We start from the raw sequence: 43,100 nt of genomic DNA, 5'->3' as shown, positions 1-43,100 counted from the left end.
CGGCCTCGGGGTCGGTACCGGGACCAATGTTAAGCGCGCGGACCTTGGGCGCCAGCTTTTCGATCAGACGATCGGCGGTGGTGTCGCCGATCGGAACGGCTACCGAGATCGCCATGCAGCGCTCGCCGGCGGAGCCATAAGCCGCGCCCATGAGAGCGTCGACGGCCTGGTCCATGTCGGCGTCAGGCATCACGATCATGTGGTTCTTGGCGCCGCCCAGCGCCTGGCAGCGCTTGCCGTGGCTGGTCGCCGTCTCATAGATGTATCGCGCAATCGGCGTCGAGCCGACGAAGCTGACCGCCACGATATTGGGATCCGTTAGGATGGCATCCACCGCTTCCTTGTCGCCATGCACGACATTGAACACGCCGTCGGGCAGCCCGGCCTCCTTCAGCCACTGCGCAAGCACGAGCGAGGCCGAGGGATCGCGCTCCGACGGCTTGAGGATAAACGTATTGCCGCAGGCCAGCGCAACCGGGAACATCCACATCGGGACCATTGCCGGGAAATTGAATGGCGTGATGCCAGCGACCACCCCGAGCGGTTGACGCAGCGAGTGGCTGTCGACACGGGTCCCGACATTCTCGGTGATCTCTCCCTTGAGCAGTTGCGGCGCGCCGGTCGCGAACTCCACCACCTCCATGCCGCGTTGGATCTCGCCCTTCGCGTCCGAAAGCACCTTGCCGTGTTCGGCGGTGATCACTTGGGCAAGTTCATCGATTCGATCCTCCATGATCCGCAGGAAACGGTTGAGAATACGAGCACGGCGCAGTGGCGGTGTGTTCGCCCAGCCCGGGAAGGCCTTGCGGGCGGCTGCAGCGGCCGACCGCACGTCTTGCGTCGTGGCAAGTCCGAGCGTTGCCGATTGCTCGCCGGTCGCGGGATTGTAAACCGGCGCGGTGCGAGGGCCGCGGCTCGGCACCAGCTCGCCATTGATGAAGTTCAGAATAGTCACGGGCATTGGCTGCTCTCCCTAACATGATGCTTGATCGAGCCAGATATGCAGCGCATAAAAATGCGGTATCAACGGCCGAATTCGCGGCTCCGTTGTGCAGAAAGTGTAGTCAATGGATTGGGAGCGCGTTCGGATATTCCTAGAAGTGGCGCGTGCCGGCCAGATTCTGAAGGCCTCGAAAAGCCTACGGCTGAACCATGCAACGGTCGCCCGGCAACTGACCGCGCTGGAGAGTAGCTTGAATGCCAAACTGCTCGAACGACACACTACAGGCTGCACGCTGACGGCGGCGGGCGAGGCGCTCGTCGCGGCTGCCGAGCGCGCAGAGAGCGAATTCCTCAAAGTGGGATCGAGCATTGGAGGCGCGGCCGAGGCCCTCACCGGAACCGTGCGCGTAGGGGCACCGGACGGGCTTGGCAACTACTTCCTGGCCGATCGGCTGGGCTCGCTGGCCGCGAAGCACCCGGGCCTTGTCATTCAACTCGTGCCGCTTCCGCGCACATTCTCCCTGTCAAGGCGCGAGGCCGACGTTGCGATCACGCTGGACCGGCCCAAGCAGGGTAAGCTGATCCTGTCCAAACTCACCGACTATACGCTCAGTGTCTATGCTGCTGATGCTTATCTCGCGCGCGAGGGTCCCATCAGGACGCAGGCCGATCTTGCCGGCCGCCTGTTCGTCACCCAGGTCGAGGATTTCGTCTACAGCAGGGCATTGGACTATGCCTCAGTGCTCGGCCGGCTCATGTCGCGACGCTATGAATGCGGTAGCGTCGTTGCGCAGATGGAGGCCGTTCGTGGTGGACACGGCGTCGGAATCCTTCATGATTACGTGGCCCAGCGCTATCCCGAATTGCAGCGCCTGCTTCCCGACATTCGTTTCGTGCGGAATTACTGGTTGACGTCGCATCCCGATACGCACGAAACGCGGCGGGTTGCAGAAGTGCATCGCTTTATCGTGGCATCAGTCAAGGCGGCGAGGCCGTCTTTCGAGGCTGTATGAGCGCCACTGCCGGTTGCTCGGGCGGAGCTGTTTGGTTCGTTCCCGATCCGGCGCATTCCATGAACGCCCGCAGAGCGGAGGACACGAATGCGTCCTTGCGGTGAACGAAAACCGTGGTGGCCCTGCCGGTCCCGTTCGGCAGCGAATGCAGGTGGATCAAGCCCTGTCGTTCGGCAGAATCAGCGACGACGCGCGGCACCAATGACAGCCCGACCGAAGCCGCCACACAACCGATGATTCCGTCGAGCGTTCCCATTTCCATCCAGCGCAGGTCGACGAAACCACGATGCGCAAGATATTCGGACAGGCGCTGTCGATAGGAGCAACCGGCACGAAACACGATCACCTTCCGGCCGCTTCCCGAAGCCAGGAATTTGCCGAGGTGTTGGGGGGACGTCACCATCGGCGGCGTGATCAGCACCAGCTCCTCCTCCACGATCGGTGTGCAGGTCAGTTCACCGTGCGTGACCGGTGCAGAGACAAAAGCTCCGTCAAGCTTCCGAGACAATACGCAGTCGACCAGCGCTGCGGTCGGGCCTGTCTCGATCTGGACGTCAACATCGGGATAAGCGATGCCGTAATGGGTGAGCAACGGTGGTAGGCGCAACGCCGCCGTCGTCTCCATTGATCCAATGCGCAGCTCCCCGCCCGGCCACGCCTCGTCCTTCACTGCGCAATGCGCCTCGGCCAACAGATCGCTGATGCGCTTGGCGTAAGGAAGCAGCCTGTTGCCCATGGAGGTGAGCGTAACGCCTTTCTTGGACCGATCAAAAAGTCGGACACCGAGCTGGTTCTCCAGCGCTCGAATTCGCTGGGTCACGTTCGATTGCACAGTGTGGAGATTGTGGGCGGCGCGGCCGATTCCGCCGGCCGTGGCGACCGCGGAAAAGAAATTCAGATCCGTGCTGTCCATGTGGTCATCTCCCGGAATGATGACTCTGATCAATAATAATCACTTTTATGTTGTCAACAGCCAATCTAGCTTCCCAGCATCCGAGACGGGCATAAGCCTAGGAGAGGAAGAGACATGGCTATCAAGACGAGACTGACCGAATTTTTTGGGCTCGAGCACCCGATCGTGCTGGCGCCGATGGATCCGGCCTCCGGCGGCGAGCTGGCCTCCGCGGTTTCCGCGGCAGGTGCTCTCGGCCTTCTCGGCGGCGGCTATGCCAACCGCGCCTGGTTCGAAGAACAGTCCGCAAAGGTGAGCCGGCCGGACGTCGGCTGTGGATTCATCACCTGGGCGCTGGCGAACGATCCGGGTCTGCTCGATCTCGCTCTGGAGCGGCACAAGAAAGCGATCATGCTGTCGTTCTCGGATCCTGCGCCATATGCCCCGAAAGTGAAGCAGGCCGGCATCCCCCTGATCTGTCAGGCGCATACGCTCGAGCATGCCCAGCGGGCGATCGACGTCGGCGCGGACGTTATCATCGCACAGGGTACGGAGGCCGGCGGCCACGGACTCACGGCGCGCTCGACGATGCCGTTCGTTCCTGCAGTCGCCGATATGATCGCGCAACGAGCGCCGCGCGTTCTCCTTCTTGCCGCCGGAGGCATTGCTGACGGGCGCGGTCTCGCCGCCGCGCTAATGCTAGGTGCCGACGGTGCTTTGATCGGATCGCGGTTTTGGGCCACGCAAGAATCGGTCATTCATCGCAACGCCAAGGAAAAGGTGCTGGCAGCCACCGGCGATGAAACGATCCGGACACGTGTCTACGACGTTGTCCGCAAAAAGGCTTGGCCCTCGGAGTACACTGGACGCCTGATGAAGAACGGCTTCATCGAAAGGTGGCATGGCCGGGAAGACGAGCTGCGCACACTGCAAGAAGCCGAGCTGCAGCGCGTCGAGAAGGCGTGGGTCTCCGGCGACTACGATACGGCCAATGTCACGGTCGGAGAAGCAATCGGTCTCATCAAGGACATTCCAACCGCCGGTGAGCTGGTGAAGCGAATTTCGGCAGAAGCAAGCGCATGTCTTGCGCGCTATGCGCCGACCCGAAATTCTATCGCGGCCTAACGGGTCCGCAACTTTCTACATATTGCCGGGTGGAAACGGCGCGTGCGCTGCGGCGCACGCGCCCGGGAAAACACGTGCCCAACAAGGCCGATGGAGAGATATGATGAGCGAACCTAAAGCGGACGCCCCGAACCCGAGCATCTGGACGGTGGTGCTTGCCTCAAGTGCAGGCACGGTTATCGAATGGTATGACTTCTATCTCTATGGAAGCCTTGCCGTGTTCTTTTCGACCCTTTTCTACCCCGCCAATGATCCCACCGCCGCCGTCCTGATCAGTGTTGCGACCTTTGCGACCGGATTCGTCATCCGGCCGTTCGGTGCCATCCTGTTCGGCAGTCTTGGCGACCGATTGGGACGCAAGCACACGTTTCTGCTGACACTTATCTTAATGGGAATTTCAACCACCGCGGTCGGTCTTTTGCCGACATATGAAACTATCGGCTTTGCTGCACCTGTCGCGTTGGTCGTGCTTCGCTTGGTACAGGGCTTGGCCATCGGCGGCGAGTACGGTGGCGCTGCCATCTATGTGGCTGAGCATGCACCGGTAAACCGTCGAGGCTTCTTCACCAGTTTTATCCAGACCACAGCCACCTTGGGCTTCTTCGTTGCAATTCTGGTCGTGCTGGCGTGTCGGCTATCGCTCGGGGAGGAAGGTTTCCGTGCTTGGGGCTGGCGTATCCCGTTCTTGCTGTCTGCACTTCTCGTCGTGTTTTCGATCTATCTTCGTCTGAAGCTGAGCGAGTCGCCGGTTTTCGAGCAGATGCGCCAGGCCGGCAAGGTCTCGCGCGCGCCGGTTCGCGAAAGTTTCGGCACGAGACAAGGGTTGGGTTATGCACTCTATGCTCTCTTCGGCGCGACGGCGGGTCTGGGATGCGTGTGGTACACCGGGCAATTCTATGCGCTGTATTTCCTGCAGAGCGTTCTCAAGGTCGACTTCCTGACGGCGAATGTCTGCGTGGCCGTTGCTCTAGCCCTCGGCACGCCCCTGATCGTCGTGAGCGGGGCCCTGTCAGACCGCATCGGACGCCGCCCGCTGATTATCACCGGCCTGCTGCTCGCCGCCGCGCTCTACGTTCCCATCTACATGGGGATTGCAAGCGCCACGGCTGCGCACAATTACGTGGTCGTCACCGCGCTAATCCTGGCGCAACTCATCTTCGTAGCGCTGGTCTACGGGCCGAATGCCGCATTTCTCGTCGAGCTCTTTCCGGCGCGGCTGCGATATACTTCGCTGTCGCTTCCCTATCACATCGGCACCGGGATATTCGGCGGCTTCGTTCCGCTGATCAGCCTCTCGCTCGTCAGCTACACCGGCAACATCTACGCCGGCCTGATCTATCCCATCGCGATCGCACTGATGACCGCGGCGGTTAATGTCCTCTGCCTGCCTAAGACTGTCGCAGTCGACCTTTCCAGTGAATTCGGCAACACACCGGCAGCCAGCCGCCAGATCGCATGAGCCGCCAATTGCCATCAAGGTGTTCGTGCAAGACCCTTTGCACGAACACCCCGCGGGAATTTGCCGTGGCGATGGTATGATGGAGTAATTCGACGTCTGCGATGAGCCCCTGGCTGTCGTGATTGCGAAGACTACCTCCCTCGACTTGTCGCAGATGTCCTGCGACCCAGTCACCCCGTTGCCGATTGCAACGGGGTGTTTTTTTGCGTCCGCATCCGCCTCGTCGAAGGCAACCCGTTGCCCAAAGCAGCAGCAATCTGTCTCGATTGTAGGCGATCATCGCCGGTCCACCTGCTCGTGCTCCGTTGCGCACGCCCATTTGCGAAGATTCGCACTGTCTCGCTCGTGCGGGATGGATACAGTTTTTCCGAGCAGGGGAGGGCATTGCCAATGAAGCTGATAAACAAATTGTTGCTGCTGACATGCGGCGCGCTGGTCGCGGTGGCGACCGGAACAGTTCCGGTCTTGGCCAAGGAGACCGTAAAGCTTGCGTTTATTGGACCATTGTCGGGCGGGAATTCAGCTCCCGGTATCGGGGGCCGCAATTCCACGCAGTTGGCCGTGCAATTGAGAAACGCCGACCCATCGGCAAAGTACATTTTCGAGCTCGTCACCTTGGACGACGAATGCAAGCCGAATATCGGCATCCAGGTCGCAACCAAGGCCGCATCGGATCGTAGCATCATCGCCGGTGTGACCCACTATTGCTCTGCCGTAGGCATCGCGACGGTTGATACCTATGCCCGGTTCGGATTGCCGGTCGTGGTGTGGGGCGCCATCCTGCCCGAGATCACCTATGGCAACGACTACCACGAAATTCATCGCGTCAACGGGACGATGATCAATGAAGGCAAGCTCGCAGCGGAGTTCCTCACCAAGCAGGGTTTCCTGAAATACGTTGTCGTTCACGACACCACCGACTACGGCAAGGGACAGAACAAATATTTCAGCGAATATCTCAAATTGGCCGGCGGCGAGATCGTCGCGACTTTTCCGGTCAGCCCGGATCAGCAGGACTTCACGGCTGAGCTCACCAAGATCAAGGAGCTGAAGCCAGATCTGATCATGGTGGGCGGCCTGACGCCGCTCGGCGTCCGATTGCGGGCTCAAATGGATCGGGTCGGTGTCACCGCTCAGCTTGCGGGCGTCTCTGGCATCATGAACGCAGGCTTCCTGGAAGGCGCAGGTGCCGCGGCGGAAGGAACGATTTCCTTCCACAACGGTGCTCCCATCACCAAATATGAGCAGGGTCAAGCGTTTCTCGACGCATACGCCAAGGCGGGCTTTCGCGAAGACCCGGACGCCTATGGCCCCTTCGCCTACTCCGCCGCCACTCTGATCATGGATGCGATCGAGAAGGTTGGCCCCGACCGCGCCAAGGTCAAGGACCTGCTCAATACGACCAAGGCATACAAGTCGCTGGTCGGCGAGATCAATTTCGACGACCACAGGCAGAACATTCTGAGGGCCAACGTCTATGTCGCCCAGGATGGTAAATGGGTCTATTGGCCGGATAGCGAATATGCCGCCACCAAACGAAAACTCCGCCTCAATTGACCAGACGTCATGCGTCGCCCTAGCGTGCGGAGACATTGATGGACATCGGGATCGTAGCGCAGCAGCTGTTCAACGGCCTCATGCTGGGGGTGATCTACTCAATGATCGCCGTTGGATTTTCGCTGTTCTTTGGGGTGCTCGACGTCATCAAGTTCTCGCATGGTGACGTCGTGACGCTCGGAAGTTTTTCAGCCTTGGGAGCCGCCGGCGTTTCGGGAGCTCTCTTTGCGCTGCCCCCTGCGCTGGCGTTGCTCACCGGTTTGGCGGCTGCGGTCGGCGCCGGGGCGCTCGCGGGCATCGTGATCGGGAGGATTCTTGTGATCCCCTTGCGCGGCGCCCCCAGCATCAATGTGCTGCTCGCGACCTTAATGGCCGGCACCGTGCTACGCGAGGCCATCCGGCTTGGCGTGCCCAACGGCGGCAACCCGAAGCCGTTTCCGGCTCTGTTGCCGAGTGGCATGATCAATGCCGGTTCCTTCAGTGTGGGTATCGATAGTGTGATCATCGTATGTGCCGGACTGCTGCTGGTGGTGGGAACGCATCTGTTCGTGACCCGCACCCGGTTCGGGCTCTCGATCCGCGCCGTGGCCCAGGATGACGAGGTTGCACGCCTTGCAGGCATCGACCAGCAGCGCGTGGTGCTGGGGACCTTCGCATTGGGATCGGGGCTCGCCGCTTTTGCCGGCTGCATGCTCGGGCTGTATTACCGCGAGATCAGCTTCAACATGGGCGTTCTGCTCGGCATCATCGGATTCGCCTCGGCTGTGGTGGGCGGACTTGGAAGCCTGATCGGGCCGATCATCGGGGGATTTCTATTCGCCGGCGTGCAGACGCTGGTTGTGGTGGCGATGCCGATCTCGAGCGCTTATCGCGATGTGGTGGCCTTTGCCGTCATCATCATCCTGATTGCGTTGTTCCCGACAGGAATCATTGCAGAACAGCGCAGCGAACGGGTGTGACATGAGCAGCCTTTCAAGCCCGGCTCCCTCGCTCTCCGTCCCGGGGATTCGTCGTCATCCGCGCGCCCTCGTCGCAGCCGTGGTGGCGCTCCTGTTTTCCGGCGGCGGCGTGATGATGCACGCCGAATCCCAGCCCGTCGTTCTCGCCTTGCTCGCAGCCTTCGTTCTGGCGTTTGGAGTGTCGGATCGAACGCAGATCGGCCGGGAGATTGCCGCCACCTGCGGCGACTACCGAGGCGTTGCCAATGGCATGGCATTGCTGTGTGCGTTGATCCTGATTGTCCTGTTTCACGCCGATCACTACGCGCTTCTCATGTTGTCAACGGTAGCAATCTTCTCGACTGCCTGCATCGCTCTCAACTTGCAGCTCGCATTCGCCGGAATCGCCAACTTCGCAGGCGCGGCCTTCTTCGTCGTGGGATCATATACGGCCGCCCTAGTGACTGCATACACCACCGTTCCGCGGACATTTGCGCCGTTGATCGGCGCGATTGTGACGGGTGCAATGGGCCTCGTGCTGTTGCTGCCGGTGCTGCGAACGCGCGGGCACTATGCCGCGCTTGTGACGATCGCATTCGGCGTGCTGCTGCGGACCTGGCTCGAAGTCAACGACGTCCTCGGCGGGCCCCAGGGGCTGAAGATCGGAAGCTTCTCGATCATGGGGCTCGATTTCGCCCGGCTCAAACAGATTGGTCCATGGAGCGTGTCGTTCTATCTGCCCTATGCAACGCTCTCGGTCTGCATGTTCGGCCTCGTGTTCATCCTCGTCCGTCGTCTGGAAAACTCGTGGGTCGGCATCGCCCTGGACGTTGTCCGCAGCGATGAGACCGCCGCGGCGGTGTTCGGCCTGTCGATCCGGCTGTGGAAGGTCGTCGGCTTTGTCCTCGGCAACGCCATCATCGGCATGGCTGGAGCGCTCTACGGGATGATGAACGGGTTCGTGACACCCAACGGCGCGGGCCTCGGGGACTCCCTGCTGTTGCTCTCAATCGTGGTGCTGGGCGGAATCGGCAATTTGTGGGGCTCCGTCGTAGCCGCCCTGATCATCCTGGAAGTGCCGGAAAAACTGCAGTCGATCCAGGAATTCCGCCTGTTGCTGTTCGCCTTGCTCGTGCTCGTCATCTTGCTGTTCCGCCCGGGCGGCATCCTGCCACGTCCGGTGAGGGACCTGTCCCGCTTCATCGACGGAGCGCCAAAATGAGTAGCACTCTGCTGCATTGTGCCGGTCTCACCAAGACATTCGGCGGGCTGGTCGCGCTCGACCGTTTCGACGTCGAAATCGGCCGCGGCGAGACGATCGGGCTGGTCGGGCCCAACGGATCGGGGAAGACGACATTCTTCAACGTCATCACGGGACTTTACGACCCGAACGCGGGAACGATCCGGCTCGATGGCCGCGACCTCTTTGGCTGTGCGCCCCAGATGATCGGTCGTGCCGGTGTCGCGCGGACCTTTCAGCGATCGAGGCTGATGCTCGATCAGAGCGTGTTCGACAATATTGCGGTCGGAGCCCTCTGCCATTGCGATCTCGGTCTCCTTACAAATCTGTTTCGGCGCGCGCGGTGGGGCAGAGAGCTGCGGGAGACGGTCAATCGCGCACGGGAGATTGCGTCCCGCTTCAACGCCGCGATTGCCGACCGGCTGTTCCAGCCTGTGAACTCTTTCGCGATGATCGATCGTCGGCGGATCGAGATCTGCCGGGCGCTGATCGGCAGGCCGCGCCTGCTGTTGCTGGATGAGCCCTCCGCCGGTATGACCCCGGATGAGACGCGCGAACTCATGGACGATCTCCTCGCATTCAGGTCCGAGATGCCGGACCTCGCCGTGGTCCTGGTGGAGCACGAAATGGACGTTATCCGGCGTGTCTCCGATCGCTGCATCGTGCTCAATTTCGGCCGAAAAGTCTTCGAAGGCAGTTTTGACGGGTTGATAGCCGACCCCGAAGTGCAGGCAGCTTATCTCGGGATAGGGCAATGATCAGCGTGCGACGAATCGCGGCGCGGACGTTGTCGGCCAATGCGATCAACGCCGGCTACGATCGCGCTGACGTCCTGAAGAACGTGACCATCGAGGTCAGGCCCGGTACGGTAACGGCCATCCTGGGGGCCAACGGCGCCGGCAAAAGCACGTTGATCCGGGCCATCCTCGGGTTGACCCGGATCCGGAAAGGCGAGGTTCGCTTTGGGCACGTAGCGACTACAAACATGCCTACCCACAAGATCGCGGCCCTCGGGATCGCGACGGTCCCGGAAGGCAATCGCGTGATGCCGCGCATGAGCGTCCTTGATAACCTCAGGGTGGGCGGATTGATCATGCGTGACGACAGGCGCGTTGCGGCCCGGATGGACGAGATGTTCGAGGTGTTCCCGCGTCTGAAGGAGCGGCGAAGCCAGCTCGCGGGAACACTGTCCGGCGGTGAGCGGTCGATGCTCTCCATCGCGCGAGGGCTCATGGCCGATCCGGAACTCGTGATCTTCGACGAGCCCTCGCTCGGACTGTCGCCGTTATTTGTCTCGGAGGTTTTCGGAATAGTCCGACAACTGAAGACAGCCGGACTTTCGGTTCTGCTGATCGAGCAGAACGTGCGTCAAACGCTCGACGTGGCCGATTACGGCTACGTGCTGGCACAAGGACTCGTTGTCGCCAAAGGAAGCGCTGAACTCTTGAAAGAGAACTCCGAGCTTCACAAGGCATATTTTGGAATCCACTAGGGAACGGAGCTCGCTATGAATTTTCAGGTGTTGGAGCGGGTCAATCCGCTGCGTAAGCCGAAAGGTTTCGAGCCGGTGGTCCAGCGTTGGTCCGTCGGTTTCCCACGCAAATGCGACGCCTTGTGTGTTGCATTTCACGGCATCCAGGGACCGAACGCGGAAGCCGTCTACAAGTCCGGCTTCATACGGTGGATGTCCGAAGCCGTCAGCCTGCCGAACGGCCCGCACGTGCACGATCATGCGTGGTTCGTCGATCACAACGGCCTCTATACGCATGTGGTTGCGAGCTATTGGGTTGACCCGACCCGTCGTGATGATTGGCTCGAAGATAGTCGCGTGGCAAATTGGTGGAACGATTCGGCGAGGTGTTCGGAGGCAACGGGCTACTTCCGTGAGAGCTTGACCGTTCCGATCGAGCGCCTTGAGACGCTGTATTGGAACGATTATCCAGCCGGAATGAGTCGCTCTAACGAAGTAGCGCTCTATCCGACACCGTATTGCGGCTACTACGGCGCGATGCGCGACCGGATCCCACTCGCCGCGGTCGATCCCTTGCCGTCGGCGCTGCCTGAGCTCCCATCGGCGACGCCGCGCGAGACCAGGTCCAATCGGTGGCGGATCGCTACGCCCCGGAACCTCACCGTCATTCGATCGGCGGCCTTTTGGGGGCGCTGCGATGCCGACCAAACCGAAGATTACATGCGCGACCTGCGAGCTCCCCTCGAACGCGGAATGGACTTCTTGCGCGAAAGTCCTGAGGCAACGGGTTGCTGCTCGCTGCGGTTTCAGCAAACATGCGATGTCGGCGGGGCACCCGAGCTCGAGACTCATGCGCTCGGATATTTTCTCTCGCTCGGCCACATGGAGAACTGGGCTGAGCATCATCCGTCGCACGGGGCGATCTTCCGCGCCGCAATGGCCCGTTACCGCAAGTTCGGCGCGAAGAACCAGCTCAGAACCTGGCATGAAGTCTTCGTGCTGCCGGAGAACAACCAGCTTTTCGAGTATGTCAACTGCGCACCAGGCACGGGCCTATTGAACTACTTCGAAGGCGAGCGGCGGTCCTAGGCTGGACGGCTCGAGTTACGGCCAGGATTCGATCAGATCGAACAGGGCTGTCATCGCGCTCGATACATAGACATCCTTTCGCCAGACGAACACCGTCTCAACGGCCGTCCGGGAAGGCGGCAACGCATGCGCAGCGACCCTGCCGTCCCGGGCGGCAGCTGCAATGACACCTCTCGGCATCAAGGTGACACCAAGGCCGGCGGAGACGCAACTGATGATGGCGTCGAGAGAACCAAGCTCTTGCGGCTCGGACAGAGTGATCCCCATTTCCATCAGCATCGTCTCCAGACGGGTGCGATAAGAGCAGCCGGTCTGAAAGACGATCATCTTAAAGGGCCCGATGGCAGCCAGGTCCTTTGTCCGGACCGAAGGGGCCGTTACCAGCACCAGCTCCTCGTGGAAGAAAGGCCGTTGATGCAGGTCCGGGTGATCGACCGGGCCCGCGACAAACGCGCCGTCGAGACGATACTCGAGGACGTCATTCAACAAGCGTGTAGTGTTTCCGGTCGTGATCGTGAGCTGGACGTGGGGACAGGCGCTGGCAAACCTTGGCAGAAGCGGAGACAATCGCAACGCGGTGGTTGTCTCGAGGCTTCCGATCAGCAGAGTGCCCCTCGGCACACCATCATCCCGTGCCGCAGCTCGGGCATCCGCGGCAAGTTTTGAAAGCCTCGCGACATAGGGGAGGACCCTGTGGGCTGCCGGGGTTGGCGTTACGCCCCGTGCGTGACGCTCGAAGAGTGAAATGCCAAGCTTGCCCTCAAGCACTCGGATACGAGTTGTGACTTTGGATTGAGCAGTACACAGCTGCGTTGCCGCACGGCTGATACTTCCAAGACGCAGAACCGTCTCGAACACTTTGAGATCGGAGAGATCCATTCCAGTCCACTCTTGAAGCCAGCAGCAGCAACATTTTGAATGTCGTCACAATCATCCTAACGACCAATGTGGGCCGCGTGAAAGACGCATTGGGGAACGATGCGGCGCGCATCGTCATCTAGAGAAGAGATGACCGTCATCTCAACTGGTAATGGTTCGCCGCGAACCGGAGTCATCGCAACGAGGCTTGCATAAACTCGCATCCCTGCGCCCTTGTTCGACTGGCGCTGATATCAAGGTGGCCCTGTGGGCTAAAGGCAATTTTTATCAATGTGCGATAGATGAGGCGGAGTGATGGTCGGACTCAGCGTGTTGAGGATTTTTCATGCTTGCCAAGTTCAAGATTTCTTCCAGGCTGATGTTGATGGTGGTTCTCTCTGTTCTAGGTGTTGCATCCGTGGCCGGGGTCGGCTTGTCGGCCCTCAAGAGCAGCCTGCTCGAGGACCGAAAAGACAAGCTTCAGCAGCTCGTCCTCCTGGCGAAGCAGGTGCTTGAATTGGACTACCAGGGATCCCGAGCGGCAGGGCTCTCCGATGCGCGGGCCTTGGAACGGAGCAAGCAACTGCTTCAATCATTGCGTTTCGGCAAGGACGACTATTTCTATGCCCTCGACATGGATTCCGTACTGGTCGCGCATCCCAATCCCAAGTTTCAGAACAAGAGCATGAAGGACACCTCGGATGCCAACGGTGTCTTTTTCTCCCGGCTGCAAGTCGATCTTGTGAAGTCCGGCGGATCCGGCTTTGTCGCCTTTAGCTTTCCCCGTGCCGGCGTCGGCGACCCACTTCCCAAGATCGCCTATGTCGTGGGGTTCAAGCCCTATGACTGGGCAGTCGCGGGCGGCATCTATCTGGACGACGTAGACGCGATATTCATGGCAGAAGCAAAGCGCATTGGCCTTCTCATCCTTATAGCCCTTGCGCTTGTCGTGGCCACGTCAATTCTTCTCAGCCGCAGTATCACGCGGCCGATCGCCAGTCTCACGCGGGCGATGCGAAAGCTCGCCAGTGGCGATACAAGATCGGCGATTCCTGCGCTCTCGCGTGCGGATGAAGTGGGAGAGATGGCGACGACCGTCAAAGTGTTTCAGGACGCCATGATAGAGACCGCTCGCCTTCGCCAGGAACAGGACGAGATGAAATTGATGGCCGAGACGGAAAAACGGGGCCTCCTGGGCAAGCTGGCCGACGAGTTCGCACAAGGTGTAAGCACGTCACTCGATGCCCTCTCTCACTCGGCTTCCGCTATGAGGACGACGTCCCAAGGCATGTCGGAGACGGCGAGATCTGCCAGCCGCCAGTCCGGAGTGGTTGCGACTGCTGCAGAAGAGGCCAGCTCAAGCGTGCAGTCGGTCGCGTCGGCCACTGAGCAGCTCTCGGCCTCGATCGCCGAGATAGGCAATCAGGTGGCGCGTTCGACCAAGGTCGCCGGAGGCGCCGTTGAAGAGGCGCAACGGACTAATATCACAATTCAAGGTCTTGTAGCCGCGACATCAAAGATCGGAGACGTGGTTCAGTTAATAACTGCGATCGCAAGCCAGACGAACCTGCTGGCGCTAAATGCAACCATCGAGGCCGCCCGTGCCGGCGAGGCGGGAAGGGGGTTTGCCGTCGTGGCAAGCGAGGTGAAGTCGCTCGCAGGGCAGACCGCACGTGCAACGGAGGAGATCTCGACCCAAGTCAACGGCATGCAGGGCGCCATGAGCGAGGCTGTCCAAGCAATCGAGGGCGTGAGCGGCACGATATCCTCGATCAACGAGATCGCAATTGCGATTGCATCCGCCGTGGAGCAACAGGGTGTCGCGACGCGCGAAATCGCACGCAGCATCCAGAGGGTCGCGCAAGGCACCGAAGACGTAACGCGCAACATCGTCGGGGTGAGCGAGGCGTCTGCCCAAACCGGGGTGGCTGCGGCTGGTGTGCTTGCGGCTGCAGGTGGGCTGAACCACCAGTCCACTTTGCTGAAAGCGGATGTCGATCGCTTCCTGGCAAGTGTTCGGGCCGCGTGAGTTGGAGTGCTCCGTCGTCCATCTTAAAGGTAGATGACCGTCATCTTGAATGATGATGTCGATTTCGCCAGAGAAAACATACACCGAGTATTGCAGCTTTTTATTGCTCGGTCCACCTTGGTTGCCCGCCGCAGCTTTGTTAGTTGAGCCGGCAGTGAGGAGCATCGCCATGCCATTTTTACGGTTCGATTTGATCGAGGGACGAAGTGATGCGGAGATCCAACGGCTTTTGGATGTCACTCACGAAGTTCTGGTCGAAACGCTCCACGTGCCGCCCCGCGACCGCTATCAGGTGGTGCATCAGCACCCCAAGTCCAGCATCGTCGCGCTTGACACAGGTCTTGATATCAATCGGACCGATAAATTGGTCATGTTGCAGTTGACGAGCCGACCGCGCGACAAGGCGTCCAAATTGGAGTTTTATCGCGTCCTGGCCGAGAGGCTGTCGTCGTCCTGTGGAGTAGCGCCAACTGACCTCATGATAAGCTTCGTGATCAATGCGGACGAAGATTGGTCATTCGGCATGGGACGAGCCCAGTTCGTTACCGGCGAGTTACACTAGGCCTGGAGCAAGTTTCCCGCAGTGTTGATGCAGGGAACCGACCCTGCCCGCCCGCACCGAGCCGAGACGCCTGCCTCGCCCATGAACGGAAACGCGTTGTCCCGTTCGACTGACATAAGCGATTCGGGGCCGGAATTGCCGCTTGGCTGCGGGTTTCCTCCCCCAGAAGGCCAACAAGATTTCTCCTTGCTTTCCCAAACCCAGGTTGGCAAGCGTACAATTCCGCCGCTGAACACCTTCGCGAACTAGGTGCCGCTCTGGCGCAATTCGATTTTGCTCGGGTTCGCACCCCGCAGAAATGTCGGTCTCATTAGCGGTGCTGGAAGCAGCCAATTGCTGCATCGGGGCCATTATGCGCGACCTTGATGGTGCGTCCGCAGCTGGACCGATCATCGAGCTGTCGCGGGATCTGTCGCATTCTATTCAGGATGCACGCGACAGGTTCGCTTCAAGCGGACTTTAAATTCCATTACACGTCAAGAGCTGCTTACGAATGAACAGCAGCGGTGGACCAGTCAGGTCGGTGTCCCAGAAGCGCAGCGCAACCCAGGTGGCTGAGCCGACGGCATCTCCGGCGAAGTCGTCAGCATCCTGCCTCGATCAAGAAGGTCGTGAGCAACGTCGGCAACTATGTGACGTCGGCAGCCCGCGGCGATTGACGAGCAAAGCGCCGCGGCGAACGAGCTATCGACCAGCGCGCAGCGGCGTCGCTGCTGGGTTGGCGGAGCGCCCTATCTCAGCTCCCTATTGATCGCGCCGGTTTCGGGAGACATGCGAGCGCAGGCTTGGTCAGGAGGCACAATTGCTCAAGACGCTTGATCTCGCGCGCCGAAGTCGATCACGTTTCGAGTGCGCGCTTTGACAGTCACACCACAGAGGCACGCGAGGCCACTAAAGCTCATGCTGGCGATGCTCGGGCGGAGAGCGCTGCCCGCGCAACAAGGGTGCCCGGCAAGCCGCGGGGCTATGTCCCTTGCCGATCGGCCCGAGACTTCTTCTACCCTATCGAGGGACACGCGAGGATCCCCATCGCCAACACCGTGCGCGCGCCCCGAACGACGGTGCTCCAAGAGACATACCAGATTTGCAATCACTCGCCTCGGCGTGACTTTGGGATCGCGCTCCGAAACTGCGACAAGCAGGCTGCACGCGCACAAATCCTGCAAGCTCGAAGACAACAAGGCTGTCGTAGAAGAGTATGCCAGCGCGCGGTAGCAGATTGAAATACGCAACTATTGCGTTTGATGTCCCGTCGCTTGATTCTCTCGCGATTGAAGGCCGCCGGTGTCGGCCGTGGAGTTGTCGTGACAGCAGCTTTGGTCATCGCGCGAGTTGCACGCATTGTAAGGCTCACCAGCAGAGGTTCGGGCAGGTACAATACGCGATGTCCCCCGACCACCCGTCGCTCGATCGAATTCGTCAGAGGTCCAGCTGGCTCACGCTTGGGCGAGTGTTCGGGCTCTTTGAGCGCGCGAGTTGCTTCACCTGATCCGCTAATCTCGACCGGCGGCCTCGCCGCGTCCTCGGATGCCGCACGTTCTCTGCGCGGGAGCCCAAGCAGCAGCCAGATAGCGTAGCCGAGCCAACACACCCCTTGAACTGCGCATGCCATCCCGCGCCTGGAGAATTCATGTCTTCTGCAATCCGAACGCTTCATCTTGGGCTTAATCTTCACGGCGCAGGCGGACACGCCGCAGCATGGCGTTGGCCGAGCACCAATCCGAGCGCTTTCTTTGACATCGAGCATTATCTTCGGGCAGCAAAGGTGGCCGAGCGCGGCTTGCTCGACGCGGTGTTTCTTGCAGATACCCCGGCAATATCTTGGGATATTACCCGCCGACCGCCACTCAACGGGCTTGAACCTACGCTTGTTCTCACGGTAATCGCACGTGAGACGAAACACATCGGACTGATTGCAACCGCATCGACGACGTACAATGAGCCGTACAACCTGGCGCGTCGTTTCCAATCACTTGATGTCATTAGCGGCGGCCGCGTCGCCTGGAATGCAGTCACCACCTCCAGCCCCGCGACGGTCGGCAATTTCGGTGGGCGCGAGCTCGGTCGCGAGGAGCGCTACAAGCGCGCCGAAGACTTCGTCGAAACCGTCCGAGGGCTATGGCTGAGCTGGGGAGATGGAACAATCGTCGGGGATCAGACCTCTGGAATCTACGCCAATCCCCAGTTTCGACTGCTCGACCCCAACACCAATATCTTTAGCGTCCGCGGTCCGCTCACGCACCCCGGTTCGCCACAAGTGCACCCGATCATCGTTCAAGCGGGAGGCTCGGACGACGGATTGCGGCTCGCTGCGCGCAGCGCCGATCTGGTGTTCGCTGCTGCGGGCGACCTGGAGACAGCGCTGCGCGAGGCCGGACGCCTGCGTGCGCTGTCGCATCAACTCGGCCGGCGGACGGCGCCGATCATACTGCCGGGCCTGGTCACCTTCGTTGCCGGCACGGAAGAGGAGGCGTATCGCCGCAAGAGAGCGATCGACGAATTACTCGATCTGCCCGGCGCGCTTGCCGCTTTGGCGCGAGGCATCAATGTGGCGCCCGAAAAGCTCAGCCTTGACAAACCCATTCCGGAGGAACTGCTACCCGATCCGAATGATGTCCCATTTTCGGTCGGTCATCACCGCACCATCGAAAGCTTGGCACGCCAAGGCCGGACAGTTAGGGAGATCATAAGCAGCGTTCAGGGTTTCGGCCATCGCGTGATCGCGGGCGCACCGGAACAGATCGCCGATTCGATCGAGGCATGGTACCGCGCCGGCGCAGTTGATGGCTTCAACATCATCCCAGATGTGTTGGAGGATGGTGCGCCCGCCTTCATCGATCATGTCGTTCCAATACTGCAGCGCCGCGGACTGTTTCGCACCGAGTATCGGGAAGAAACCTTGCGTGACCGTTTCGGCCTTGCGCTCCCAGGGGGCGTTCCGTCGCAAGAGCGGGCGACGGCCTGATCGCCCGTCTGCCTCGCGGTTTCACTATCAATAGCTTGGAGTTCGATATGTCTCTGTCCGACACACAATCATCTGCGTTTCTCGCGGGCCAGCCACACGCTTACAGAAAGCAAAAGGCAGCAGCCATTGCAATCGCGCTCTCCACGCTGTCCCAGATCGCCTATGCGCCCAGCACTTTTGCTCAGGACGGTTCGAGCGATAGTACGAGGCGCGGTGGCATTATTCGATATGGCCACTTTCAGGAGCCGCCTTGCTTGTTCGGAGGATGGGTCCAGCAATGGTATCTACAGCGGCAATATAGCGACAATCTAGTCGCCCGGACCAAGGACGGGGAGATTGTGCCATGGCTGGCCACATCATGGACCATCTCCGACGACAAGAAAGTGTACACGTTTGAGATCAAGCCGAACGTGAAATTCACCGACGGGACACCGCTCGATGCACAGGCAGTTGCCGACAACATCAATGGCTGGCTCAGCACCAATCCGGACCTCCGCAATCCGACGGCCGCTCCTTACCTCAGCGACAACTTTGAATCGGCAGCGGCAATCGCGCCCGCGACACTTCGACTAACGCTAAAGGCGCCGTTCCAGCCGTTGCTCAATGTTCTGGCCCAGTCGTCCCAGGGCATTCTGTCGCCAACGGCGCTCAAGCGTGGACTTGCGGTGAACTGCGAGAACCCGGTCGGATCGGGTCCATTCATCGTCCAGAAGTGGAATCGGGGAAAAGAGGTTATATTCCGCCGCAATCCCGACTACAACTCCGCGCCGGCAACAGCCAAGCACCAGGGACCGGCTTACGTTGACGGGATCCAGTGGAAGTTCTTCCCCGATCAGACCGTTCGGTATGGCTCTCTGCTAACCGGGGAATCTGATGCAGCTTACGACGTTCCAGCCGTCGCTTGGAAAGATGCCAACTCGCGCTTCACTGTCTTGCGGCACATTACGGGTGGCACGCCCCTGCGCTTGGCGTTGTATACGGCTCGCTCGCCTTTTGACGATCTGCTCGTTCGCCAGGCGTTTGCCTATGCCGCCGACCGAAAAGCCGCGGTCGAGTCCTCGTTCCTGGGCTCCTTGCCGTTTGAAGGCAATGGCGCGCTAAGCCAAAGCTCGCCCGAATATATCAGCGAGCTTGCCCCGTCATACACGTATGACGTCGGCAGAGCCAATCAGCTCCTGGATCAGGCAGGTTGGACCGAGCGTGACAGCAGGGGCGTTCGCCTCAAGCATGGCAAGCCGCTCGTCGTACGCATCTCCTATTCGAGTTCGTTCTTGAAGCCCGACGGTGAGCAGGCCGTGCAGGTGATCCAACAGCAGGCAAAGGCTGCCGGCTTCGACGTGCGGCTTCAGCCAACGAACCAGGCCGATTTCTTCGCCGGGAAAAATCTCGGTCCGAACGATTACGAGGTCGTCCTTCTCTACTGGGTTGCTCCCGGCGCTGAAATCTTCCGCATCTCCTGGAAGCCTGACCTTAATGGTGAGCTCAATCGCTTCAATCCCTCACGCTACCAGGACCGGGCACTGTGGGACATTATTCAGAAGGCCGAAAAGCACTTCGACAATGCTGAGCGAAGCGCGCTCTATCAGGAAGCAGAGCGCAAGATCGTCGCTGACGCTCCTGTCGTGGGGTTCGCAGTCCTTGACGTCACTCTAGCTGTGCAAGCACATCTAAAGGACATTTGGCTCGACCGCGGCTCCGTCGGCGAGCCGGTCTTTTATGATAGCTATTTCGACAAGAAATCCGCCCCGTGAAAGTCGCAGCCCGCAGACAGGCCGTGTGGTTCGCACATCGCATCCTGTCCGCCGCAGCGACCGTATGGGCTGCGGCAACATTCACCTTCCTTGTCCAATGTCTGCTGCCAGGTGACCGCGCCCAGATCATCCTCAACGTCGTCAGCGGCAATGTAGGGGCGGCCCCTCGACAAGAGCTTGCGGCAATCAACGCAAAATATGGCTTCGACCAGCCGATTTTCTTGCAATACGCAAAATACATCTCCGGGATTTTGCAGGGGGACCTTGGCCAATCCTACCACCAGCATCGGCCAGTGGCAGCCATCATTGCCGAACAGATTGGGCCAACCGTCCTCCTTGCGGTCGCCGCGCTCGTAACCGCGTGGGTGATCACTATTCTGACCACAGTTTTTGCAGCCGGGAGAGATAATTTCTGGGCGAAGCTGCTGGGCGGGATGCAGGTTCTGTTGGCGACCGTGCCGCCTTACTGGCTAGCTACCATCCTGCTCGTCGTCTTTGCCGTACAGCTTCGCATCTTCCCTGTGGTGGGAGGCAATTCGGCGATCGGCCTCATTCTTCCAACCCTGGCGCTGGCGTTGGAACTGTCAGGGCTCTTCGGGCAAGTCGTTACGAGTGAGTTCACGCGTTTGCTCGAGTTGCCCTTTGTAACTTCGGCGCGAACGCGAGGCATGGGCGATCTCGGCGTGCGGTTTCGTCATGTCCTGCGCCATGCAGCTTTGCCAGCAATCACCTTGTCAGGCTGGGCGTTCGGTAAGCTTCTGTCCGGTGCCGTTTTAATTGAGGCCGTCTTTGCCCGACAGGGACTTGGCGGCGTCCTGGTCGCCGCTACATCCACGCGCGACGTTCCCGTCGTCTCCGGCGTCATTCTGGTCTCCGCTGGCCTGTTTGTCATTGTCAGCGTGACCGTCGATTTCGCCTACAGTATCGTTGACCCAAGGATCAAATTGGCATGACTTGCTCTGCCGCGCTACCAGACGTCCTCAAATCTCACTATTGGAAGGAAGCACTTTCAACGGCACAGGCAATTCCTTTGCGGGTTTGCTTGGCCATAACCATCGTTGCGTTCTTCTTAACAGCGGCGGCCGCGCCCTGGCTGCTACAGACCCATGATCCGCTGGCGATTGACCTGACGTCCTCACTACAGGCACCGTCGCCCAGCCACTGGCTGGGGACTGATCAGTCCGGTCGCGATTTATACTCCCGCATTGTTGAAGGGGCAGGGCAGTCCCTGACCATCGGTCTTGGCGCGACCGCGTTGAGCGTGTCAATTGCACTCGTTCTGGGGTTCGCCGCCGGTCTTTGCGGCGGAGTCATCGATCATGTTCTCAGCCGTTTGCTCGACGCACTTTTCGCGCTACCGGTGCTTTTCCTTGCGCTTCTGTTCGTGGCCGTTTTCGGCACGACTGTGCTGACGTTGGTCATCGCGGTCGGGATCGGAACGGCCCCGGGTTATGCCCGGATGATCAGGGGGCAGGTCCTGTCTGTTAAAGGCGCAGGATATGTGGAGGCAGCCAAGGCGCTTGGACACCCTTATTGGCGTATCGTGCGAAGGCACATCCTCCCGAATGCCATGAACCCGTTGACCGCGATGATCACGCTTGGCGTCGGCCAGGCCATCATCTGGGCATCGGGCGTTGCGTTTCTGGGACTCGGTGTTCCCCCTCCAGCCCCTGAATGGGGGGCGCTCCTGAATGCTGGCCGCAACTACGTGATCTATGCGTGGTGGCTCGAGATCATGCCGGGTCTGGCAGTGGTGATCTTTGCTCTCAGCGTGACGGTGATCGGACGTTATCTGCAGAACCGCCTCGAAGGAAAGGGCTGACATGTTGCATGTTCTTCCTCCCCAGCCTCCTCAGCCAAGTCTTCTCAACGTAGATTCGCTGCGCGTGTCATTCGGACGCGACAATCCAAACGGCACGGCCGTGCGTGGCGTGTCGTTCTCGCTTCGACCGGGGCGTTGCCTCGCGATCGTCGGCGAATCCGGCTCGGGCAAGAGCGTAACCGCGCGCGCTCTCGTCGGGCTTGCGGGCCATGGCGCACATGTTCATGCGCACGAGATGAACTTCACAGGGACAGACCTGACTGACCTCAATGAACGTTCATGGCGGCTCATCCGGGGCAAGAAGATCGGCTTCGTGCTGCAGGACGCCCTTCTCTCGCTCGATCCACTCCGTCAGGTCGGCAGAGAAATCGGCGAGGGCCTCCTTCTCCATCGTGCTGTCCACTCCCGTGAGGAACTCAAACGCCGCGTGGTTGAGCTGCTCGAACTCGTTGGGGTTCCTGAGCCTGAGATCAAAGCCCGGCAGCTGCCGCATCAATTGTCCGGTGGCCAACGCCAGCGAGCCCTCATTGCGTCGGCGCTCGCACTCGATCCAGACCTCTTGATCGCCGATGAACCAACCACCGCGCTCGACGTGACCGTGCAGGCGCAGGTGCTGGCGCTGCTGGAGGAAACCAAGGCACGGGGCAAGGCTCTGATCCTGATCAGCCATGACCTGGCGGTGGTCTCGCGCATGGCGGATGATGTTCTGGTCATGCGCGAAGGCGAGGTCGTCGAGCGTGGACCAGCTGCGCAGATCTTCGGCGACCCGCAACACGATTACACCTCGCAGCTCCTGAACGCGGTACCCTCGGGACGTCCCCGCGGCTCCCGTTTGTCGTCCACGGCGATTGCACGGCTACCCAAGTCTCTGAGCCCGCTGCAACAACAACACTCGCCTAAATCCACTGCAATCATCCTCAGTGCGACCAAGCTTGTGAAGCGATTCAACGGCCCTGATGGCGTCCCGCGGACGGTGGTTGACGGTGTGTCCTTCGAGCTTCGGTCAGGCGAAACACTGGGCCTTGTGGGGGAATCAGGATCAGGTAAATCCACCACAGCCCGCCTGGCGATGGCTCTGGATACTCCCGACGAGGGAGCCGTTCTGTTCCAGGGAGAGGCGTGGAGCGAAATCGCCGAACGCAAGCGTAGGGCGCGACGCCGCTCGATCTCCGTGATCTATCAAGATCCGCTCAGCTCCTTTGATCCACGCTGGACCGTCGGCCGCATCATAGCTGACAGCCTCCTTGATTTGAACACCGGGTCGGAGCGTCGCCTGCGCATTATTGAGCTGCTCGAGTCGGTGGGCCTATCGCCAGCATTCCTGGATCGCCGGCCACTGGAGCTCTCGGGCGGCCAGCGCCAACGCGTCGCGATCGCGCGTGCGATCGCGCCAAAGCCAGCCGTGATCGTCTGCGATGAACCGGTTTCCGCTCTGGATGTCTCGATCCAGGCGCAGGTGCTCGATCTGCTCGGGGATCTCAAGGCGCAGCTCGGTATGAGCTATCTCTTCATCTCGCACGATCTCGGCGTGATTCGCCATCTCAGCGACCGGGTCATGGTCATGCGCCATGGACGCGTCGTCGAGAGTGGCGATACGGATGAGGTTTTCCTCAATCCACGGGCCGACTATACCAAGCGTCTGATTGCTGCGGTACCTCGCCTCGTCCGACCAGTCGCAACCGATCGCTCCTCGAGCCTCGTCAGCGGAGAGGTCGCATGAATGCGCCAGTACTTTCGGTTAGGTTTAGCGTGGATTGGGGACCAATAGACTGCCCACCGAGACCGATGTCCCGCCAATCCCATCGGGGCTGCTGATACCTCTTGCCCGCAAACAGATCGGAGGATCCGTCTCAACCAATAGACGAGAACCCTCCCGATGTGGTTGAGCCGGCTCATTGAAGGCGAGTATGCGGGCGGTCCAAGCCGCACAAGCTTCTCTAGAGTCTATGTTGCTTGCTGATTGCCATGCACGACGATCTGTCCGGGCATCGCACGACTTCTCCACCTGTGACGGGATGGAGTAGGTGCAGACTCATTTGAACGCTTTCTCCTGACACGATTGCCGTGCAGGGCGGCGACCGCTTCAACGCGGATATTGCTGCGCCCATACCACTTGGCTGCACTAACGCCCATCATATCGCCGCTTGGATCGCGCTCCAGAAGCCGTATATCGTATACGGCAACGGAGCACCGATCGCGATGCTCGCCCTGTGCGCCTTAGTGCTGTTCGTCTCGAACTGGGGTATAAACGCAGCCATCACAGCGCTCGCCAGGCTGTGGCGTCAACCGGGGCCCATTCCAAACTCCGCTTCTTCCAATTGATACTTTCCCAATCGCCCGACTTTTTGACTTACCCAACCTTACCCAATCCGAGCCTCAAAGGCCGCCTTCGTTGGATGCGCGAAGATTAGCCTCGGCAACGCCGCGGCCGCTTGAAGAGGAGGGGGCGCGTGGTTTGCGGGCCAAAGAGCCCATCGGAGGGAATCATGCCAAGGACGCTCGCCGCTTTGCGCGGCCATACGGCTAGTTTTGCAAAAAAAGCTCTCATCTGCTCCACACTTTTGGCCGGAACGGCCATGGCGTTTTCCCAAGCTAAGGCGGACGACATCAACTGGCGCCAGTTCGAAGGCACGTCGATCGTCTGGGCCTACGACATTCATCCGTATGCCGACGCGGTCGCGGCCCAGTTGCCGGAATTCGAGAAACTCACCGGCATAAAGGTGACGCCCGAACTCTATCCCGACGATGCCTATTGGAATAAGCTGACCATCCAGCTCAGTACAAAATCCCGCAGCTGGGACGTGGTGGGCACGGGCATTCAACCGGCCTGGGATCTCGCACCGGGCCAGTTGCTCGAGCCGCTCGATCAGTATCTGAACGACGCTAAGCTCACGGCCGCGGGCTACGACTACAAGGATTTCTTCCCTGCATTGCGGGATGCGCTGACCTGGAAAGTCAAGGAAGGCCAAATCGAGCCGGGAAGCGGGCAGGTGTGGGCGATCCCGCATGGCTTTGAGAACATCCAGCTGTTCTACCGTAAGGACATACTTGCCAAATACGGCATCGGGGTCCCAACGACTCCGCCAGAGATGTCCGCCGCCTGCGATAAGCTGAAGGCTGCGGATCCCGCCATCACCCCTTTGGGCGTGCGCGGCGTGCGCTTTTGGAGCAGCATCCACACAGCTGCCATCTCGATTGCCAGGTCCTATGGCGTGCATGATTTCGTCGTCCAGGACGGCAAGTTGGAGACAGGGCTGGATTCGGCCGAGTCGATCGCCTTCCACAAAGACTATGTGGACATGATCAAGAAATGCGCGGCGCCGTCCTTTGCCAATGACAACTGGTACCAGGTCGTTGATGGCATCAATTCCGGACGCACCGCGATGGCGATTGATTCTAATATGTTCGGGTTTTGGAACGACGTGGCTGGCAAGCCCGCGTCCGGCAAAATCGCGTTCGCACCCCCATTGCACGCTCCGACTAGCAAGAACTTCGAGTCGAATATCTGGATCTGGTCGCTTGCGATGAACGCTGCGTCCCAGAAAAAAGGAGCCGCCTGGCTGTTCATCCAATGGGCGACATCGAAGCAAGTCGAGCTGAACGGCGCCATCGCCGGCAAGCTCGTCAACTCTCCGCGCGCCTCGACCTGGAGCGACAAGGCCTGGCTCGACTATGCGGCAAAGCCAGAGTTCAACAATTTCGTAGACACGTTTAAAACCGTGCAGGAACGGGCGCAACTCGCCTTCACAGCCCGCGTTGGCTTTGCCGAAGCAATGAACGCATGGGCCGTAGCCATGCAGAAAATGGTCAACGGAGCCGACGTGAAGGCGACGCTGGCCGCCCTTGCCTCGGAAATCCGTTCGTCAATGTGAAACAAACGGGGCGGCGAGCTCATCGCCGCCCCATGCATTTTAGAGATAGCTGAGATGGACCTTCGAGGATCCGACGGGCTCGTGACGCTGCAGTCTTCAGCCAGCCCACTTGTTGCGTCAAACGATAAGGCGGTCGCGCGCGCCGAGCAGTCGCATCTTGACTGGTGGAGCATCGCAGCCATAGCGCCAGCGATCACGATATTGCTCGGCTTTCTTTTTCTGTTCTTCTATGGCGTCTTTCAGTCGCTGACGGATCTCAAGTTCGGTCGGCCGCTGGTCCACTTCGTCGGCCTCAACAACTATGCAGCGCTGATCAAGTCGGATGATTTCTGGAACAGCATTCGGGCCACTCTTGTCTACGCCGGATCGGCGGTGGTTGCGGAGGCTGCCTTCGGTCTCGCACTTGCAAAATTGTTCGCGACCGAAGTCATCGTTGCACGGCTGATGCGGCCGGTCATCCTCTTGCCCCTCGTGCTGCCTCCGATGAGCGTAGCGCTCATGTGGACGACGATGATGGACCCGCAAAGCGGGATCCTTAACTATCTGCTCTCGCTTGCAGGAATCGCCCGTTTTGCATGGATTTCAGATCCCAACACCGCAATGTTCTCGCTCGTCCTGATTGACGTCTGGACCTACACGCCATTCTTTGCGCTGATCATTTTCGCAGGCCTTCAGGGTATCAATGAAGAAGTGAGGGAGGCCGCGCGTGTCAATGGCGCAAAGGGGTGGGCAACCTTTGTGCATATCGAGTTGCCGCTGATCGCTCCCTACATTCTGATCGCCGCGGTGTTTCGGCTGATCGAATCGCTCAATCAGTTCGACATCATTTTTGGCACTACGCAAGGCGGGCCTGGAGATAGCACCTCCGTTCTTTCCGTGCGCGCCTACATTATCGCATTCCAGAATCTCGCCTTCGGGCGTGGTGCAGCCCTCATGGTCGTCAACTGGATGATCGTGCTGGTGGGAACGTTCGCCATGGTCAAGCTGTGGCGCGTCGTGCGGCAGCGCGTCAGCTGAGGGCCAACGTATGCGACTGAAACGCGCCGCCTCCGTCAATTTGATCCTGAACCTGCTCGTCGGCATTTGCGCATTGATCCTCGCCTTCCCGCTTGTCTGGATCGTGATGATGTCGCTCAAGCAGCAGGCAGAGGTCATGACCTGGCCGCCGACCTTCTTGTTCTCGCCGACATTGGAAAACTTTCGCGTCTTGTTTGACGTCGCCCAAGCCGGAGCAACCAGCTACGGCACTATCAAGATCGATTTCCTGACCCCGATCACGAACAGCGTCGTCATAGCGCTTGGCTCTGTCTTCGTGTCCCTGCTCGTGGGGGTCCCTGCCGGCTACGTGCTGGCAAGGCGGGACATTCCCCTCAAAGAAGACATTGCCTTCTTCATTCTGGGCTTCCGCTTTGCCCCGGTCCTACTGGTCGTCATCCCCCTGTTCAGCGTTTTCCAGACGATTGGCCTGTATGACACCTATATCGGCATGATCTGGGTCTACCAGGTCGTCACACTGCCGATGATCGTTTGGCTGAGCCGCTCCTATATCGAAGATATCCCAAAGGACATCGAAGAGGCGGCTGCCATGGATGGCGCCAAGCCGGTCAGGGTCGTGTTGCACATCGTGCTGCCGCTTTTGAAGCCCGGTCTGATAGGGGCCTCTCTGCTCATCTTCCTGCTCGCGTGGCACAATTTTGCCCTCGGCCTGATCCTCTCTTCGACCAAGGCGCCGGTAACCGTCGCTCTGCTCAAGCTGCTAAACCCGGGCGTGCAATTCTATCCCGTCATGGCGGCAGGATTGGTCGTGACGATGATCATTCCCGTGATCCTGATCGTCATCGGCCAGCGCCACCTGGAGCGTGGCCTTACCTTTGGTGCTGTAAAATGAGTGCCAGGCCGTTGATGTTCTTCGGAACGACAAACCTCGATCTCTGCTTCAATGTCGAGCGGCTGCCAACGCCAGGTGAAAGCCTGATGGGAACGCTGACCCGTCACCCTGGAGGGAAAGGCGCCAATCAGGCTGTGGCCGCGGCTCGGCTTGGCTTGAGACCGCACTTTTACACGCGCCTTGGCGATGATGATGCGGGTCATTGGCTCCTGCAGTCCCTGACAGAGGCCGGCGTTTGCGCCGACGCGATCAAAATCGCGCCGGGCGAAGTCTCCGGCTCCGCTCTGGTCATGGTCGGTGACGACGGCACTAACATGATTGTCATAGATCCGGGCGCCAACCTAAACGTCACGCCGCAGATGATTGAGAACGCCGCGGAATTCATTCAGCACAATGCGATCGTGGTCGCCGAAATGGGTATGCCGGTCGGAGCGCTCAACAGGCTCTTCGAGCTGAAGCGGGAAAAGGGCTTCGAGCTGATCTTCAATCCGGCGCCAGTGAGGTCCGGGCTTCCGTCGACAGCGTGGAGCTGTGTCGATTTCGTCACACCGAACCAGACAGAGGCTTTTGAGCTGACAGGTATCGAGGTCGACGACTTTGAAGGTGCCGCCCACGCTGCGTCCAAGCTTCTTGATCTCGGGCCAGGTGCCGCGCTGATCACCCTCGGGGCACAGGGCGCCTATTATGCTGATAAGACCCGCTCTTTTGCCCTGCGAGCCTTTCCCGTGAGAGCGGTCGATACTACCGCCGCAGGCGATGCCTTCAACGGAGCATTCGCCGCATCACTGGCCGAACGGCTGCCCTTGAGAGAAGCAGTTAGGAAAGCGCTGGCGGTAGCCGCGCTCTGTGTGACTAGACGCGGCGCGCAAAGCTCCATGCCGAGCGCCGAGACCGTTGACGAGTTTCTGAAATCCCAAACGATCCTGGAGTTGGAATGACCGAACAGTTCTCAGTTTCAAACAGAACGGTGCTCGTGACCGGTGCCGGGGGCGGCATCGGGTCTGCCATCGTGAATGCGTTTCGATCTGGTGGAGCGAATGTCCTTGCCACCGATGCCAACCTGGAAACTCTCAGGAGCACTCTGGCAAGCCTGCCCCATGGCAACGGCGTACTACCGATGGCGATGGATGTCGCAAGCGAGGACGATGTTAACAGGGTTCTGGACGCGGTCGCCAAGCACTTTGGCCGGCTCGATGTGCTGGTTAACAATGCGGGCGTCAAATCTGCCCAACCGCTCCTGAATGGCGATGCGGACAAAATCGAGCGGACCATCCAGATCAACTCGGTCGCGGTCCTGCGCTGCTCAAAGCTCGCGATCGAGCGCTTCATGAAGGACAAAGGGGGCCGGATCGTCAATATCGGATCCTCGCTATCGTCCCAAGGTGCAGTCTTTAACTACCAGGCGGGCGGCGCCGACTATTGTTTGTCGAAAGCAATTGTTCACGACCTCACCAAGCTGCTCGCCTATGAATGTGCCCCACACAAGATCAATGTGAATGCCATTGCGCCCGGGATCATCGATACACCGATGCATGGGCGCCCGCGCGAGGAAACCGAGGCACGTCACGGGGGCCGTATCCCGCTCGGACGGGTCGGCGTGCCGGAGGATATCGCAGGTCTTGCTGTTTTTCTTGCAAGTCCTGCAGCTTCCTACATGACCGGGCAGATCGTACACGTGAATGGCGGGATGCTGATGAATGGCTAGTGTCGCTTCTCCCCCCATTTGGCCGCCAGTGGACGGTATCATTTCGGATCTCGACGGCGTCGTCTACCGCGGCAACGCGGCTATCGTCGATTCCGTGGAGGCATTTGGACGGTGGCAGGCGGCCGGATTGCCCATCTGCTTCGTGACGAACAACTCGACGCACACGCCAGCGGATGTCGTCAGCAAACTGGCAGGCCTTGGGCTTGTTATTGCGCCGAAGGACGTGGTCACCAGCGCCATCACCGCCGCCGAGCTCATCCGCGCTACATACCCGGAGTTTGGGCGTATATTCGTCATCGGCGCGCCATCCCTTACGAAAGCCATGACAGAGGCGGGGCTCGAGGTGACGGATCGAAAGCCCGACGCCGTGGTCATGGGGCTCGATCGACAAATTACGCATGAGAAGCTGCGGATTGCGGTCGACGCGATCCTAAATGGAGCAGCCTTCATTGGCACCAACCCCGACCTCCTGTTGCCGACGGCAGGTGGGTTCGAGCCCGGGGCAGGAGCTACGATCGCGGCCGTGGCTGCTGCCACGAAAGTGGAGCCTTTGATCGTTGGTAAGCCGGAGCCGCATATGATCGAGACTGCACTTTCCCGCCTGGGCACGGTACGCAGCGCCACCTTGATGATCGGAGACCAGATTCAAACTGATATTCAGGCTGGCAAGAGAGCAGGGCTTCCGACCGTGCTGGTCACGACCGGCGTGCCGCCCCGAGATGATCCCTCACTGGTATCGCCCGATTTCATCGTGTCCAGCCTGTCTGAGGTTGGGATAGCCCGAGCCACCATTGGAAGCCAGCGACCGAGGAGAGCGTGATGGCCGATGTTCGCCTGGAAGGTATCAATAAGGCCTATGGGACGATCCAAATCCTGCGGAATGTCGACCTGATCATTGAACATGGCGAATTCGTCGTGTTCGTTGGACCATCGGGTTCCGGCAAGTCGACGCTGCTCCGAATGATCGGAGGGCTCGAGCGTATCAGCGGCGGGCGGCTCTTGATCGACAATGAAGTCGTCAATGACGTTGATGCCGCCGACCGAAACATCGGCATGGTGTTTCAGAGCTACGCACTCTATCCGCACATGACCGTGCGCGAGAACCTTGCCTTCCCCCTGCGTATGGCCAAAGTTCCGAAGGCCGGGATTGAGGCCAGGGTCACCGAGACTGCATCACTCTTGCAGATCGATCATCTGCTGGAACGTAAGCCTCGGCAACTTTCAGGCGGACAAAGGCAACGCGTAGCTATTGGGCGTGCCATTGTACGCGAACCCAAAGTGTTCCTGTTCGACGAGCCGCTGTCGAATCTGGATACTGAGTTGCGGGTGCAGATGCGGGTGCAGATTGCCAAGTTACACAAGCAGCTTGGCAACACCATGATCTACGTGACCCACGATCAGGTTGAGGCAATGACAATGGCCGACAAGATCGTCGTACTCAAGGACGGCAATATCGAGCAAGTGGGCAGTCCGCACGACCTCTATCACAATCCGGCATCTCGCTTTGTCGCCGGGTTCATCGGATCGCCTAAGATGAATTTTCTCAGCGGCCACATCGAATCAGCGCACGCGACGGGCATGGGCGTCAAGCTCGATGCAGGCGCGACAATCCTCGTTCCCGTCCAGCCGAACCAATCGCTTGTCGGCAAGCCGATCACGGTCGGAATTCGCCCCGATGATTTCTCTCCATCCGCGGCGGAGAAGACCGATATTGGGATCGAGATCGACGTCGATTTCGTCGAGCATCTTGGCAGCGTCACCTACATCTACGGCAATGCTGGCAGAGAATCGATGGTTGCCAAGGCACCGAACGCGGCGGCGCCCAGTAGGTCGGGCAAGGTCCGTCTTGCGGCTTCGCCGGCGGACTGCCACCTCTTCATGATGAACGGAAATGCGCTGCGACGGTTGCATGCGCCGGCAAATTGGAGCTAGCCTTCCGACCTGCCCTGCAGGAGGCGGGACGGCATGCACACGCGGGTGGACCAGGTCAAGGGCGGCGGGATCAGGCGGTTCTTCCGGAACTCTCGTTCTTTTGTACTCGGGGCGGGGATCGGATCAGGCATGGCCGCCAGAGCTGCCGAGCGGGCGGGCGCGGATTTCGTGCTTGCGCTCAATGCTGGCCGGTTTCGCGCAATGGGTGGCTCTTCACCAGCCTCAATCCTTCCGATCCGCAACAGCAATGAATTCGTGGCTGGCTTCGGCCGGACCGAGATCCTGCCTTCAACGAAATTGCCAGTCTTTTTCGGGGCCTGTACCTTCGATCCAAAGCTCGACATCGACCGCTTTCTCGAGCGCATCATCAGCTGGGGCTTTTCCGGAGTCACCAACTTTCCTTCCGTGATCCACATCGATGACTACAGAAGATCTCTGCTGGAAAAGTCCGGCCTTGGCTACGAGCGGGAAATCGAACTCCTGGTCAAAGCTGCACAACACGGCCTGATGGCAATCGGCTATACGCGCACCCAGCCCGAGGCAAGGCGCATGGTCGAAGCCGGCGTCGAGGCCATCTGCATCAATTTCAATCTCAACCGGCCGATCGAAAGCGGATGCGACCCCACGATCAGCCTGTCCGAGCTCGCCGCGCGCACAAGCGCTGTTGCTCGCGTCGCTCAATCCATCGACAGGAACACGATCTGCCTGATGGGGGGCGGGCCAATTACGAAGCCTGACGAACTCCTCGATATCTGCCGCGAAACAGGTGTTCAGGGCTTCATCGGCGGCTCGTCGCTCGACCGCGTCCCGTTGGAAATGTCGGTCCTTGAGGTGACTTCAGGCTTCAAGACCATTCACTTGTTGCGGGAGAAGGTCGATCTTCTCGAGCGTCAGCTCCAACTGAGCGGATTCAGGCACGGTGTGATCGCGCAATCCTCAATCATGAAGCGCGTGCTCGAGACCGCAAGGCGCTTGGCAGGCCATCCCAGTCCTGTGCTGGTGTGGGGCGAGGCGGGGTCAGGAAAGCGACGAATAGCCAGTCTGGTCCACGCCTTCAGCGACAAGAAACTGACCAAGCCTGCGCTGTTTCAATGTCGGCCCGGCCCAGCCATCGATACGGTCGGCGTCCTGTTCGGCGCCGGGCAGACTGAGACCAGGCGACGCCAAGTGTCGCTCCTGGAAACCGCAACGGATTCTACGATCCTGCTCATGCATGTCGATCAATTGTCCCGGGACGGGCAAGAGCGTCTTGCCGACTATCTGGAAACCGGCAGTTTCACGCCGCTGAATAGCGTAGCACTGGCACGTTCCTCTGCACGGATCATTGCAACTGCAACCGTTGCTCGCGGGGGGGCTCTTAACGCTGTACTATGCCCTCGGCTTGTTGCGCTATTTGCCGGGCTGGATATTGGGTTACCCCCGCTGCCCGATCGTCTCGAGGACCTTCCGCAACTTGTTCAGCATTTCACGGTGGAGGCTAAAGGAGATTCGAATGCCCAGACGCTCGGTATAGAAAATTCTGCGTTCTTGGCGCTCGCAGGCCACAACTGGCCGGGCAATTTGAGAGAATTACGCCAGATCGTGAATCAGCTGGTGACGTTGCAACAAACGCACATTACGGCTGATGTCCTGAGGCCACTCTTGACGGCGTCATCACCTCTGAAGCCGACAAGCGCGTTCTCCGAACGCGAGTGGATCATCGAGGGCTTGAAACGAAACAAGCTGCATCGAGGGAAGACTGCCCGGTATCTGGGGCTTTCAAGAAAAACTCTGTACAACAAGATCAAGGGGCTGAGGATCTTGGAGTAGCAGTTGCCCTCTTGTTTTTGCCCACCGGCCGCCTTGAAGCTGTCACGTCCAAGAGCGCGAACTTCGGGATCGACGACCCCTGTTGGTCAAGCCTGGCCAATTTTATCTCGTCGCAAATCCTCAGCGCGAGAGCCGTTTCCGGCAAGTAGACAATGCCATGGAGATGCGGACCAAGTCGTCTCTCTGCCGATATCATCGCAGCATCATCGGCAGCGGCGAACAAGATCTTAAACCCCAGGCTAGCAAACCATTCCATGCGCCGAAGTTCGAGCTCCTGGCCGGAATCGACCGGTTCGCCAGCCGCAGATCGCTCAATCATGGACGCTGGTGGGAAATTTACTACTCCGCTGACCCCAGCTTTTTTCAACGCTTCGGCAACGTCCTCCCAACACGCGAACGGATCGATCATCATGATGGCCGCGTACGTGTGGGCGCGCGTTATCTCGGAAACGTTTTGCAAGCCGCGCAGCAGACAGTCATTCCAATCGATAATGGGCAAGGTCGCCATCACGAGTATGGAGCCCTTCGGAAGGCTGCGCAAAGATGGTGCGTAGATTTCCAACGACGCACCTTTACGGCCGACGGGCAGAAGACTGGCAAGTTTCCCGACGCCTGTCACTTTCAACGCATTATACCCGATTTTACTCATCGTATCATTCGCCGATCTTACACGTGATTTGAACCCGGTCTACATGTGAGCGCACGCCGGATCCGCTGGCAGACCGGGCTTGTCTGCTTCCTCCCTCGACTTAAGCCGCTGTTGGAGAAGTCCAGCAGCGGCCTCTTTTTCAGGCTCCGGGCCAGTGAGGGCATGCGATGCCACCCATTCCGTCAGAAGCTTTCCGAGCAGGCGTGCTTCTTTGAACTGCGGGGGACCATCTTCGAAACACTCGCAGGAGTGTGGCTCCATCCGGTCCTTCCGCGGACATACTAATCAGATTGCAGGTAAAAGCAGGTCGGCATTCTGCGTGCGACACCCGATAAGTCTGTACGGCGCGGCGATCTCCTCCTAGTCGAAGTCCTCGATCCCGGACACAACTAGGACGGCGATGGAGAAGCACGCAGACTTTCTTGGTGCTCAAGATAGAACTTGTTCATCTTGGCTATGACCTGCGGAATGTTCGTCTCGAACGATCTACTGAAGCTGGTCTCTCATGTCGGCCGAGGCGCTCGCAGGCTCACGTTCGGCACTGCGTTTGACGCAGCTCTATGGCTTCATGGCTGTCGCCGCACTTCTTTCCAGCCACTGACCCTGTCGTCTCGCTGCTCGCGGGACTGGCAGTATTCGGAGCAGGCTTTGCCGCACGGCCTTTAGGGGCGGCGCTGCTCGGCCCCATCGCAGATCGCATCATCCACAAAGCCGTGATGCTGATCGCTGTTTCCGCTATGGCGCTATCGTCGCTGACGATCGCAGTGCTGCCAGGCTACAAGGATCTTGGCATCAATGCCACCATCGTGCTGGTTTCCCCCCGACTGGTGCAAGGCCTCGCCGTAGGCGCCGAAGCGGGCGTTGCCAATGCGATCGCGATCGAATTGGCACCGGCAGGTCAGGAGGGACGATACCTTGGACTGGTCAATGGCACATTCATCATGGTGGGCTCGATCGGAGCCAGCTTGGTTGCTTTCCTGGTCAGCGGCGCCGTGTCCCCTGAAGTCATGCGCGATTGGGCTTGGCGCGTTCCGTTTGGAGTCGGAGGTGTTCTAGGCTTGCTCATCATCTATCTTCGGCAGACCCTTCCAGAAACCCTAATCGCTCGCGCTATGCATCGGGTCGACGAGGACTCGCGCATCCAACAAACGACTGGCGGAGTGTGGAAAGCGCTTTGGAAGGCAAGGCTGTCGCTTTTCGCCGCGATTCTGGTTGTTGGCGGCGTGAAGATCGCTAATTACACGTACAATTTCGGTTTGCCTAACATTGCCAACGGCGTATTCAAGGAAAACAGCACTTATGTGTATGGCATCGTGACGGTCATGGGCGCGATTTGGATGGTGTTCTCGCCGACAATCGGTGCCTTTGCGGATAAGGTGAAACCGTCGCGGGCGTTCGTGATGATGCGCCTGCTGCTAATCCCGTCGTTCTTTCTATCCCTGCTCTATGCCGAGAAGAGCATTCTGACCTTCTCCATCGTTATGTTGGTGGGCGGAACTCTGGTCGGCTGCAATATGGCGCTATATAACTTTATTGCCACAACGTTGATGCCCAGAAATATTCGGACCACCGGCGTCGCCCTCGGGTACGCTATTGGCGCAACGATATTCGGCGGTACCACACCATTCCTGCTGCTATGGCTCCAACGCTCTAATCTGTCCTGGGTGTTTCCATTCTATGGCACAGCCGTCGCGTTGCTTAGCATCATAGTTTATCTGATCGCGAAGAAACGAGGCGGCGTGTACGTCGGGGATTAGGCACGGCGCGGCTTCGTCTCCTACCTCTGCCTACCCCAGCGTGAACGATACCCAGCACGAAAGGCCCCGCCTTTGGACGGGGCCCTTCTCATTCAGACCGATTGCAACACGGAGAAATGGCCTGCTCTGGATCGAGCGTCATCCGCAGATTAAGGACGTTTGTGATCTATAGTCGCAATCTTCGCCTCGGCGGGCACAATGGGCAGGCTTTCGTTCCTCGTATCTACGACCAGTCGATGGTGGCCGCGGCGCCCCCGAAGTCGGCCGCGGATGGATCCTGGCGCGACGTCGAGCGCAAGCTGATCGGCGCAGGGAGCACAGCCATCAGCATCCAGCCGTTCTAGCCCCGCACTCGTATAGCTCCAGCGTCATTGAGGACCACGTAGGCCAGCCGCGTAGCGCGCCCGAGCGGCGAGCAGCATAGGCATCGGATTAACGCCAGTTCTCCGGCTGCAATCAGGATCGGCGCTGAGGCGGTCTCGGATACTGAATTCTATTCTAACCCATTAGTTTCTTCATGTTCATCTCGGGGCTTGCGAGCGCGTCTGCTGGAGGTCTAAGCCGCCTCGCGATCATGATTTCGGCGGCACGAATTTCTCTCGCTACGACACCTAGGCTCCCGAATCCGCATGCGGCCACCAGGCGCCCATCTGCTGCGAGGTAAAACAAGATCTGAGCTCTCGCACCAAAGTCTCTGATTATGGGGATTCCTCCTTCCGGAACGAGGCCCACGATTTGCAGTGTCTCGTCGTATTGATCCGACCAAAACCAAGGAACGTCCTCGTAAGGACGGTTCTCGCCCAGCATGTTCGCCGCCGCCGCCGCTCCTTGCCGCTGGGCGTTGCGCCAGGCCTCCAGCCTGATTCGCCTTTCATAGAGGCGGTGAGGAAACGAACAACAGTCACCCGCCGCGAAAACGTGCGGATCTGAAGTCGCGAGCGTCTCGTCCAGAGCGATACCGTCCTCGATTGCTAGTCCCGCCGCTTGCGCAAGGCCGACATTCGGCGTCGCTCCGACCCCAACGATCACGAGATCGGCGTCACGCGAGCGACCGTCCATTACCACTTTGGAACGGCCTTCGCTCCTATCGATGCGTTCGACGACCGCGCCTACCTCGATGCGCACGCCAGAACGTTCGTGCTTGGCTTTGATCAACTCAGCCATAGAAGCTGGCACTGCCCGCGTAAGTAGCCGCGGTCCTGCCTCGAGTACGGTCACCGAAGCACCTCTCGAGACGGCGCTCGCGGCAACCTCAAGCCCGATGAAGCCGCCTCCGATCACGATCACGTCGCATCCTTGACCAATGACATGGCGGATGCGCGTGGCGTCCTCGTACGTCCGTAGTGTCGCCACCTCGGCTCCTTCGGCGATCGGAACGATCAGTTTCCGAGGTCGGCCTCCCGTGGCCAGTAGGAGACGGTGATACGCTATCGCTGAGCCGTTTGAGAGCGCAACCATGTTGGTCACGCGATCAATTGAGACCGCTTCGCTTCCCTGAAGATACTCTATTTCCAACTCGGCAAGGCGTTGTGACGTCACAATCAGCTTGGGTCCAGGGTTCATTTTGTCGAGCAGGAGCGCCTTGGATAGAGGCGGGCGCTCATACGGCAGTATAGATTCGTTGCCTACAAAGACCAGTCTGCCCCGCCATCCACGTTCGCGCAGGGCGATGGCGGCGGCTGTGCCGGCTTCGCCCGCGCCGACAATCACTATTGTGGATTTTGCACTCAAGTGGCCACCCGATCGCCAGTTGAAGGCGGCGCATCGTTTGCCACACTCTCGAACACGTTGCGCACGAGGGATTTGAGTAAGAGAGCTTCCTTCCAGCGATCTGTGCTGTCGTTGCCTTGTCGGTCGGTAATTGCATAAGGCTGCGGACCAAGTTCGCAGACGAAAGCGAGACGAGCATCCGCACCAGCGCGCCTTTGCCAGCTCTTGAATCCATACTTCCACCAACAGAGAAACAGATCCAACCAGATTTTGTGCTGAGGGAACGTGATCTCAATTTGTATCTGCTCGCGCGATGCAACGCGGCCATGAAATGCCCAGGTGCGGTCGAGCACCTGCCGCACCTGCGCTTCGTCTTCGTCCGAGATCGGATACCAAAACTCGCGGCCCAATAGGACGTGCGAGAGATCAGCAAGCATGCGCATCTCGGGAACCTGATCCATCAACTCGAGTGTAAACAGGAGATCTGTCGTCATCCTATTGCGATGCGTCTCGAAGTAGATCGGCATGTTCGCATCTTGCGCCACCCTGATCCAGCCTTCCAGCAGCGGGACACAGTCGGCGACACGGCGCGGGCGAATGTCAGGCTGGACGTCGAGATGCACGACGTCGAGGCGCCGAGCAAGGTCAATGGCAGCTTTCAGGTGATCGATCGTCTGCGGGAAGCACATGCCCTCGACTGCAAGTCCCGAGCCGGCTAGGGCACGTGCAATCAGGGCGACGCGCGCAGGATCAGTGCACGAGGTGCTAATGCCGTCGAACCCGGCTTCTTGGATCATCGCTATGTTCTGATCGATGGAACGTTCGACCCCGTCGGGCTGGCGCCGTTCCATCGCCCAAAGGGACTGTAGTATAAGCAAGCTCTGCTTCGACATTGTCCTGCATTCCGCCCTTTGGCTCCAATTAGAGCTTGATGAAGACGGTGTCGTTCTCGACCTTCACCTCGTAACTGCGCAAGTCGACGCATGCGGGCAAAGCACGCGACTCGCCCGTTCGGTAATCGAAGGTCCCGAAGTGCTTGGGACACTCAATGATTCCGCCGTCGACGATGCCATCCGCTAGATGGACTTTCTCGTGGGAGCAATGGCCATCGATCGCGAAGTAGTCTCCCTCGGGAGAGCAAACAACTACAAACGTGCAGCTACCATGATCGAAGCGAAGGGTCTCTTCGGGCATCAATGCATTGGTAGCACAGGCGGCAACCCATTCTCCTTGGCTAGTCATTCCGTATCCCTCTGAATCTAAATCGCAACAATTGCACCGATGCCTTGGCAAATCCGCGACCCGCGCAAATGTCCTTGGCGGGCGGACGGGAGGCTCCCGCACCTGCGCAGGGCTAGTAAGAAGAGAGCCGGACGGACATTCCGCAACATCAGAGCTAACTGCCGCGCGCCCACTTCTTGGCCTTTATGCGTTTGTACATCCTCTCGTCCGCTTCCGGAGAACCGTCGTGAGCTGTGCCGAACCACTCGTCGAGCGGGATGCGACGCTCACCGTAGTTCACTTCGAAATACTTGTGGTGGAGGTAGTGATAGAAGTTGTCTGTGTTGACGGCCTTCGCATCGTCTACGACCACCCGGTCGAAACCGGTGTGAGACTTCGCGGCGGACAACCCTGCGTGCATGAGCTGAAACATTGCATGTACCGGGTGGGAGGGCACGACGAAATGGATCAGCACGCCGGAAAAATAGGCGATGTGTTCAAGGGGAGACATTGACAAGCCCGACCACGGCCCCGGGTTTACGTTCTTGTGGTGTACTTTGTGTACCAAGTGGTACAGCGGCCCGATATGAATGAGCCGGTGAATCAGATAGAAGTGCAACTCGCGCCAGACCGGCATCACCAACACGAGGATGGCGCAGTACACCGGGTGCTGTCCGAAATCGACGTACGGCAGATAGCTGTTAGCGTAGAGCCACCAGGTGGCCGCCTCGTATGCGGTCCATACTGGCGCCGCGCTACACATGGTCCAAAACACGTTCTCAGCCGTCTGGCTTCCGAACATAAAGGCCGTATTGTCGGTGTCGGGCCACTTTGCATTATACTTGAAGTTGGTTTCCTGGCGCCGTTGGATATAGAGGATGAAGTGAAAGCTGCCATAGACTAGGAGCGTTAGCCCAGCGTTGCGCAGCAGAATGAGCAAAATCCAGTCAGCGCGGAATTCCCGCATTGTATCAAGCGCGGGTGTCAGATAGATCCACGATACAAGCGAGATCACGAAATAGAGGGTATTCCAGGGCAAGAAGTACCCCGGCAACCAACGAATAACTTTCTTCGGTTGCACTGGCCAGACAAAAATCGGCGCGCGTTCGGGCCTCTTGTTCGGTGTCCAATTCCCGCGTTTGTCGCGCGCCCCGTATAGGATGTCATCCATATTTGCTACTCCATCAACGTTTTGAAGAGAGAGGCTCGCCTACGCGGCCAGATCCTCAGGCGCCGAGACATCATCGCGGTTATCGCCCGCACGAGACTCAGATCAAAACTCAAAAGCCCTCTTGTTTCAGCCTTGACATAAACGCGGCGAATTCGTCGTCGTCGATAATCGAGGTTTCCTGCGGCCCCGGAAACGCATTCGCACTGACGTCAGCGCGAAATGCACTGAGGGCTTTCACACGCTCTTCCTTGACACGCTCTTGCAGCGCTTGCAGGTTCCCATAGGTCCGGGCGTGCCGGGGCCGCCGGCCTTCGCCACCACATATGTCCTCGGTGAAGAGAAAGATCACGTCGGCATCAGGTCCGGAGCCAAGCGAAACCGTCACCAGTCCGGTTCGCCGACGGATCTCTGCCATGACTCTGGCGGGGATAACCTCGCATTCGACTGCAAAAGCGCCGGCCTCTTCGAGGCGGCGGAAGCGGTGAAAAAGCGTCAAGGCTTCATCGGCATTCTTGCCGAAAGCGCGAAGCTTTCCGACCCAGGTCGATTTCCTTGGAACGAGTCCCAGGTGACCCACGACCGGGATATCTTCGGCTGCGAGCATAGAGACAGTCGCCATGCCGCGTGCCGTGATCACCGCATCGGCGCCGTCCGTCAGCGCCTTCAATGCGGTGCGTAGGATATCGTCCCGGGTTACGGCATCGGCAAAGCCCAGCGCCGCAGTGACGAAAAGCCGTTTCGAACCCTTGCGCACGGCCTCCACGTTACGGGCGCGGGCAACCAGCATCTGGACACCAGCTTTCTCCGCAGCTGCTGCCTCGTCCGCCGTCTCAGCGGTGACTTGAGTGTAGCGCTTGCCCGAGTCTCGGGCCGCGCACAGATCGGCTACGGTCACCGTGCGCTCAGCTTCGCGCGCGGCCCAATCGTAAATCCGCGGCATCTTGCTCACTAGCTCTCGAAGTTTTTGCCAAAGGTCCGGCGCGTCGATTCGGCGCCTGTGAAGACATTTCGGAGGGTCGCCTCGCCCCCTATCAACTGCGTGTCGTCCTGCGGTCGAGCGTTCATGTACAAAGTCGTCAAGCCGCCGGCCATCACTGTGCACATGGTTCGATATGCGGATGCCCTGCAGCGACAGCGAGACCATGCCAAACGGAGTGCGGCGGGTTTCGACACGCTGGCTGACAGCCGATCCTCACCTCGCTATTGCTTCTCTTGACGACGGAGCAGGCCAAGTCGGCATCTGGAAGCATATGGTTCAGGCTCATTCTGATTCCTTTCAAGCCGACGCGAAAATTGTACGATACATTTCTTCGACTGCTCTGCGTGTTGCCATGCCAAGAATGACCCCGAGCTTGGTGCAGACCAGGGCGCCGCAGCAAACCCCGAACCGCGCGGCTTCGATCACATCCCGTCCTTCGGCCAGAGCCACGGCGAAGCCGGAATTAAACGCGTCGCCAGCGCCAGTCGTGTCCACGACGTCGACCTCGGCGGCTGGGATGGCTGTATCGATCGTGTCGGTCACAATGAGCACGCCGCGGTCGCCAAGGGTTACGATCACATTGGCGGCGCCGCGCTTGCGCAGCATCTCCACTAGCTCGCGCGAAGGGCGCGGATCGTCCGGCCGTAGACCGAGCAGAATACGAAGTTCGCTCTCGTTCGGCGTCAGGTAATCGACTAGCGGGAAAATCTCATCAGGAAGCGGCGCGGCGGGAGCTGGATTAAGGACAGTTTTCTTGCCATGTTTTCGGCCCAGCTCCATGGCTCGCATTGCTACCTCGACCGGGGGTTCGAGCACCGCCATGACGACGTCGCTCTCCCGGATGCGGCTCTCGGCGCGATCTACATAAGCCGGATCCATAGCGTTGGTTGCGCCATAGTCCATGATGATGAAGTTCTCACCGCGCTCGTTGAGAATGATGAAGCCCACCGCCGTCGGGCTCTCAGCGATTTGCTTGACATGCGCTGTACCAACGCCCTCGGCCTTGAACAGATCGATTGCGATGTCGGCGAACTTGTCGTTGCCGATGATGGCCACCAGCGAGGAGTCCGCCCCCAGCCGCGCGGTCGCAACCGCCTGGTTTGAGCCCTTTCCGCCAGGCCCCATATCGAAACTGCTGCCGAGCATTGTGACGCCGAAGACGGGAATGTTCGGAGCCCGAATGGTAAGTCCCACTGCGAAGCTGCCAACGACGGTGATTTTCGGTTTACCCATCGATTCCTCCCTTGAAGGTGCTTAAAGCTCGCGCTTGTGTGGATTGCCTCCACGATATCGGCATAAGGGAAGTGCGGCGCTCAGCGTGACGGCGCTGTTCGCGGGCGCTGAGTATTGACACCAGCTCCTCCCTAAATACTCGCAGCAGCCGCCCAAGGAGACAAAACGTGCATCCAGAATGGCCCATCGGCGAGTTTGCTTATTAGTCGTTGTGAGCGAGCATAGATGTGCAGCTCGTGCGTAGAAATGGACAAAGCACGCTCTGATTTATATAAAACGCGCATGGTAAAAATACCGCAGCGCACATTTTTCCCTGAGAGCCATCAGTATGTCCTTCCTGATGTCGCCTGGACTCGGTGCGCCTTTACGGTGCTGAGGGCTGGTAAAGTCATCACTGCCCCTGACCATCACATCGCGCGAGATAGCTATCCGGGCCAGGACATTCTCTACTGCACAGCGGGTCGTGGCTTCGTATCGAGCGAGGGAAGGACATTGAGTGTTGGGCGCAATCAGTTGATGTGGATCGCCAACGAGACACCGCATGCGCACTGGCCCGACGAGAGCGATCCCTGGACCGTTCTATGGGTACGGATCGACGGACCAAACTGTGCAGCCATTCGGCGAAAGGTGTTCGGCGGTGGTGCAACCCTCGCAACAATATTGGCGCCGAACAACATCGACCGGTGGTTCGAAGAGCTGTTTGGTGTCTTGCGCGCTCGAGATGATAACGTCGATATGGCCCTCAATCACCTTGTGGCAGAACTGCTGCACCTCATAGCAGCGCCTTCACCCAAGCACGGTGAGTCTCGTCTTCCAGACCCATTGCGCGCCATCGTCTCAAAGATGCGGCAGGCTCCAGCGCGATCCTGGCATGCCGAGGAACTGGCCTCCGTCACCGGGCTCAGTGCCGCGCAAACGCGGCGGCTATTCCAAAGGTATCTACAGATCAGTCCGCGGCGCTGGCTGATCCGAGAGCGCATTTTGATGGCGCAAAAGTTACTTTTGGAAACTGACGCGGGGCTCGATGCTATCGCCGAACGCTGCGGTTTCTGCGACGTCTATCACTTCAGTCGTGAATTTAAGCGCAGCACTGGCACGGCCCCCCATACTTGGCGGCGCGCCGAAGGGAACTGAATCGATACGTCGCAGCCTTCAACGTTTGGCCATTAAATGTTTGGGGCACATCTCCAAGATGAAGTAGCTGGATGTTTCCCTGCGGAAACTAGCTGCTAATGCAGCGCGTTACTCTGTCAGATCGCTGCCACATTGCAACTCCAAGCTGATGATGCTGGCTTGCTTGAATCGTCGCGCATCTTCGGAACATCCGACGTGGACCGCGACAGGAAGTGGCAAGGTGGGCGGGGTCGGCAGGGGCTCCACACCGCCAAACGCATTCAGCACCGGAGTCGTTTTACCCAATATTACCCAGATCACGTTGCGCGCCCACTTCGGGCGAATGCA

General features: G+C 59.4%; 37 protein-coding genes. 27 read left to right on the top strand and 10 right to left on the bottom strand.

The window, feature by feature from the left end:
• A partial coding sequence (locus tag IVB13_RS34970) for an aldehyde dehydrogenase family protein (RefSeq protein WP_247492088.1) occupies positions 1–961 on the bottom strand: 961 nt, incomplete at its 3' end.
• A 106-nt stretch (positions 962–1,067) separates the two neighbouring features.
• Here IVB13_RS34970 and IVB13_RS34965 point away from each other — a divergent pair.
• Positions 1,068–1,955 (top strand): LysR family transcriptional regulator, encoded by an 888-nt coding sequence (locus IVB13_RS34965; protein WP_247492086.1) that lies wholly within the window; start codon positions 1,068–1,070, stop codon positions 1,953–1,955.
• On the opposite strand, the gene IVB13_RS34960 is transcribed toward IVB13_RS34965, so the two are convergent.
• Entirely contained in the window at positions 1,921–2,868 is a 948-nt protein-coding gene (locus tag IVB13_RS34960; RefSeq protein WP_247492085.1) for a LysR family transcriptional regulator, read from the bottom strand. The two genes, IVB13_RS34965 and IVB13_RS34960, sit on opposite strands and share 35 nt — an antisense overlap.
• 114 nt (positions 2,869–2,982) lie before the next feature.
• Between IVB13_RS34960 and IVB13_RS34955 the strand changes: the two genes are divergently transcribed.
• The 8 genes from IVB13_RS34955 (at position 2,983) to IVB13_RS34920 (ending at position 11,726) form a co-directional block, all read left to right on the top strand.
• The gene (locus IVB13_RS34955; RefSeq protein ID WP_018458435.1) at positions 2,983–3,972 is read left to right on the top strand and encodes a nitronate monooxygenase; all 990 of its coding nucleotides are present in this window, start codon (positions 2,983–2,985) and stop codon (positions 3,970–3,972) included.
• A 103-nt stretch (positions 3,973–4,075) separates the two neighbouring features.
• Positions 4,076–5,431, top strand: a complete 1,356-nt coding sequence (locus tag IVB13_RS34950; RefSeq protein WP_247492082.1) for an MFS transporter — start codon at positions 4,076–4,078, stop codon at positions 5,429–5,431.
• A gap of 390 nt (positions 5,432–5,821) precedes the next feature.
• Positions 5,822–6,988: a branched-chain amino acid ABC transporter substrate-binding protein gene (locus IVB13_RS34945; protein ID WP_247492071.1), complete on the top strand. Its 1,167-nt coding sequence runs from the start codon at positions 5,822–5,824 to the stop codon at positions 6,986–6,988.
• Between the two features lie 38 nt (positions 6,989–7,026).
• Positions 7,027–7,947, top strand: a complete 921-nt coding sequence (locus tag IVB13_RS34940; RefSeq protein WP_247360745.1) for a branched-chain amino acid ABC transporter permease — start codon at positions 7,027–7,029, stop codon at positions 7,945–7,947.
• Between the two features lies 1 nt (position 7,948).
• Positions 7,949–9,148 carry a branched-chain amino acid ABC transporter permease gene (locus IVB13_RS34935; RefSeq protein WP_247447174.1) on the top strand — a complete coding sequence of 400 codons (1,200 nt, stop codon included), beginning with the start codon at positions 7,949–7,951 and terminating at the stop codon, positions 9,146–9,148.
• Complete coding sequence (locus IVB13_RS34930) at positions 9,145–9,924, top strand: ABC transporter ATP-binding protein (protein ID WP_247447173.1); 780 nt, start codon at positions 9,145–9,147, stop codon at positions 9,922–9,924. Before IVB13_RS34935 ends, IVB13_RS34930 begins: the two co-directional genes overlap by 4 nt.
• Complete coding sequence (locus tag IVB13_RS34925) at positions 9,921–10,658, top strand: ABC transporter ATP-binding protein (RefSeq protein WP_247492060.1); 738 nt, start codon at positions 9,921–9,923, stop codon at positions 10,656–10,658. The genes IVB13_RS34930 and IVB13_RS34925 overlap by 4 nt, the downstream gene beginning before the upstream one ends.
• A gap of 15 nt (positions 10,659–10,673) precedes the next feature.
• Positions 10,674–11,726 (top strand): phenylacetaldoxime dehydratase family protein, encoded by a 1,053-nt coding sequence (locus tag IVB13_RS34920; RefSeq protein WP_247492058.1) that lies wholly within the window; start codon positions 10,674–10,676, stop codon positions 11,724–11,726.
• A 15-nt stretch (positions 11,727–11,741) separates the two neighbouring features.
• Here IVB13_RS34920 and IVB13_RS34915 read toward each other — a convergent pair whose 3' ends face one another.
• Positions 11,742–12,605, bottom strand: coding sequence for a LysR family transcriptional regulator (locus IVB13_RS34915; protein WP_247492056.1), 864 nt, complete (start codon positions 12,603–12,605; stop codon positions 11,742–11,744).
• Between the two features lie 325 nt (positions 12,606–12,930).
• Here IVB13_RS34915 and IVB13_RS34910 point away from each other — a divergent pair, with 325 nt between their 5' ends.
• The 15 genes from IVB13_RS34910 (at position 12,931) to IVB13_RS34840 (ending at position 32,919) form a co-directional block, all read left to right on the top strand.
• The gene (locus tag IVB13_RS34910) at positions 12,931–14,613 is read left to right on the top strand and encodes a methyl-accepting chemotaxis protein (protein WP_247492046.1); all 1,683 of its coding nucleotides are present in this window, start codon (positions 12,931–12,933) and stop codon (positions 14,611–14,613) included.
• Between the two features lie 169 nt (positions 14,614–14,782).
• Complete coding sequence (locus IVB13_RS34905) at positions 14,783–15,175, top strand: tautomerase family protein (RefSeq protein ID WP_247285611.1); 393 nt, start codon at positions 14,783–14,785, stop codon at positions 15,173–15,175.
• A gap of 1,630 nt (positions 15,176–16,805) precedes the next feature.
• The gene (locus IVB13_RS34900) at positions 16,806–18,140 is read left to right on the top strand and encodes an NtaA/DmoA family FMN-dependent monooxygenase (RefSeq protein ID WP_247447168.1); all 1,335 of its coding nucleotides are present in this window, start codon (positions 16,806–16,808) and stop codon (positions 18,138–18,140) included.
• 47 nt (positions 18,141–18,187) lie between these two features.
• Positions 18,188–19,891 (top strand): ABC transporter substrate-binding protein, encoded by a 1,704-nt coding sequence (locus IVB13_RS34895; RefSeq protein WP_247492035.1) that lies wholly within the window; start codon positions 18,188–18,190, stop codon positions 19,889–19,891.
• Positions 19,888–20,844, top strand: a complete 957-nt coding sequence (locus tag IVB13_RS34890) for an ABC transporter permease (RefSeq protein ID WP_247447166.1) — start codon at positions 19,888–19,890, stop codon at positions 20,842–20,844. Before IVB13_RS34895 ends, IVB13_RS34890 begins: the two co-directional genes overlap by 4 nt.
• Positions 20,841–21,713 carry an ABC transporter permease gene (locus IVB13_RS34885; protein WP_247492033.1) on the top strand — a complete coding sequence of 291 codons (873 nt, stop codon included), beginning with the start codon at positions 20,841–20,843 and terminating at the stop codon, positions 21,711–21,713. The genes IVB13_RS34890 and IVB13_RS34885 overlap by 4 nt, the downstream gene beginning before the upstream one ends.
• A 1-nt stretch (position 21,714) precedes the next feature.
• Positions 21,715–23,433, top strand: a complete 1,719-nt coding sequence (locus IVB13_RS34880) for an ABC transporter ATP-binding protein (RefSeq protein ID WP_247492031.1) — start codon at positions 21,715–21,717, stop codon at positions 23,431–23,433.
• Between the two features lie 766 nt (positions 23,434–24,199).
• Positions 24,200–25,585 (top strand): extracellular solute-binding protein, encoded by a 1,386-nt coding sequence (locus tag IVB13_RS34875; RefSeq protein WP_247447163.1) that lies wholly within the window; start codon positions 24,200–24,202, stop codon positions 25,583–25,585.
• Between the two features lie 81 nt (positions 25,586–25,666).
• Complete coding sequence (locus tag IVB13_RS34870) at positions 25,667–26,602, top strand: sugar ABC transporter permease (protein ID WP_247285568.1); 936 nt, start codon at positions 25,667–25,669, stop codon at positions 26,600–26,602.
• A 40-nt stretch (positions 26,603–26,642) separates the two neighbouring features.
• A complete protein-coding gene (locus tag IVB13_RS34865) occupies positions 26,643–27,473 on the top strand; it encodes a carbohydrate ABC transporter permease (protein ID WP_247360773.1) in 831 nt (276 codons plus the stop codon).
• Complete coding sequence (locus IVB13_RS34860; protein ID WP_247492019.1) at positions 27,470–28,411, top strand: ribokinase; 942 nt, start codon at positions 27,470–27,472, stop codon at positions 28,409–28,411. The genes IVB13_RS34865 and IVB13_RS34860 overlap by 4 nt, the downstream gene beginning before the upstream one ends.
• Positions 28,408–29,178, top strand: coding sequence for an SDR family oxidoreductase (locus tag IVB13_RS34855; RefSeq protein ID WP_026233437.1), 771 nt, complete (start codon positions 28,408–28,410; stop codon positions 29,176–29,178). The genes IVB13_RS34860 and IVB13_RS34855 overlap by 4 nt, the downstream gene beginning before the upstream one ends.
• A complete protein-coding gene (locus tag IVB13_RS34850; protein ID WP_018457746.1) occupies positions 29,171–29,998 on the top strand; it encodes an HAD-IIA family hydrolase in 828 nt (275 codons plus the stop codon). Before IVB13_RS34855 ends, IVB13_RS34850 begins: the two co-directional genes overlap by 8 nt.
• The gene (gene ugpC / locus IVB13_RS34845; protein ID WP_018457745.1) at positions 29,998–31,110 is read left to right on the top strand and encodes a sn-glycerol-3-phosphate ABC transporter ATP-binding protein UgpC; all 1,113 of its coding nucleotides are present in this window, start codon (positions 29,998–30,000) and stop codon (positions 31,108–31,110) included. Before IVB13_RS34850 ends, ugpC begins: the two co-directional genes overlap by 1 nt.
• Before the next feature lie 33 nt (positions 31,111–31,143).
• Complete coding sequence (locus IVB13_RS34840) at positions 31,144–32,919, top strand: phosphoenolpyruvate hydrolase family protein (protein WP_018457744.1); 1,776 nt, start codon at positions 31,144–31,146, stop codon at positions 32,917–32,919.
• Here the strand turns inward: IVB13_RS34840 and IVB13_RS34835 are convergent.
• Complete coding sequence (locus tag IVB13_RS34835; RefSeq protein ID WP_247492017.1) at positions 32,894–33,568, bottom strand: hypothetical protein; 675 nt, start codon at positions 33,566–33,568, stop codon at positions 32,894–32,896. The genes IVB13_RS34840 and IVB13_RS34835 overlap by 26 nt on opposite strands.
• Before the next feature lie 560 nt (positions 33,569–34,128).
• Here IVB13_RS34835 and IVB13_RS34830 point away from each other — a divergent pair.
• Positions 34,129–35,325 (top strand): MFS transporter, encoded by a 1,197-nt coding sequence (locus IVB13_RS34830; protein WP_247492007.1) that lies wholly within the window; start codon positions 34,129–34,131, stop codon positions 35,323–35,325.
• Between the two features lie 161 nt (positions 35,326–35,486).
• Complete coding sequence (locus tag IVB13_RS34825) at positions 35,487–35,669, top strand: hypothetical protein (protein WP_247492005.1); 183 nt, start codon at positions 35,487–35,489, stop codon at positions 35,667–35,669.
• A gap of 154 nt (positions 35,670–35,823) precedes the next feature.
• On the opposite strand, the gene IVB13_RS34820 is transcribed toward IVB13_RS34825, so the two are convergent.
• The 6 genes from IVB13_RS34820 to IVB13_RS34795 all read right to left on the bottom strand — a co-directional run bounded on the left by IVB13_RS34820 (position 35,824) and on the right by IVB13_RS34795 (position 41,639).
• Entirely contained in the window at positions 35,824–37,056 is a 1,233-nt protein-coding gene (locus IVB13_RS34820; RefSeq protein ID WP_247492003.1) for an FAD-dependent oxidoreductase, read from the bottom strand.
• Positions 37,053–37,928: a sugar phosphate isomerase/epimerase gene (locus IVB13_RS34815; RefSeq protein WP_247285589.1), complete on the bottom strand. Its 876-nt coding sequence runs from the start codon at positions 37,926–37,928 to the stop codon at positions 37,053–37,055. The genes IVB13_RS34820 and IVB13_RS34815 overlap by 4 nt, the downstream gene beginning before the upstream one ends.
• 28 nt (positions 37,929–37,956) lie before the next feature.
• Positions 37,957–38,277, bottom strand: a complete 321-nt coding sequence (locus IVB13_RS34810) for a Rieske 2Fe-2S domain-containing protein (protein WP_018457738.1) — start codon at positions 38,275–38,277, stop codon at positions 37,957–37,959.
• Between the two features lie 154 nt (positions 38,278–38,431).
• Entirely contained in the window at positions 38,432–39,427 is a 996-nt protein-coding gene (locus IVB13_RS34805; RefSeq protein ID WP_247491994.1) for a sterol desaturase family protein, read from the bottom strand.
• 109 nt (positions 39,428–39,536) lie between these two features.
• Complete coding sequence (locus tag IVB13_RS34800) at positions 39,537–40,367, bottom strand: 3-methyl-2-oxobutanoate hydroxymethyltransferase (RefSeq protein WP_247492181.1); 831 nt, start codon at positions 40,365–40,367, stop codon at positions 39,537–39,539.
• A 336-nt stretch (positions 40,368–40,703) separates the two neighbouring features.
• Positions 40,704–41,639 carry a ribokinase gene (locus tag IVB13_RS34795; RefSeq protein ID WP_247491977.1) on the bottom strand — a complete coding sequence of 312 codons (936 nt, stop codon included), beginning with the start codon at positions 41,637–41,639 and terminating at the stop codon, positions 40,704–40,706.
• A gap of 246 nt (positions 41,640–41,885) precedes the next feature.
• Between IVB13_RS34795 and IVB13_RS34790 the strand changes: the two genes are divergently transcribed.
• The gene (locus IVB13_RS34790) at positions 41,886–42,773 is read left to right on the top strand and encodes an AraC family transcriptional regulator (protein ID WP_247413197.1); all 888 of its coding nucleotides are present in this window, start codon (positions 41,886–41,888) and stop codon (positions 42,771–42,773) included.
• Positions 42,774–43,100: the final 327 nt, after the last annotated feature.

It is taken from the genome of Bradyrhizobium sp. 17 (assembly GCF_023073515.1).
GTDB lineage: Bacteria > Pseudomonadota > Alphaproteobacteria > Rhizobiales > Xanthobacteraceae > Bradyrhizobium > Bradyrhizobium canariense_D.
The sequence above is the reverse complement of the archived record's forward strand: the minus strand, read 5'-3'. Positions and strand labels throughout refer to the sequence as shown.

Excerpts from the sequence above, each read along its gene's own strand:
- IVB13_RS34795 (WP_247491977.1), bottom strand. The coding sequence starts at position 41,639 with ATGGGTAAACCGAAAATCACCGTCGTTGGCAGCTTCGCAGTGGGACTT.
- IVB13_RS34860 (WP_247492019.1), top strand. The coding sequence starts at position 27,470 with ATGAGTGCCAGGCCGTTGATGTTCTTCGGAACGACAAACCTCGATCTC.
- IVB13_RS34945 (WP_247492071.1), top strand. The coding sequence starts at position 5,822 with ATGAAGCTGATAAACAAATTGTTGCTGCTGACATGCGGCGCGCTGGTC.
- IVB13_RS34830 (WP_247492007.1), top strand. The coding sequence starts at position 34,129 with ATGGCTTCATGGCTGTCGCCGCACTTCTTTCCAGCCACTGACCCTGTC.
- IVB13_RS34940 (WP_247360745.1), top strand. The coding sequence starts at position 7,027 with ATGGACATCGGGATCGTAGCGCAGCAGCTGTTCAACGGCCTCATGCTG.
- IVB13_RS34875 (WP_247447163.1), top strand. The coding sequence starts at position 24,200 with ATGCCAAGGACGCTCGCCGCTTTGCGCGGCCATACGGCTAGTTTTGCA.
- IVB13_RS34855 (WP_026233437.1), top strand. The coding sequence starts at position 28,408 with ATGACCGAACAGTTCTCAGTTTCAAACAGAACGGTGCTCGTGACCGGT.
- IVB13_RS34900 (WP_247447168.1), top strand. The coding sequence starts at position 16,806 with ATGTCTTCTGCAATCCGAACGCTTCATCTTGGGCTTAATCTTCACGGC.
- IVB13_RS34965 (WP_247492086.1), top strand. The coding sequence starts at position 1,068 with ATGGATTGGGAGCGCGTTCGGATATTCCTAGAAGTGGCGCGTGCCGGC.
- IVB13_RS34905 (WP_247285611.1), top strand. The coding sequence starts at position 14,783 with ATGCCATTTTTACGGTTCGATTTGATCGAGGGACGAAGTGATGCGGAG.
- IVB13_RS34850 (WP_018457746.1), top strand. The coding sequence starts at position 29,171 with ATGGCTAGTGTCGCTTCTCCCCCCATTTGGCCGCCAGTGGACGGTATC.
- IVB13_RS34835 (WP_247492017.1), bottom strand. The coding sequence starts at position 33,568 with ATGAGTAAAATCGGGTATAATGCGTTGAAAGTGACAGGCGTCGGGAAA.
- IVB13_RS34810 (WP_018457738.1), bottom strand. The coding sequence starts at position 38,277 with ATGACTAGCCAAGGAGAATGGGTTGCCGCCTGTGCTACCAATGCATTG.
- IVB13_RS34790 (WP_247413197.1), top strand. The coding sequence starts at position 41,886 with ATGGACAAAGCACGCTCTGATTTATATAAAACGCGCATGGTAAAAATA.
- IVB13_RS34880 (WP_247492031.1), top strand. The coding sequence starts at position 21,715 with ATGTTGCATGTTCTTCCTCCCCAGCCTCCTCAGCCAAGTCTTCTCAAC.
- IVB13_RS34915 (WP_247492056.1), bottom strand. The coding sequence starts at position 12,605 with ATGGATCTCTCCGATCTCAAAGTGTTCGAGACGGTTCTGCGTCTTGGA.
- IVB13_RS34925 (WP_247492060.1), top strand. The coding sequence starts at position 9,921 with ATGATCAGCGTGCGACGAATCGCGGCGCGGACGTTGTCGGCCAATGCG.
- IVB13_RS34805 (WP_247491994.1), bottom strand. The coding sequence starts at position 39,427 with ATGGATGACATCCTATACGGGGCGCGCGACAAACGCGGGAATTGGACA.
- IVB13_RS34960 (WP_247492085.1), bottom strand. The coding sequence starts at position 2,868 with ATGGACAGCACGGATCTGAATTTCTTTTCCGCGGTCGCCACGGCCGGC.
- IVB13_RS34920 (WP_247492058.1), top strand. The coding sequence starts at position 10,674 with ATGAATTTTCAGGTGTTGGAGCGGGTCAATCCGCTGCGTAAGCCGAAA.
- IVB13_RS34955 (WP_018458435.1), top strand. The coding sequence starts at position 2,983 with ATGGCTATCAAGACGAGACTGACCGAATTTTTTGGGCTCGAGCACCCG.
- IVB13_RS34930 (WP_247447173.1), top strand. The coding sequence starts at position 9,145 with ATGAGTAGCACTCTGCTGCATTGTGCCGGTCTCACCAAGACATTCGGC.
- IVB13_RS34815 (WP_247285589.1), bottom strand. The coding sequence starts at position 37,928 with ATGTCGAAGCAGAGCTTGCTTATACTACAGTCCCTTTGGGCGATGGAA.
- IVB13_RS34935 (WP_247447174.1), top strand. The coding sequence starts at position 7,949 with ATGAGCAGCCTTTCAAGCCCGGCTCCCTCGCTCTCCGTCCCGGGGATT.
- IVB13_RS34840 (WP_018457744.1), top strand. The coding sequence starts at position 31,144 with ATGCACACGCGGGTGGACCAGGTCAAGGGCGGCGGGATCAGGCGGTTC.
- IVB13_RS34800 (WP_247492181.1), bottom strand. The coding sequence starts at position 40,367 with ATGCCGCGGATTTACGATTGGGCCGCGCGCGAAGCTGAGCGCACGGTG.
- ugpC (WP_018457745.1), top strand. The coding sequence starts at position 29,998 with ATGGCCGATGTTCGCCTGGAAGGTATCAATAAGGCCTATGGGACGATC.
- IVB13_RS34950 (WP_247492082.1), top strand. The coding sequence starts at position 4,076 with ATGAGCGAACCTAAAGCGGACGCCCCGAACCCGAGCATCTGGACGGTG.
- IVB13_RS34910 (WP_247492046.1), top strand. The coding sequence starts at position 12,931 with ATGCTTGCCAAGTTCAAGATTTCTTCCAGGCTGATGTTGATGGTGGTT.
- IVB13_RS34895 (WP_247492035.1), top strand. The coding sequence starts at position 18,188 with ATGTCTCTGTCCGACACACAATCATCTGCGTTTCTCGCGGGCCAGCCA.
- IVB13_RS34885 (WP_247492033.1), top strand. The coding sequence starts at position 20,841 with ATGACTTGCTCTGCCGCGCTACCAGACGTCCTCAAATCTCACTATTGG.